At 69.5% G+C, this 57,671-nt stretch carries 34 protein-coding genes and 2 pseudogenes (2 of these 36 cut by a window edge); 14 read left to right on the forward strand and 22 right to left on the reverse strand.

Features of this window, described 5'->3' with window-relative positions:
• The 5 genes from ACIGO6_RS26550 to drmA all read right to left on the reverse strand — a co-directional run.
• On the reverse strand, nucleotides 1-1,455 hold the 5' portion of the coding sequence (locus ACIGO6_RS26550; RefSeq protein ID WP_399880370.1) for an ABC transporter substrate-binding protein. It extends 48 nt beyond the left edge of the window; 1,455 of the gene's 1,503 nt are visible here — the first part of the coding sequence; it begins with the start codon at nucleotides 1,453-1,455; its stop codon lies beyond the left edge, outside the window.
• Nucleotides 1,456-1,576: 121 nt separating this feature from the next.
• Nucleotides 1,577-2,113 (reverse strand): GNAT family N-acetyltransferase, encoded by a 537-nt coding sequence (locus ACIGO6_RS26555; RefSeq protein WP_399880373.1) that lies wholly within the window; start codon nucleotides 2,111-2,113, stop codon nucleotides 1,577-1,579.
• A 34-nt stretch (nucleotides 2,114-2,147) separates the two neighbouring features.
• A complete protein-coding gene (gene drmC, locus ACIGO6_RS26560) occupies nucleotides 2,148-2,915 on the reverse strand; it encodes a DISARM system phospholipase D-like protein DrmC (RefSeq protein ID WP_399880375.1) in 768 nt (255 codons plus the stop codon).
• The gene (gene drmB, locus ACIGO6_RS26565; protein ID WP_399880378.1) at nucleotides 2,912-4,807 is read right to left on the reverse strand and encodes a DrmB family protein; all 1,896 of its coding nucleotides are present in this window, start codon (nucleotides 4,805-4,807) and stop codon (nucleotides 2,912-2,914) included. The genes drmC and drmB overlap by 4 nt, the downstream gene beginning before the upstream one ends.
• On the reverse strand, nucleotides 4,804-8,634 hold the full coding sequence (gene drmA / locus ACIGO6_RS26570) for a DISARM system helicase DrmA (protein ID WP_399880380.1): 3,831 nt from the start codon (nucleotides 8,632-8,634) through the stop codon (nucleotides 4,804-4,806). The genes drmB and drmA overlap by 4 nt, the downstream gene beginning before the upstream one ends.
• Before the next feature lie 176 nt (nucleotides 8,635-8,810).
• On the opposite strand from drmA, the gene ACIGO6_RS26575 reads away from it, so the two are divergent.
• Nucleotides 8,811-10,982 carry a UvrD-helicase domain-containing protein gene (locus ACIGO6_RS26575; protein WP_399880382.1) on the forward strand — a complete coding sequence of 724 codons (2,172 nt, stop codon included), beginning with the start codon at nucleotides 8,811-8,813 and terminating at the stop codon, nucleotides 10,980-10,982.
• 59 nt (nucleotides 10,983-11,041) lie between these two features.
• Here the strand turns inward: ACIGO6_RS26575 and ACIGO6_RS26580 are convergent, their stop codons facing one another.
• The gene (locus ACIGO6_RS26580) at nucleotides 11,042-16,822 is read right to left on the reverse strand and encodes an AAA domain-containing protein (RefSeq protein WP_399880385.1); all 5,781 of its coding nucleotides are present in this window, start codon (nucleotides 16,820-16,822) and stop codon (nucleotides 11,042-11,044) included.
• A gap of 375 nt (nucleotides 16,823-17,197) precedes the next feature.
• Here ACIGO6_RS26580 and ACIGO6_RS26585 point away from each other — a divergent pair, with 375 nt between their 5' ends.
• The 4 genes from ACIGO6_RS26585 (at nucleotide 17,198) to ACIGO6_RS26600 (ending at nucleotide 22,200) form a co-directional block, all read left to right on the forward strand.
• Nucleotides 17,198-18,031: a hypothetical protein gene (locus ACIGO6_RS26585; RefSeq protein ID WP_399880388.1), complete on the forward strand. Its 834-nt coding sequence runs from the start codon at nucleotides 17,198-17,200 to the stop codon at nucleotides 18,029-18,031.
• Between the two features lie 136 nt (nucleotides 18,032-18,167).
• Nucleotides 18,168-20,714, forward strand: coding sequence for a DUF262 domain-containing protein (locus ACIGO6_RS26590; protein ID WP_399880391.1), 2,547 nt, complete (start codon nucleotides 18,168-18,170; stop codon nucleotides 20,712-20,714).
• Between the two features lie 33 nt (nucleotides 20,715-20,747).
• The gene (locus ACIGO6_RS26595; RefSeq protein ID WP_399880393.1) at nucleotides 20,748-21,332 is read left to right on the forward strand and encodes a hypothetical protein; all 585 of its coding nucleotides are present in this window, start codon (nucleotides 20,748-20,750) and stop codon (nucleotides 21,330-21,332) included.
• Between the two features lie 28 nt (nucleotides 21,333-21,360).
• On the forward strand, nucleotides 21,361-22,200 hold the full coding sequence (locus ACIGO6_RS26600; RefSeq protein ID WP_399880396.1) for a hypothetical protein: 840 nt from the start codon (nucleotides 21,361-21,363) through the stop codon (nucleotides 22,198-22,200).
• A gap of 173 nt (nucleotides 22,201-22,373) precedes the next feature.
• On the opposite strand, the gene ACIGO6_RS26605 is transcribed toward ACIGO6_RS26600, so the two are convergent.
• Entirely contained in the window at nucleotides 22,374-24,143 is a 1,770-nt protein-coding gene (locus ACIGO6_RS26605) for a hypothetical protein (protein WP_399880399.1), read from the reverse strand.
• A 160-nt stretch (nucleotides 24,144-24,303) separates the two neighbouring features.
• The gene (locus ACIGO6_RS26610; protein ID WP_399880402.1) at nucleotides 24,304-24,948 is read right to left on the reverse strand and encodes a hypothetical protein; all 645 of its coding nucleotides are present in this window, start codon (nucleotides 24,946-24,948) and stop codon (nucleotides 24,304-24,306) included.
• A 398-nt stretch (nucleotides 24,949-25,346) separates the two neighbouring features.
• Here ACIGO6_RS26610 and ACIGO6_RS26615 point away from each other — a divergent pair, with 398 nt between their 5' ends.
• Complete coding sequence (locus tag ACIGO6_RS26615; protein ID WP_399880405.1) at nucleotides 25,347-25,571, forward strand: hypothetical protein; 225 nt, start codon at nucleotides 25,347-25,349, stop codon at nucleotides 25,569-25,571.
• A gap of 49 nt (nucleotides 25,572-25,620) precedes the next feature.
• Here ACIGO6_RS26615 and ACIGO6_RS26620 read toward each other — a convergent pair whose 3' ends face one another.
• Nucleotides 25,621-27,993, reverse strand: coding sequence for a hypothetical protein (locus ACIGO6_RS26620; RefSeq protein ID WP_399880408.1), 2,373 nt, complete (start codon nucleotides 27,991-27,993; stop codon nucleotides 25,621-25,623).
• Nucleotides 27,994-28,459: 466 nt separating this feature from the next.
• Between ACIGO6_RS26620 and ACIGO6_RS26625 the strand changes: the two genes are divergently transcribed.
• Nucleotides 28,460-31,633, forward strand: a complete 3,174-nt coding sequence (locus ACIGO6_RS26625) for a type ISP restriction/modification enzyme (protein WP_399880411.1) — start codon at nucleotides 28,460-28,462, stop codon at nucleotides 31,631-31,633.
• A gap of 6 nt (nucleotides 31,634-31,639) precedes the next feature.
• Here ACIGO6_RS26625 and ACIGO6_RS26630 read toward each other — a convergent pair whose 3' ends face one another.
• Both ACIGO6_RS26630 and ACIGO6_RS26635 read right to left on the reverse strand, forming a co-directional pair.
• The gene (locus ACIGO6_RS26630; RefSeq protein ID WP_399880414.1) at nucleotides 31,640-32,047 is read right to left on the reverse strand and encodes a hypothetical protein; all 408 of its coding nucleotides are present in this window, start codon (nucleotides 32,045-32,047) and stop codon (nucleotides 31,640-31,642) included.
• A 103-nt stretch (nucleotides 32,048-32,150) separates the two neighbouring features.
• A complete protein-coding gene (locus tag ACIGO6_RS26635) occupies nucleotides 32,151-32,603 on the reverse strand; it encodes an ATP-binding protein (RefSeq protein WP_399880417.1) in 453 nt (150 codons plus the stop codon).
• Between the two features lie 644 nt (nucleotides 32,604-33,247).
• Between ACIGO6_RS26635 and ACIGO6_RS26640 the strand changes: the two are divergent.
• From ACIGO6_RS26640 to ACIGO6_RS26650, 3 genes and pseudogenes are all read left to right on the forward strand, one after another.
• Nucleotides 33,248-33,711: pseudogene (locus ACIGO6_RS26640) on the forward strand (RNA polymerase sigma factor).
• Complete coding sequence (locus tag ACIGO6_RS26645) at nucleotides 33,708-34,010, forward strand: hypothetical protein (RefSeq protein WP_399880842.1); 303 nt, start codon at nucleotides 33,708-33,710, stop codon at nucleotides 34,008-34,010. The pseudogene ACIGO6_RS26640 and the gene ACIGO6_RS26645 overlap by 4 nt, the downstream one beginning before the upstream one ends.
• A gap of 57 nt (nucleotides 34,011-34,067) precedes the next feature.
• Nucleotides 34,068-34,265: pseudogene (locus tag ACIGO6_RS26650) on the forward strand (hypothetical protein); the annotation flags it as partial.
• 134 nt (nucleotides 34,266-34,399) lie between these two features.
• Here the strand turns inward: ACIGO6_RS26650 and ACIGO6_RS26655 are convergent.
• The gene (locus ACIGO6_RS26655) at nucleotides 34,400-34,624 is read right to left on the reverse strand and encodes a hypothetical protein (protein WP_399880420.1); all 225 of its coding nucleotides are present in this window, start codon (nucleotides 34,622-34,624) and stop codon (nucleotides 34,400-34,402) included.
• A gap of 55 nt (nucleotides 34,625-34,679) precedes the next feature.
• On the opposite strand from ACIGO6_RS26655, the gene ACIGO6_RS26660 reads away from it, so the two are divergent.
• The 3 genes from ACIGO6_RS26660 (at nucleotide 34,680) to ACIGO6_RS26670 (ending at nucleotide 36,953) form a co-directional block, all read left to right on the forward strand.
• Nucleotides 34,680-35,435, forward strand: coding sequence for a hypothetical protein (locus ACIGO6_RS26660; RefSeq protein WP_399880423.1), 756 nt, complete (start codon nucleotides 34,680-34,682; stop codon nucleotides 35,433-35,435).
• 454 nt (nucleotides 35,436-35,889) lie between these two features.
• Nucleotides 35,890-36,750 carry a helix-turn-helix domain-containing protein gene (locus ACIGO6_RS26665; RefSeq protein WP_399880425.1) on the forward strand — a complete coding sequence of 287 codons (861 nt, stop codon included), beginning with the start codon at nucleotides 35,890-35,892 and terminating at the stop codon, nucleotides 36,748-36,750.
• A 2-nt stretch (nucleotides 36,751-36,752) separates the two neighbouring features.
• Nucleotides 36,753-36,953: a DUF397 domain-containing protein gene (locus ACIGO6_RS26670; protein WP_399880428.1), complete on the forward strand. Its 201-nt coding sequence runs from the start codon at nucleotides 36,753-36,755 to the stop codon at nucleotides 36,951-36,953.
• A gap of 84 nt (nucleotides 36,954-37,037) precedes the next feature.
• Here ACIGO6_RS26670 and ACIGO6_RS26675 read toward each other — a convergent pair whose 3' ends face one another.
• The 4 genes from ACIGO6_RS26675 to ACIGO6_RS26690 form a co-directional block, all read right to left on the reverse strand.
• Nucleotides 37,038-41,366: an Eco57I restriction-modification methylase domain-containing protein gene (locus ACIGO6_RS26675; protein ID WP_399880431.1), complete on the reverse strand. Its 4,329-nt coding sequence runs from the start codon at nucleotides 41,364-41,366 to the stop codon at nucleotides 37,038-37,040.
• Nucleotides 41,363-44,602 (reverse strand): DISARM system SNF2-like helicase DrmD, encoded by a 3,240-nt coding sequence (gene drmD, locus ACIGO6_RS26680; protein WP_399880434.1) that lies wholly within the window; start codon nucleotides 44,600-44,602, stop codon nucleotides 41,363-41,365. Before drmD ends, ACIGO6_RS26675 begins: the two co-directional genes overlap by 4 nt.
• Before the next feature lie 140 nt (nucleotides 44,603-44,742).
• Entirely contained in the window at nucleotides 44,743-46,008 is a 1,266-nt protein-coding gene (locus ACIGO6_RS26685) for a serine/threonine-protein kinase (RefSeq protein WP_399880437.1), read from the reverse strand.
• A gap of 102 nt (nucleotides 46,009-46,110) precedes the next feature.
• Complete coding sequence (locus tag ACIGO6_RS26690) at nucleotides 46,111-47,070, reverse strand: serine/threonine-protein kinase (protein WP_399880845.1); 960 nt, start codon at nucleotides 47,068-47,070, stop codon at nucleotides 46,111-46,113.
• 123 nt (nucleotides 47,071-47,193) lie between these two features.
• On the opposite strand from ACIGO6_RS26690, the gene ACIGO6_RS26695 reads away from it, so the two are divergent.
• On the forward strand, nucleotides 47,194-49,179 hold the full coding sequence (locus ACIGO6_RS26695) for an N-6 DNA methylase (protein ID WP_399880440.1): 1,986 nt from the start codon (nucleotides 47,194-47,196) through the stop codon (nucleotides 49,177-49,179).
• Nucleotides 49,180-49,415: 236 nt separating this feature from the next.
• On the opposite strand, the gene ACIGO6_RS26700 is transcribed toward ACIGO6_RS26695, so the two are convergent.
• The 6 genes from ACIGO6_RS26700 to ACIGO6_RS26725 form a co-directional block, all read right to left on the reverse strand.
• Nucleotides 49,416-50,432 (reverse strand): alpha/beta hydrolase, encoded by a 1,017-nt coding sequence (locus tag ACIGO6_RS26700; RefSeq protein WP_399880443.1) that lies wholly within the window; start codon nucleotides 50,430-50,432, stop codon nucleotides 49,416-49,418.
• An 81-nt stretch (nucleotides 50,433-50,513) separates the two neighbouring features.
• A complete protein-coding gene (locus ACIGO6_RS26705) occupies nucleotides 50,514-52,157 on the reverse strand; it encodes a phosphodiester glycosidase family protein (RefSeq protein ID WP_399880446.1) in 1,644 nt (547 codons plus the stop codon).
• A gap of 105 nt (nucleotides 52,158-52,262) precedes the next feature.
• Nucleotides 52,263-53,048 carry an SAM-dependent methyltransferase gene (locus tag ACIGO6_RS26710; protein WP_399880448.1) on the reverse strand — a complete coding sequence of 262 codons (786 nt, stop codon included), beginning with the start codon at nucleotides 53,046-53,048 and terminating at the stop codon, nucleotides 52,263-52,265.
• A 290-nt stretch (nucleotides 53,049-53,338) separates the two neighbouring features.
• The gene (locus ACIGO6_RS26715) at nucleotides 53,339-53,503 is read right to left on the reverse strand and encodes a hypothetical protein (protein ID WP_399880451.1); all 165 of its coding nucleotides are present in this window, start codon (nucleotides 53,501-53,503) and stop codon (nucleotides 53,339-53,341) included.
• A gap of 185 nt (nucleotides 53,504-53,688) precedes the next feature.
• On the reverse strand, nucleotides 53,689-55,779 hold the full coding sequence (gene fusA / locus ACIGO6_RS26720) for an elongation factor G (protein ID WP_399880848.1): 2,091 nt from the start codon (nucleotides 55,777-55,779) through the stop codon (nucleotides 53,689-53,691).
• 357 nt (nucleotides 55,780-56,136) lie between these two features.
• Nucleotides 56,137-57,671, reverse strand: partial view of an ABC transporter ATP-binding protein gene (locus ACIGO6_RS26725; RefSeq protein ID WP_399880851.1) — the 3' portion only. It continues 52 nt past the right edge of the window; 1,535 of the gene's 1,587 nt are visible here — the last part of the coding sequence; its start codon lies beyond the right edge, outside the window — the gene reads right to left on this strand; the stop codon is at nucleotides 56,137-56,139.

A 57,671-nucleotide genomic window follows, 5' to 3' on the forward strand; every position in this document is an offset into this window, starting at 1 on the left:
GATCACGCCCTGGACGGAGTCGGCGACGCCGGTGATGATCCGCTGGTGCACGAGGGGCACGACGGCGTCGCTGCCGAGGATGCGCGCCTCGGCGGCCATGGCGGCGTCCTGCCGCTTCGCGGTGTCGGCGATCTTCTCGGCGTCGGCGACGGCGCGGTCGACGTCCTTGTCGCAGAGCTGGGCGATGTTGAAGCCGCCGTCGCAGGTGTAGTCGCTGGCGAGCACGGCGACGGGGTCGCCGGTGTCGAGGAGGGTGTTGCGAGCGAGCACGAAGGCGTCGAACTTCCCCTCCAGCGCATCCCCCTCCAGCCGCGAGTACTCACGCACGGTGAGCTTGACCTTGAACCCGGCCTTCTCCAGCTGCTGCTTGACCACCTGGGCGACCTCGGGCAGCTCGGGCCGGTTGTCGTAGGTGGCGAGGTTGATGGTGGCACCGCTGGGCTTCTTGGCCGCCGCGCGCCCGACGGGCTCGGTCCGCTTGCCCTCGGCCCAGGTCACGGCGGGCCCGTAGATCCCGGCGCTGGGGTCGGCGTACCCCTCGTACACGTCCTTCGCGAACACGGAGGTGTCGAGAGCACCCCGGGCGGCGGCCCGCAGCCCGGCGTCCTCGAAGACCCCGGACGAGGCGTTGAGCAGCAGGCTGGTGGTGCGGGTGGTGGCGGTGTCGCGCCGGGTCTTCTCGTCGAGGGTCGCGGCCTGGGCCACGGGCACGGCCTCGGCGATGTCGAGCTCGCCGGTCCGCAGGGCGTTGGCACGGGCGGTGCCGTCGGCGATGAAGCGGGCGTCGATTCCGGAGGCCTGGGCGCGCCCGCCCCAGTAGTCGTCGAACCGGTCGAGGGTGGCGGAGGTGGCGCCGTTGACCTTGGTCAGCTCGAAGGGCCCGGTGGCGTGGCCGACGGGGTCGACGCGGTTCTTGTCGCCGTAGGCCTTGCCGGACAGAACGGCGAGGCTCGGGCTGGACAGCCGCAGCGGCAGTACGGGGTCGGGCTCGGCAGTGGTGATCCGGACGACTCGCTCGCCGCCGGCCTTGGCGCTGAGGCTGACACCGGCCAGGGCGGCGGGCGCGGGCTTGGCATGGGTGGCGTGGGTGAGGGAGTCGGCGACCGCGGCCGGGGTGACGTCGCTGCCGTCCTGGAAGGTGGCGTCGCGGAGCGTGAACTCCCAGACCTTGTCCCCGTCCCTGCGCCAGGACTCGGCGAGCGCGGGGGCGGCGGAGCCGTTGGCGTCCAGCGCGGTCAGCCCCTCGGTGACGCCGAGACGGCTGAGGAGGGTGGCGTCGGCGCCGTAGGGCGACAGGTTCTCGGCGGGTGGGAAGGCGAGGGCGACGCGGAGACGGGAGTCGTCACCGTCCTTGCCGTCCGAGCCGGAGTCGTCGCCTCCAGAGGAGAAGCAGCCGGCTATCAGCGGGAGAAGAAGGAGGGGAGCGAGCAGCCGGGAGCGGCGGTGAGAGCGCATGGTCCTCGGATCGATCGAAGTCAAGCGGGTCGGACGAGCGGGCGGCGGGGCAGGGCGGGGCGACAACAGACGGAGCCTATATGACAATCATTTCCATCGCCGCGGCGGCCCCACACCCTGCTCACCCCATCGGCACGTCGAAGTGCACGATCCCCTGCCCACCACCCGCATCCTCACGCTCGTCGTGCACGACCTTGGCCAGCGACCGCCAGAAGGGCTCGGCACCGGTGACGGCGGGGTCCGTGTGCAGGTAGACAGCCCGGTACCCGCCGTCGGCAGCAGCGAAGGCGAGCAGCTCATCGACAAGCCGCCGCGCGAGCCCTCGCCGACGGTGCTCGGGCCGGACGTACACGCGGCGCAGCTGCGCGGTCACACCGGAGGGATACCGCTCGGCGACGTGCCGGGGGTTCGGAGGGTACGCGGGCCCGCGCGAGTCGAGGGCACCGGTGGCGACGACGTCGCCGTCCCCGTCGACCGCGACGAGGAGCGTGTGCCGTTCCGGGGTCAGGTACGCCCCGGCCGGGTCGACGATGTCACCGTGCCAGCGGGGGACGTACCCCGTACCGAAGTCCCGGTAGACGGTGTCGAGCATGACGGCTCGGGCGGCGTCCAGGTCGGCGGGGGCTGCTGTCCTGATGGTGTAGTCGGTGGTGCGCACTTGCACATCATATGCAGTAGCGACTTGTTGCTGGTCAGGCAGGGGGCAGCATTCTGAGCACGCCGAGACGCTGGAGTTCCACGATGTGCTCCGCTGCTCTTCGGGGTGCCTCCCCACCGCTCACCAGCACTCCTGCCTCGATGTTGCGCCGCGCCGCCGACTCCGTCAGATTGGCGCTCCCCAGGAAAAGGGTGCGTCGGTCCGCGACCGCGAGTTTGGCGTGCTGACGTGAGTGCGGGTGCTCGGCCGTATCGCGCGCCCAATACCACAGGCGCACGCCCGGTATCGCCGCGAAGGCCTCTGCGGGCTCCCGCCCCGAGAGCAGGCCTCGTGCCCCGGCCAGGGTCTCCACCACGACGTCCGTGCGGACGCCGCGCGCCGCCGCATTCGTCAGCGCCTGGGTGAGTGCGGGGTAGGGGCGCGCCGCGTACGTCATGGCCAGGAGCTCGTCGCACGCCTCGTTGATGACCTGCACGAGCACCTGGGCCGTGGCTCGCACCGGCACCGCCGGCGTCGAAGGACCGCTCCACACGGTACGAACCCGCACCGCGTCGCGTGAGTGGAGCAGCGCCGCGACGTAGCCGCGCACGTACGCCGCCGCCTCGGCTGTGGTCACCGATGACTTGCTCATCGCGTCGTACAGAGCCGCCACGGGCTCGCGAACCCCCGGTGTCGCCATCTCGGTCAGCGCGCGTTCCCTGTCCCGGTGCTGCGCCAGCAGACCGGCGAGATCCTTGCCCCGGGAAGGGCCGAGCGCGGTGATGGCGACCTCGACGGCGGCCTCGAACTCGTGCCTGCTCACGGCAGCAGGCCGACCGGGGTGAGTATCTGCTCCTTGTCCCCGGAGAGGGGCACCAGGAAGCGACGGTCGAGGAACCGGTTGCCCCGCTCGCACGTGGTCTCGGACACGAACAGGCAGACGTGGCACGCAGCTCCGTGCAGGAAGTCCCCCGGGTCGTGCGGCAGACGTTCGGAGCAGAGCGGGTCTGCCGAACAGTGCGTGGCGTCAGCAAGGGCTCGGCGGAGTACCCGGTCGAACTCGCTGCCTTCCGCGAGGGAGACCAAGCCGCCGAGGGTTCCTTCCGAGTCCGGCACCGCGGTGTAGATGAGGATGCCGGTCCGCGGGTGTTGCTCGTCGCCGGCGTAGATCCGCTCGGCGAGAGAGGCCGAGTTGTAGCCGCACTCAAGGGCGATGGTGCGGATCAGCAGGTGAGAGAGGGTGTGCAGGGCGATGTAGCGTGCCCCTGGCCAACCGTGGAACGGGTCGAAGTCACTCGTCATCCTGTCCGACTTGCGGTTGGCCCTGAAACGGCCGTAAGCCTCCCGGTGCGCCTCCATCTGGGGCGACTTCTCCATCCGGGCCACCCACTCGGCCATCAGCTCGTCCCGGACCCGCAGGAAGATGCCCTCGCCACGGACCTCGCTGGCGGGCACCCAGGTCTGACTCCCCCTGGACAGGTCCACCCGCTGGGCGATCTCGGGCGACTCGGGGTCGGGGGCGTCGAGCCGGGTGAAGCCGATCAGGGCGCGCGCCTCACGCAACCGCTCCACCTGTCGGACGTCCGAGAAGAGGTCACTCAACGGGACCGGTACCACCGTCGACCTCAGAGCGAAGTCGTCGCTGGGCGTGGGTACGGGCCCGGAGAGGGCCTCCCACTCCGGGCCGAAAAGATCGGCCTGGACGTCGGGTGCGGAGGGAGCGGGGCCCTCTGCCCCCTGCTTGCGGGCGGTGATGGCCGCGACGACCGCGTCGGCGTCGAACTCCTTCAAGTACCCGAACTGGGGAATGTTCGCCATGAAGTCGAACTGGGACCGGTCGTTCACGCCTTGCAGCTCCGGCCAGTGGTCGTCGAGCAGCTTCTCGATGTCTCCACCCTGCCCCTTCGGCAGGGCGAGGGCACTGAGCGTGAGCGGGAACCACTGGTTCGACGCTCCCGCCACCATGAGGACCGGCTGCTGGGAGCACCCGTTCGTCTCATAGGTCCCGAGGTGCGGGTGCCGTCCTCGGCACGCGGGCAGGTTCCGGCGGCCCCTCTCTCCCATCGCCTCCCGGATATTGCGCTTCTCGCCGCAGGCGACGCACTCGAGGGTGACGTTGGCCGCTTGGTTGCCGCCGTGGTCCTTCATTCGAAGCTTGGGGCGCGGGGTCTTGGTACAGGCCTGCCCGTGGTGGACGTAGGGGCTGTACGGAAACTCGTCCAAGTGGCCCGCGGTGCAGACGAGCGTGAAGCGCGCGGCGACGGCGAGGGGCTTCTTGCCGCGCTTGCAGTCGTGGACGAACTTCGCCTCGTGCGGCGTACGGGGATTGGAGTTGACGAAGGCGAACTCACCCGAGTCGACGGCTGCCAGGACATTGCACGCGGTGCAGCGCAGCCACTGGGGAAACGGCGTGACGGGTACGCCGATGCCCTGGGCGGCCCAGCTCTTCGGGTCGGTGTCGCCGCCCTCGAGCCAGGGAGCGGCCCGCAGTTGCTCGATCTGGCCACGTCCGTAGCGCTGCAGAGAGCGGTTCACCGCTGCCCGCAGTCGCGGCTCGTCGATGTCGTAGTCGGTGATCCCCGAATAGCTCCAGGAGTCCGTTCCCCTGACGAGAACCGAGAAGTTCGGCAGGTCGACCAGTGACCCGACACCGGTGGTGAACATGAGGTGGCTCGGACGGACGGAACCGACCCTGCGGTTGCCGTTGCTGCTCATCGCTGTACCTTCCTGGCCGAGTCGGCGGACGTGAGGCCGTACTCGTCGCTGTCCACGGTGCCTGCCGTGTCGGCGTCGTCGCCGGACGCCGGGTCGACGGCGCCGAAGTTCCAGTCGGGGCCACCTCCGGAGCCTTCCTCCAGGAACGCCCCTCCGCCGGGCAGCAGCAGGTTGATCTCGTTCTCGGTCTCACGCATCGACATGCCGACGGTCAGCTCGGTCCACCGGGAGCCGTCCGCCCGTCGCAACAGACCGTTCACGACGGTCGTCTTGTGCTTCTCCTTGCGGTAGCCGAGAGCCGAGGTGCTCTCGTCCCGCTTGCGGCGCCACTCGTCCTTCAACTGGTCGATGCGCTCCTGCAAGTAACCCCGTGGCCGTTCGCCGCCCACGCGTTCGGCCCGCTCCAGGAATCGGCGTTCCACTTCCTGGGCCAGTGGTCCGTCCAGGTCGACGTGCTGGGCGTCCAGATTACGTGAGGTGTCGTACGCGGCATGCCGCAGCGCGGCGACGTAGGTGGCGGCGACCCCCCGGTCCAGGGCACGTCGGGTGTACGGAGTGACAGAGAGGGCCTCCACCTGGCGGTAGAAGGTGGCGTGATAGTGCTCGAAGTCCTCGTAATGGGCGAGGTCCCTGGGCCGGGACCAGTTGTACAGCGTCACCACGAGTCCCGGACGGCCGGCGTCACGGCCGACGCGCGAGGAAGCCTGAATGTACTCGGCGGTGTTCTTCGGCTGTCCCACGACCAGCATCAGTCCGAAGCGGGAGACGTCGACGCCGACCTGGAGCATGGAAGTGGCGAGGACGACGTCCACCGCCTGCTTGGAGGGCGGTGTCATGCCGGCGCGGGGCTCGCGCTTCTCCTTGATCGCGGTCGCGTACTCGCGGAGGAAGGCACGCCGTCGCACCGAGGTGTCGCGCTCCGGGTCGAACTCGGTCTCGAGGCGCTTGAGGGCACCGCCGATGTCGGCCGAGGAGATCCGCGAGGTCAGCTCCTGGACGCTCAGCATGCCGGCCTTGCTCACGATCCGGTCGGACAGGGTGCTCTGCCCCTTGCGGCTGCCGTTCGAGCGGACGCGGGTGGCGATGTCGTCGTCCATGTAGCGCCGCATGCCGGCGAGTTCGCGCGTGGCGTTGAAGTACCCGACGAGGGTCATGTAGGGGTCCGCCGGCCTGCCGTACTCGTCGAAAAGATGCTGTCCGGCCAGCAGCAGAATCTCGGCCACTCGGATTTCGGCGGCCTTCAGACGTGTGCCGTGCGCGCAGACGCCCAGGTAGCGGCGGCCGGGGTTGTCACGGCTGAGTCCGACCTGACGGGAGAAGAAGGTGTCGCCCACGTCCAGCACCTGGGGCGGGAAGACGGCGACCTTGCGGGCGAAGACGCCCCGCACCTGATCAGCCGCTCGCTTCGTGGTCGCCGTCGAGGCGATGATCTTGGGGCCGGTCTCGTGGCGCCGGCCCTGGTTGTCCGTGACGCTCCAGGTGCAGAGCTGGTCGACGGCGGCCTCGAAGAGGCCGACGGTCGTGCCGAGCGCACCGGAGATGAGGTGCAGCTCGTCCTGAATGATCAGATCCGGGGGGCGCAGCCTGGTCACCGGCTGCGCGGTGACGCCGGGCAGGTCGCCGCGGGCGTTGTGCCTGCTTCCGCAACCGGTCTTGGTGTCCAGGTCGTCGTGACGGTAGCCGTGCCGCGGGCACAGCTCGGTGACCCGGCCGAAGAGCAGCCCGGCGTAGCCGTTCCACGGCAGCTGGGCGAACTTGTCCACGGTGGCGATGAGCAGGGCGGGGGCCAGCCGGTAGATTTCCTCGTCCACGGTGAGTACGGGGATGCCCTCGCCCGGCGCCTCCCGACGCGAGAAGGGGCAGCGGTCGTCGCCCTCACCGCGCGGGCAGTACAGCAGGACCCGGCGCCGGCTCTCGTCGTACTCCATGTGGGAGCGGGCCGTCAGGCCGCTGCCGCACCACGGACAGGTGAGGACCTGGAGGACCCGGGCGTGCTTGTCGCTGGCGCTCTCCCGGGCGTCGGCGATCTGTTCCTTCGCCTCGTCGAACCAGTTGGGCGAGACGGACGTCCCCACCCACAGTCCGATCCTGAACGGGGTGGAGCCCCAGCGCACGTCCCGGGCGTACTCCTCCCGGCGCAGCACCTCACAGGCACTGACCAGTGCGGCCGCGCGCTGGAACTGCTGCGCGGTCAGCAGGCGCAGGGTGTAGCGCATGAGGACGCCCACGCCGGCCTCTCCGCTGCGCGCCTCGGCGCCCGAGCCGATCGTGCCCTGCAGGCGTCGCAGCGCGAAGGTGTAGGCGGCCAGTCCGAGGTAGGCCTCCGTCTTGCCACCGCCGGTGGGGAAGAAGAGGAGGTCGACCAGCGCTTCCCGGCCGGTGCCACGGTGCGGATGGCCGGGCCGGGTCAGGGAGTCGACGTTCAGCAGGACGAAGGCCAGCTGGAAAGGACGCCAACTGGCCGCCTGCTTGCCCCGTGCGTGCACCTGCTCGAACGCCTCCCGGTACGAGTCGCGTTCATCCTCGTGTCCCGCCCGCGCGCCGGCGATGGCGGTGTTCCGGCGTTGCAGTGCCATCGCCCGGTTGGCGAACCGGAAGGCTTCGAGGGCGGTGTCGTCGGCGACGAGCCGGTCGATGCCCAGGGTGATGCGGTCGCAGACGCTCAATGCCTGCTCGATGGCGACCTCAGCCGACCGGCGCAAGTCGTCGGGGAGCGAACGGGCGCGCTTGCGCTGCTGTTCCAGCCAGATGCCGTAGCCGTCGGCCAGCGACGCGAGGGCCGTGCTGAGTTCGGTGCGCCGGTCGGGTACGGCGAGGGCCGCGAGTTCGTCCATTCCCAGTTCGAGGCCGCGGAGCAGGTCCTGCTCCTCGAGGGTCGGTGCGGTGGTGGCCCGTACGTCGTACTCCGGCAGCCAGACGGTGGTGAGGCGGTGCGCGTTGCGTTCCCCGTCGCGCACGTGCGCGTGCACGGCGACGTTCCGGCCCTTCGCGTGGCTGAGATGATCGCGGTAGAGGAGCCTCAGCCGCTTCTCCTCCGGGTCTTCGGGAGCATTTCCTCCGGTCCCGGGGTCGAGCGGATCGTCGACGGGGAGGAAGACGGCCGCCTGGTCGTCGGGGAACGCGGTGAGATCCAGCTCGGCCTGGAAGAGCCAGTTGGCGTCACGCGCCTCGCGGTCGTCCTCCTGCCGGTTGACCAGGGCCAGTTCGACGACACGCAGGTCCTCGCTTCCGGCTCGTCCGGTGTGGCGGCGCACCTGGACGTCGAGCACGACGGCGTCGCCCTCGAGCGGGACGGTTCGGTCAGTGGCGCCGGTGACGTCGATGTCGACGGTGTGCTCGACCGGTTCGCGGGACCAAGCCCTTCGGGTGGTGCCGCGGTCGGTGCCCTCCTCCGTCTGTGCGTAACGGCCCCAGCGGACATTGACGCTGAGCGTTCCGACCGAGGCGGGGACGGTGCAGGACAACCCCATGGACGAGGCCCAGATGTGGCCGGCGGCCTGGGGCGTGAGCCGGTCCTCGGGAGCGCTGTCGTCGCCCTCCTGTTCCTCACCGGACTCCCCGTCGGCGCTCTGGGCGGCCACAACGGCGATCTTGTCGGAGGTGACGCTCTGCGGCCGCGGGCCGAGCATGCCGACCAGGTACCGGTCGCGCGGCCCGGACGAGGAAGCGGGGAGGGTCTCCGTCGCTCCGTCCCAGGGTCCAAGCAGGTCACGGCGGATGTAGGCCACGAGCCCGTCTCTGACCTCGTAGGAATCCCCGTCGCGGAACGTCTGGGGGACCTCGTCGATGGGGTGCGGGACGGAGCCCTGGGCGGACTGGGCCGGCATGCGGTGGGTCCTTTCGGACTGGTTCGGCGGGCACGAGCGCGACCGCCTGGGGGCAGCAGAAGCAATATAGACCGTTGACTCAGTTCACACAATGCACTGGGGGGTTCTCGCCGCTTCGCAACGCCAGTCTCTAGGCTGGACCTTCGACCGACGCCGATCGATGCCCGAGGACGCTCATGCCCCGACTCGCCCTCTCCGACGACTTCGTCGTGGACCTCGTCTCTCTGCAGAGACCTGTGCAGAAGGAGGTCACCGACGCGATCCAGAGGTTCCGCGGCATGACCGTCCCCCAACTCCACGCGAGCAAGGGCATGCATCTGGAGAAACTGGAACGGGCACGCGACGCACGCATCCGGACGATACGCATCACCAAGTTCTACCGGGGTGTACTCCTCGCCCCCGACGACGGCAGCGACCTGTTCACCCTGCTCCGTGTCGCCCCTCACGACGAGGCGATCAACTGGGCCTGCAAGCGCGCCTATTCCGTCAACGGCGCCACCGGTGGTCTGGAGGTGCGCAACGTCGAGGCGCTGGAGCAGATGGAGACATACTTCGAGACGAAGGCCGTCTCGACACCGGCCCGGCTCTTCGAGGCCCACTCCGACACCGTTCTCCGTGACCTCGGCATCGACAACCAGGTGCTTCGCCTGGCACGGGTCTGTGTCACGGCGGAGGATCTGACGGTCATGGCACCGCCCATGATGCCCGCCGATCAGTACGAGGTACTGGAGTTCCTGGCGGAGGGCTACTCCCCCGAGGACGTCTGGGAGCAGCTCATCGCACCGCGCGGGCAGACTGTGCGCACGGCGGAGGACCGTCCGACGGTCACGCTCTCCGAGGCGATCCTCAACACGCCCAACCGCATCGTGGAAGTGACCGGTCCGGGTGAGCTGGAACGCATCCTCACCGAGGACCTGACCCGCTGGCGCATCTTCCTCCACCCCGCCCAGCGCCGGTACGCCTACCACCCCGGCTTCAACGGGCCCGCTCAGGTCACCGGTGGTCCCGGCACCGGCAAGACGGTCGTCGCACTGCACCGCGTCCGGCATCTGCTGCTCACGGGCCGGGAGGGCGACCGCGTCCTGCTCACCACCTTCACCAACGCGATGGCTGCCGCGTTGCGGGACAGTTTGGCTCTGCTCCTCGGTGACGCCGACGCCCATCTGCTGGACCGGGTCGACGTGACGACGGTGGACTCGCTCGCCGCCCGGGTGATCCGCGAGTCGAGGGGCGGTTCACCGAAGCCGCTGTCGGCCGCCGCCGAGAAGAGCGCCTGGACCCGTGCCAGCGCCCGCGAGGACCTCCCGTGGACGGAGACCTTCCTCTCCCAGGAGTTCCGCAACGTCGTGCTGGCCCAGGGACTGCGGTCCCCGGAGGAGTACCTGCGGTGCGTACGGCGCGGGCGGGGCACGCAGGTGGGGCGCGTCCAGCGTGCGCGCCTGTGGCGGGTCATGGAGCGTTTCACCGCGGACCTCGCCTCGCGTGACTCGGCGACGTACACACAACTGTGCGACCAGGCCGCGCGCATACTCGCGGAAAGCGGCCCCCGGTACCGTCATGTCGTTGTCGACGAGGCGCAGGATCTGCACCCGGCGCAGTGGCGCGTGCTGCGCGCCTGCGTCCCCCTGCAGGCGGACGACATGTTCCTCGTCGGTGACCCCCATCAGCGGATCTACGACTCGCGGGTCTCGCTGCGCTCGCTCGGCATCAACGTCCGGGGACGCACGTCCCGGCTCCGCATCAACTACCGCAGCACGGAGGAGATCCTGCGCTGGTCCGCGGCGCTCCTCGACGGTCAGCCGGTCGGCCGGCTCGGTGAGGACGACGACGAGGACGGCGGCCGTGACTCGCTGCGTGACTACCGCTCGCAGTTGCGCGGCCGCGTCCCGGCGGCCCAGGGCTACGCAAGTCAGGACGAGGAGCTGCGAGCGCTGGTCGAGCAAATCCGCACGTGGATCGATCAGGACGGTGTCAAGCCGTCCGAGGTGGCGGTGTGCGCGCGGTTCAACACCCTGGTGGACACCGTCATCACGCGGCTGCGCCGTGAAGGTGTCCCGGCGGTCGCCGTCAAGGACGACCCCGGTCCGGAGGTGTCCGGGGTGCGGGTGGCGACCATGCACGCGATGAAGGGACTCGAATTCCGCTGCGTGGCCGTGGTCGGTGTGACGGCGAAGGTGCTGCCCTTCGCACCGCAGGTGACGCCGGAGGAGATGGACCCGGTGCAGCACCGGTCCGATCTGCTGGCCGAGCACTGCCTGCTGTTCGTGGCCTGCACCCGGGCCCGTGACGCGCTTGCGATCTCGTGGAACGGCGAGCGCAGCCCTCTGCTGGAACCCGTCGTCGGCTGAGCGGGACGGGCGGGAGCGGTGAGCTCCCGCCCGTCCGGCTCGGCGGCATGGGGTCCGAGTCAGACCCTGATCTCCCGCACGACGACCTTGCGTGCCTTGTCCTGAGCGGCCAGGTAGGAGACCTCGCGTCCCGTCGGCTGCCACATCAGGGCGTGCCCGAGCGGCGAGGACGGCGAGACGATGTCCGCCCCGTCCACGGGAAGCTCCGCGACGGTGTACAAGGCGTCGCTGTCCACGTGCCCGTCGAACTCCAGGACGAGGAGAGCCCCCGGGAAGACGCTTCTCGGCACGTCCGCCTCCCCGCCGACGCGGACGGCGTCGAGGAAGGTACGCAGAAACGTCAGGCGCTTGGTCCGCCGGTCTCGCTGGTCGGCCTGGGACTTCCTCAGGAACACCAGGTTCGCCGGGTCCACTCCGTCGGGGGTCTCCTCCGGGGCGTCGATGGCAGTTTGCAGCTGCTGCATCTCACGGACCAGCCGCTGGAAGGCGGCGGCGGGGATCTCCTGGACCGGCAGGGCGCTGCCATGTGTGAGAGCGGACACCGGAGGCGTCGTCCGGTCACGGAGCCCACCAGAGTCCGCGGTCACACGCGTTTCCTCTGACTCACCACCCAGCGGAAGCTGCCCGTTCCCCGTCTCGGTGGTGTGGGAACCTCCGGTCGGCGCCTCGTCCACTGCCGTGGCGTCTCCGGCGAAAGCGGCCTCGTCCGCGTCCTTCTCCTGCACCGGCTCGATACCCAGCCGCTCCAGCTCGGCCCAGAGCGGCGCCAGTGCCTGCTCCTTGTCGAGATGGAACCGGCTGCCGCGGATCCGGACGAAGGTCCAGTCGACCCGCTCCAGGTCACGCTGGCGAGCAGCGGCAGTGGAGGCATCCTCACCCTCCGCGAACACATCACCGTCGCAGGCGACCGCGAGCCTGCGGGTACCGCCTTCGACGACCAGGTCGATGGTGTGGCGCCCGACGCCGTACCCAGGTCGCACACGGTAACCGCGCGTGGCGAGTTCCAAGTACACCTTCTGCTGGAAGAGGCTGTCGAACGCCGCGTGCCGCACCTCGGACAGCACCTCCCCCTCGAGTCGATCCCCGTCGTCCTCCGCAGGCCGGGAGAGATGGTCGAGCCACCAGCGGCGAAGATCGTTCTCGTGGAACTGTTCGGTCCGCGCGCTGTGGAAGACCCACACTTGGTCCTGGGCACGGGAGGCGGCGACGTTGAGTCGCTGCTCGTACGTCTTGCCGTTGAAGCCGCCCGGCACCGTTCCGGCCGCCGTGGTGGCCGAGTTGACGCACGAGATGAACATGACGTGGCGTTCGTCGCCCTGGAAGTCCTCGGCGTCACCGATCCGGATACGACGCTCCTCGCGCTGTTCGTAGTCGAGACGCTCGGCGAGCAGGTTCTCCAGCTCCGCCAGGTGTCCCTTGCTCGCGCGCAGCGTGATGATGCCCATCGTCCTGCCGTCGTAGGCGGGATCGGCGCAGCAGCGCACGACGGCGTCGACGAGGGCCTCCGCCTCCGCCGTGTTGGCGAGGCGGCTGTTGGCTCCGAGCACCTCGCCGTTCTCCACCAGGACGGTGCGCACCGGGGGCAGGCGGTCGGCGCCGTACTGCCGCAGCGGCTGGAGCCTGCCGTTGTAGCAGAGCTCGTTGGAGAAGGAAATGATCTCCGGCATGCACCGGAAGTGCTCCTTGAGCATGAGCGTGCCACGACCGGCGGACAGTGCCTCCGTCAGGTCGAAGAAGCTGGACTCGGGGCCGAACAGGCTGCGGACCTCGGGCTCGAGGGCGGTGAGCAACCGGTCCCTGAGGTGGAAGTACTCGTCTTGCTTGAGGCCGACGTTGGAGGGGCTGACCTGCTTGGTGTCACCGACGACGACCATACGGTCGGCGAGCCAGCTCAGCAGCATGGCTTCCAGGCCGGACTGGCTGGCCTCGTCGACGATGACGACGTCGAACATCCCGGGCCGGTCCATGGGAACGGTCTCCGCGACCTGGTGCAACGGCATGATCCAGGCCGGCACCGCTGTCTGCGCCTTGCGGAGCGCTGCCTGCGCGTCCCGACGGTAGCGGTGCTGGTACTTGCCCTTGATCCGACGGGCGGCCTGCTGGTAGGCGCTGAGCGCGCGAGACTGGTCGCCGGTGAGCAGGCCCAGGCAGCGGTGCCAGGCGCGGGCGGCCGCGAGCCGGGCGAGCATGATGCGCGCCTCGTCGTCCGCCTCCGTCAGCTTCCTGCGCAGAGCACGCTCCGCCTCCGGGTCGGTGAGCTGCTCCATGCGCTCACGCCAGGCGGACCAGGCCCAGGCTTCGGCCAGGTGAGGCAGCCGGGCGTCCCATCCGGTGTCCTCGGCCGTGTCGACGATCCGCTCGGCGAGCGCCGGGAACGCATCGCGGACGCGAGTGAGGGCCTCGTGGAGCTCGGCGCGCAGCCGGGCCGCCTCCCGGACCTCGGCGATCTCGTGGCTGAACTCGCGGTAGCCGTCGTGGTTCCGGGCCCGCACGCTCTCGAGCGCACGGGCGACGGCGGGTGAGACCCCGGGCCGGTCGCTCCAGGACCGCAGGAGTTCCTCAGTGTCCGCGATGACCCGACGGGACTGCTCGGTCGCGCGCAGAGCACCGGCCGCCCGCAGCAGGGCGCGTACGGCGTTCTCGACGGAGGCGTCGTGCCAGCTAGCGACGGCCAATTGCGGGGAGGCGGAGGCCGCGGCCAGGATGTCCGTGCGGGTGGCGGAGACGGTGAGGAGCGCGTCGAGGACGGCTGCTTCCTGCCTCAGGCGGGCGAGCCGTGGGCCGTGCCCCTGCCAGGCGCCGGTGGGCGCTCCCCATTCGGCCTCGATCTGCGTCAGACGCATTTCCAGATGGACGCGGGCCACCACGACGGCGGCGGTCGCGGGGTCCTCCGGCGGCCGTCCGTCGACCCGGACGCTCTCCACGAACGGACCGACCGTCTTGGCCAGTTTCGAGCGCAGGCCCAGGCTCCCTCGCAGCTTCTGTCCCTGGGTGAGTCCGTCGTAAAGGACGGTGGCCTGGCTGAGCGCGGTGGTCGGGTCGTACTGCTCGAGGCCGCTCACCAGGGCGGTGCCCAGCGTGGTGAGCGAGGCGTCGACCGCCGCCAGGGCGTCCGTGACCGCGGCCTGACGGCTCCGCGTCTGCCAGTCCTGACCTGCGGTGACCTCTTCCAGAAGGGATGTGGCCCACGGGCCGGCCGCGGCAGCGAGGGACGCCGCCCGTGCCCGTGCGGCCGCGAAGGCATCGAGTGCCGCGGCGAGCCGTTGCTGCGCCTTCTCGTCCAGGCCCCGTACCGCGGTGTCGTACTGGGCGCAGAGCGGGTCCTCCCGCACTGCCGCATGCGCCTCCTGAGCCGAGCGCACGACACGGACGGCGTCCTCGAAGTCGCCGGGGTCGGGGAGTTCCGAGGGACCGGGTGCGTCGGCGGCGAGGGCCTGTTGGTGCGGGGTGTAGGCACGGATGGCACGCAGCAGGCCCAGCGCGTCGGCGGCGCTCACGGCGGCTTGTTCCTGCGGTACCGCGCCGAGCCACTCGTACTGCCCCGCCTCGGCCGCCAGACGTTCGGCGATCTCCTGGAGGCTGCCGCTGTAGTCGCCGATCTCCGCGTCGAAGCGGTGTGTCTCCTGTTCACGCAGGGCCGCGAGGTCGCGCAACATGGCCTGCTGAGCGCTGCGGGCCTTGGCGAGGCGTGCCTGGAGTGTGCGGATGTTCCGCTGCGAGGACTTCGCGTCGTAGCCGGCGTACTCGCTCAGGATCCGCTGCACGGACGCCTCCAGCTCGCGCTGGGCGGCGGCGCCGTCCTCCGTGCGGCTGACGCACAGGTCGCGGATCGACTCGGGCAGTTTGTCCCGCAGGACGCGCAGGGCACGCGGGGTGTGGCTGGTGATGAGGACGCGCTTGCCCTGGGCGAGCAGGTCGGTGACCAGGTTGGCGATGGTGTGCGTCTTGCCGGTGCCGGGCGGTCCCTGGACGACGACGAGCCGGTTGGACCGCAGCCGCTCGGCGATGGTGCGCTGCTCCTCGTTGGCGGGCAGGGCAAAGTACATCTCCCCGGTGTCGCCGTCCGAGCCGTCGTCCTCGGCCGCCGCGAGGTCGGCCGCGGTCAGTGCGCCGTCGCGGCCCGCGATGTAGGCCAGGAGTTCGGTGGGCTCGGTGCCCGCGTCGACCTGGCGGGCGATCGCCTTGAGGGCGTCCATCGTCGATCGCCGGCTGCGCTCGCGCAGCACGAGCGCGGGTGTCAGCCCCACCTGCGGTACGTCGAGACTGCGCGGCTTGGCACGTTCCACGGCCGGTGAGTAGCTTCCCGCGCTGTGAGCGGCGTTCACCCAGCTGCGCAGGGCGGTGTGCAGGGCGTGGAGGTGCTCCGGGTCCGTCACGTCCGAGGCGCCCTCCAGCAGCCCGACGATCTCTTCCCGCACGGGTCCGGGAACGTGCTGAGCACCGTCCAGCATGCCCTCTTCCAGCTCCAGGCCGGTTCCGGTGGGATCCGGGGACGCGGTGAGGGTGCCGGTGGACGGGTCGAGGTGGATGGTGGCCCGGTGGGTGACCAGGTGGCGTTCGACCCTCTGGCCGCCGGCGGTCTGCCAGGTCAGCCGGCCCAGGCCGAGCACGAGCTCGTATGCCTCGCCGAGGTTGACGGCGTCCTCGTGCATCTTGTGGAGACGGTCGTAGAGCCGCACGACGGGATCGATCGCCCGGCGTCGCTCCGCCCACGCGCGCCAGTCCGCCTCCCAGGAGGCGTACAGCTTCTCGATCCGCTCGCGCTTCGGGTGGTCGTCCAGTTCGTGGTAGCTCTTCTCGAGGGGGATCCCTTCCGACCAGTCCGGGAATTCGGGCTCGATCCGGCGGCGCAGGTGTGGGGCACGGGTCTGCCTGAAGTCCCTGAGACGGGTGTCGTCCACCCAGGGGGCGAGGAGTGGATCGGGGTGAGGGGCGTCCTCGCGCTCGGGGCGCTCGACGGTCACCCAGGCAGGGTCGTCCATGGTCAGCACTCCGTCGAGCATGACCTCCACGCCGTCGTCGTGCGGCAGTTCGTCGAACCACACGGTGCCCGCAGCGCTGTCCAGGGTGCGTACGGGCCTCGCCTTGGACTCCTCGGCCTCGGCGAGGAACCGGAAGATCTGCCGCACGCGCGCCGCATCGGTGGGCGCGGCGGATGGTTCGCCGGCGACCGGGATCCGGGCCGGTGCGCCGGAACGGCTGGGCTGCGCCGGAACGGCACCGAGAGTGTTCGCGGTGGAGGGGTGCGTACCGGCGGAATCGCGCCCGGCGGGTGCCGGTTCGTCGTCCGTGAACAGGGAAGCCTGCTGGTCCCCGAAGAGGGCGGCCTGGTCCGGCAGTGGTGCCGGTGCGGTGCGCGTGAGGGCCAGTCGGGGATCCTCGCCGGAGGCGGAAGGAACGGCTGCCGTCGTGAAGGTCACACTCTCCCGCTCATGGGTGCCCAGGAACCGGACTTCGATGTCCAGCTCTCCGGCGGTACCGGCCGGAATGCTGTACGCCCAGGTCGCCGAAGCGCGGCGCCCCTTGAGCAGGGTGCCTTCGAGGTTGCCGTCGAGCGAGTGGGTCCGGTAGTCCTCCACCTGCCGGCCCGTCTTGCCGTAGGGCCCGCTTCGTACCTGCAGCGTGATGCCGTCCATGTCGATGGGCCGGTCCGTGCCGTTGCTGAGGTGCAGGGTGCAGCACACCACGTCGTCACCCTCGCGATACCCGTACGCGTCCTCGGGATCGGCCAGCCTGTACGGCGCCACACCGTCCACGCGGACATGCAGGCCGTCGGCGTACTGGTAGTGCGTGCCAACGGGGCGCGCGCTCTCGCCCAGACCACCTTCGTACTGGCTCACACGCCACCCCATTGCTGCTGAGGGCCACCCCGTGGCCACTTTTGTGAGACGTGGGCCCCGCTCACACAGGACACATCGTCAGTCGACCGCACTCCCCGACGCCCGACATCATGTGAACTGAGCACACGGCGTGCAGCGTAGCAGCAACCACGTCGCCCCGGAGCCTCACGTCAGGGCCGACGCCAACCCGCACCCTGCCCCCTGACACTCTGCATGTTCCGACACCGCACAAGTCCAGGCGAAATGACGACAGGTCCACCACAGCATGCAACACAATGAAGAGTTCATGTTGACTAAGTTCACAAGTATCCGGCACGCTGAATAAGGCGCCACCCTCCGTGCGCTCACCGCTCCACAGAAGGGCCCTCTCACGCCATGCACATGGAAGTGCTAGACGTCACGCCCGAGTTGGCAACTGAATGGCTCACTCGAAACACCAGCAACAGGCCGCTCAGCAAGGCGACCGTTCAGCAGCTGGCAGCCCGAATCCAGCGGGGCGAATGGCAGCTGACCCACCAGGGCATTGCCTTCGACGAGGACGGCGTACTCATCGACGGTCAGCACAGGCTTGCCGCAGTGGTCAAGGCGGGGCTCACGGTGCCCATGACCGTCGCACGCGGTGTGCCCCGCACGGCGTTCACCGTGATGGACACCGGGCGCAAGCGCACGGGACGCGATGCGCTCGCGCTGGCGGGCGAGGCCAACGCCACACACCTGGCCGCGGCTCTGCGCGGCCTCCATCTCTACTTGCACGCGCCCAATTCAGCGTGGAGCGGCGGCTCGTCCGTCACCAGCAACGACCAGCTGCTGACGCTGCTCGCCGAGCACCCTGACATCCGCGATGCCATGCAGCACGGCATCGCATTCAACCGGGCATGCCGCATCACCGTGACGGCGGCGACCATCGGTTGGTACGTCACGTCGCGAGCACGTCCCGATATGGACCAGTCGTCCTGGCGGGAGGGCCTGATCACCGGGGCTCGGTTGGAACCCGGTGATCCGCGACTCACCCTCCGCAACACCATGCTCAATCTGGCGACCGGCGCGTCACACCGGCGTCGCGACGACTCGCGTGAGCACCTGCTCTATTACCTGAAGGCCTGGAACGCCTGGGTGGAGGGCCGCTCGGTCAAGCTCCTGCGCCGCTCCCCCAACGAGACGATGCCCCGCATCTCCCGGTTGTCCACTGTCACGCCTTCGGGCGGATGATCCGGGGCGCTCCTCACCGAACTACTCGAAGCGGTGTCACCGCAGCTCGTCCGCCAATAGATTGAGTGACCGCTGCCGCTACGGCTGAACACGTCGGACGGGCGCCGACCCGTGCCCCGGCAGAGAAAGGAAGCGCATGCGCGCCCAGGAGATCACCTTCCTGAAGCTCGTCCAGGGAGACAAGCAGTTCCAGGTGCCGCTCTATCAGCGGACGTACAGCTGGGGCAGAGACCAGCTGCATCGGCTCTGGGAGGACGTCTGCGAACTCGTCGAGCAGCACCTGTCGGGCGAGTCCACCGCCCCGCACTTCCTCGGTTCCGTGGTGCTGGCTCCCGGCCAGATCCAGGCCGGGGGCGTCCAGAGGTGGCTGGTCGTGGACGGTCAACAGCGGCTGACGACGCTGATGCTGGCGTTCACCGCGCTGCGTGATCACCTCAAGGAGAGCGGCGACCTGCGCGGGGTGGACCGAGTACACCGGCAGATACTGGTCAACGAGTTCCACGAAGGGCTGGACCACTACCGGCTGCTTCCCACACAAGCCGACCGCGACGCGTACACGTCCTGTGTGCAGTCCAGGGCCGAGGCCGGCGGAAGCGACAACGTCGGCGCGGCGTACCGGTTCTTCCGCGGCGCTCTCGCGGAGGGCCAGGAGGCGGGTGACGAGCGGTGGATCTCGACCGTCGAGACCATCCTCAAGGACCTGCTCTCCATCGTCGAGATCACTGCCGAGTCCGGCGACAACGTCTACCGCATCTTCGAATCGATCAACAACACGGGCGTCGGACTCAGTCAGAGCGACCTGCTGCGCAACTACGTGTTCATGCTGCTACCCAAGCGGGGTGAGCGCGTGTACCAGGAGCTGTGGCTGCCCATGCAGCAGAGCCTCGGTCCGAAGAACCTCGAACTGCTGGTCTGGCTCGACCTCATCGTGCGCGGCAACTACAAGGCCAAGCAGAGCGAGATCTACCGGGAGCAGCAGAAGCGGCTGCAGCCGATGGCCGGTGACGAAGCGGCACTGCAGTACGAGGTCGAGCAGTTGTCGAAGCGGGGACAGCGCTTCCACCGCATCCTCGACCCGGCCCGTGAGCAGTCCCCCGCGCTCCGCGCCGTGCTGGAGCGGCTGATGTCCTGGGGTGGCCAGACCCATTATCCGATCGCACTGCACCTCCTCGACCTCGTGGACGCGGGGCGGACCACGCCCGACGACGCCGCAGAGGCACTGCTGTACGTCGAGTCCTACCTGGTGCGGCGGCTGATCTGCCAGACACCGACCACCGGCCTGAACCGGATCTTCATGGAGGCGCCGAAGGAGCTGGAGACGGACCGGCCGGCGGCCGAGGCGGTTCGCCGCTTCCTCTCCGGACGCCGCCGACGATGGCCGAGTGACGAGGAACTGCGCGAGGCGATCCGCAGCAAGCCGTTCTACTGGAGCGGCCGCCCTCCACAGCGCAGCTACATCCTGCGTCGGCTGGAGGAGAGTTATCGCCCGTCCGAGCCGGTGGACTTCGCCAAGGCGGCCCTCAGCGTGGAGCACGTCCTGCCACAGCGTCCGGCCCAGGCCTGGCTCCAGTTGCTCGACGAGGAAACAGAGCCGAATCAGGCTCCTCAGGAACTGCACGACCTGCTGGTCCACACGCTGGGCAACCTCACACTCACCGGCGACAACGGCAAACTGTCCAACCACCCCTTCGAACGCAAGCAGCAGATCCTCGAGTCGAGCGCTCTGCGTATGAACCTCGAGATCGCCGAGGCGAAGCGCTGGGGCAAGGCTGAGATCCTGGCCCGCGCCGACCGTCTGACGGACCGCGCCGTCGAGCTGTGGCCCGGTCCGATCGGGGGGATCAAGCCGACCGGGGAGGAGTCGCCGGGCTGGACAGAACTGCGGGCTGCGTTGGTGGCGATGCCGAGCGGCACGTGGACGACCTATGGTGACGTCGCCGAACTCATCGGCAGTCATCCCGTGGCGGTCGGGGCCTATCTGGGCACCAACCCGTCAGTGATCGGAGCTCACCGCGTCCTCACCGTCGAGGGCAAGATCTCCCCTTCGTTCCGCTGGCCGGAGGGCAGTGACCGGCAACCGCCGCAGGAGCTGCTGGCAGGCGAGGGCGTGCGCTTCGATTCGTGGGGGCGAGCCCACCGTTCTCAGCGCCTGACGGCCGCCGAACTGGCCACTCTGCTGGGCAAGGACGTCACACAGCCGGTCTCGCAGGATCCGCTTCCCGAGGGGGAGGACAAGGCGGCGGCCGAGCGGTTCCTCACGCAGTTGCGGGAGAACTGGCCGGACGCCTACGACGGAGTCATGGCAGCCCTCGACTTCTGGCGCCGCCAAGGCGGTTACGTCAACTACGGGCGGCACGAGGAGACCAGCTGTTTCCCGGTACTCGACGCCGGCACCAGCCACCGGCCGCACCTTTTGTGGCCGATCGGCGTCTACCCGGTGAGCGGCACGGTCGAGGTGGTCTTCCAGTACCTCAAATCCCGCAGCCCTTTCGACGACACGGAACAGCGCCGGGAACTGCTCAACCGCCTGAACAAGATCGACGGCGTTGACCTGCCCGAAGCGAAGCTGGAGCTCCGGCCGTCCTTCCCGTTGACGGTCTTCGCGGAGCACGGCGACGAGGTGTGCGAGGTCCTGGACTGGTTCGTGGGGGTCGCGGCACTCGATCTGGCGCGGCGGGACTGAGCAAAGCAACCATCGCGAATGAGGGAGGCACCCGTGTATGTGTTGAGCGAGCTCGAGCTGACACGCGAGAGCGGCCGAGTGACGAAAACCGGCACGACGCTGTCCGGCGAGACGGCGGTGGCGGACGCCGTCGAGTGGGGGCTGCGTCTTCCCGGACACCCGACGCTGAAGATCCACGACAACCACTGGCGCAACGGCGAACGAGACCTGGGACTTCACAAGCCTCCAGTCATGCCCGAGAGGCCCTCGGCCTTATCGAATCTGCACGGACGGCTGCGATCCGGCATCGCCCCCACGCCGGGGCGGTGGGAGCTCCGCGTCATGGTGTACCCGACGTACGTCGACAAGCACGACAGGCCGCGAGTCAACAAGTCCTTGACCACGGAAGCCCTCATCGACCGAGTGGGGCTGTTCGTACTGCAGGAATTGACCGCGAAAGAAGACGTCACGCTGGAGCCCGCTCACGACCGCCCGGACCTGCCGCTCGTCGACCTGGACGACCCACAGGACGAGAAGCCCCTCCAGCACGCCTTGTTCTTCCCCGGCGAGGACGACGAGACGCCGGTACTCGGCTTCGTCCACTTCCGGGTCGTGCCCGTGCTCCGTCACATCGGCTGACTGTTCAGACGGCGGCTGAGGAGGTGTGGTGTCGAACAGGACATGCCAAGGGACCGTCCGCAGCCTCAACGGTCACACGATCTGCTTCACGGGTCGCGTGCTCGTCGACGGCGAGTGGACGGTCAGGACTCGATGTGAGGAACTGGCGGAGGGAGGCGGTGCGGACACCAAAACCGACTTCTCAAGGAAGATCACCCTGGTCGTCTACGGCGATTTGGCCAGCAAGGTGGTGGCGGACAGCCGCCGCGCATACAGCGGCAAGCTCGTCGGCGCCGGCGTCTCACGCGACGAGGGGCGACACGTCTGCGTCGTGGACGCGGACGGCTTCTCGAAGCTGCTCAAGCGGCGTCCCGCCCCGTGTCTGAGGCTGAGGAGGTCGGGCGCCGGGTACGTGCGTCCCGTGGCAGCCGACTCGGCCCAGAGCGGCATCCTGGGCGCTCCTCTCCGCGGGCGCAGGCCGGGTAGACGCCCGTCCGTGGATCTCGCTCTCGATCTGAACCACCTCGACAAAGCGACGGCCGCGCACGAGGCGACGGTGGGTGCGCTCCTCGCGCACCTTTCCGGTCAAGGCATCGAGGTGCGCACCCACGCACCAGGCGCTCCCGCCTTCGACGCGGGGTGGTCCCGCGAGGCAGACGTGTTCATAGCCGAGATCAAGAGCCTGACGGGCGCGCGGGAGGACCAGCAGATCCGCCTGGGCATCGGACAGGTCCTCGACTACGCGCATCAGCTCCGCACCTCCCACCCCGGGCGCCGCATACACCCTGTCCTGGTGCTGGAGAAGCGCCCGGCGGCACCCCGGTGGTCGTCATTGGCTCAATCCGTCGGCACATGGCTTACGTGGGCCCCTGGCTTCCCGGGCCTGTGAGGGTGAGAGCGCCGCACGGAACGGCGCTTACCGCGGCCCCGATCTGCCCGGGAGGCGCCGGCGAGGGGGACGACATGGTGCCGTCTCCAACGGATGAAATCGGCGAATGCCATCGACCCGGCCATGCCGGTTCTCCACCGGCATGGCCATGAACTGGTCGATCGGCTCCGTGCCTAATCGCTTTCGCTGGTCGTGGACTCGGGTCCAATCGGCCCCACGGACCTCGTGCCAGTACTGTCGCCGTCACTGCCCGCCTCAATGGGGGCGTGAAGCCGCCTTTGAAGCGCATCGCGTTCACCGTCCGGGATTGCCATCGACTCGGCGAGCACGGCGGCGAGCGCGTCCACTTGAGTCTTCTCAGTGTCAGCGTGGAAGAGCCACCGAATGTTCTCGTCACGCGTGATGAGGTCGATCGCCAAGCGAGCGTCTCTGTCCTGTGGGCTCGCTGCTCGGACGTATCGCACTCGGTCGATCGGGATGTCTTGACCGATCTCGCCCTGCTCGAGGAAGGCGTTCGTCTTGGCTGTGATGATGCGGCGATCCGTGACAGCGACCAGCTCCCTTACCGCGGTCTTGTCCCGCGCTGCCGCCAACTTCTCCTTCGCTCCGCCGAGGATCGCGGAAATGGGGCCGAAAGCGTCGAGCTGGTCGGGGAAGCCGAGGACGCGCAGGGTCTCACCGTCCTCGATGAACCACCGCAGGATGCGAAGGTACGGCTTGAGCACCAGCGATTCGGGGGCGCAGACAACGCCGGGAGCCTCGAGCACAGGGGCCGGCGGCCGGAGGGCGTTGGCAAGAGGCTCGATCGCCTCCAGAAGGCGGGCGGAGGTCTCGCGGGCGGCCTTCACCTCCTTCCGTTTCCCCGGAAGCGGCCAGCTGTCGGGGCCGGGGAGCTCTGCGGTGATGCGCAGCTCCCGTGTCAGCGCGTCGACGAGGCTCGTCGTCTCGGCGAGAACGGAGTCGAACTCAGCGCGGGTGTCACGGGCGATGACCTCGGCGTACTGCGCCTCGGCTGCGTCTTCGCGTCCAGCGGCTCTCGCTCTCGCGGCGCGGAGCGCGTGGTACCCGGTCCATGCCTTGAGGGAGGACAGGAGGGCGTAGGCGTCGAAGGCGATCGCCTCGGCGTTCGTCTGCAGATACTCACGGTGGCTGCGTGCGTCGGGCCGACCGATCTGCCTGACGTGGTCGCGGACGTTCCCCTGGTAGAGCTCGAGCTGCTTCTGCAGCAGCGCTCCACTGCCTGCGACGTCCTCCCACAAGGACGCCGGGACGGATTCGATCTCTCGCGCCTGGTCGACCGCGCGATCGATGGCGGCGACGAGCCCCGTCAGTTCGGCCCACTGGTCCTTGCGGATGGTGGTGAGGACCTGGTTTGTCACCGCGAGGTTGGTCCTGACGATGCTCGACACCTCGCTCAGCATCATTTGGAGGCCGACCATGGCCAGCGCCGGCCCGATCGAGGCCGCGGTCTGAGCCTTGCTCACGGCACTCACGGGGTAGAGGCGGGCCTGATGCATGAAGCGGCCCGGAACCATCACCGTTCCGAGGTTCGCTCCGTCCTTGACGGCGAGCGTCGCGCCGCTGTTCAGCAGGGCCTGTGCCGTGTCGCCGATCCTGTAGAGCCCCTGCACACCGGCGAACGCGTTCCCGAGGTTGCCGACCACGGTCGCCGCGTTCCCGATCGACGCGAGGATCGCTGAGATCTGCTTGCGGTCGGCAGCCGGCACAATTCCGAAGTCGATCAGATCGGGTTTCAGCTCCGGGGGGACCTCACCGGCGACGAGAGCCACCCCAGGGAGCACCTCCACCAGGATCGTCGACGCCGTCGTCGAGTCGTTGTCCGAGTTGGGTGTCGGACCATCCTCTGCAGGTGAGTCGGTCGTATTGCTCCGGCCGTCCTCCTGAGGCTCGGCAATGCCAGTCGAGTCCGAAGTTCCTTGCATGCGATCTCCTCCCCCGCAAGGGCGCGCAACGGCCAGACACCGTCGACGAACCCTGGCGAAGTCTACGGCTCGACACCCTGCGGTTCGGTCTGAATCCACGGGCACTGATTCCTGCGTGAGTATGACTGGGGTACTGACCTGCGACGGAGCTGGCACATGGTCAGCAACTCTCGCCGAACTTGACGGCTCCGAGCCTCACGGGCTGCCCTTCGAGCGCCACCCCGGCCTCCGGGTCGGTCGAGCAGACCTGCCAGTTCGATTCGACGAGCACCATCCGGTCCTGGCCGGACACGTCGTTGACCGTGATGCTGGTGGAGCCATCGAGCGCCTGCCGGGCGACCTTGACCGACTCGCCCACGAAATCCGGCATGGTGGAGCCGGCTTCCTCGGGCTCGGCCTGGTCGCCGCTCGCGGGACAGCTCTCCTCGAGCTTGACCGTGCTGAAGTCGACCTCCGTGTCCGTCGCGTACGTACCGGGCGTCGGGGTCTGAGCACAGACCTTCCAGTTCCGGTCGAGGATCTGGTTCCGGCCCCGCCCGAGCGCGTCGTGGGACACGAGGTGGTAGAAGCCGACGCCCTGCGCCTCCTCCTGGGCGCTCTGCAGCCCCTTGCCCACCATGCTCGGCAGCCTCGCGGAGGACTCGGTGTCGGCCGGGGCCGCGTCGACGGTGTCGGCACCCGACGCCTCGGGGGCCGACGGAGCGGTGGGCGCAGCGTCGTTCTTGCCGGTATCGGTGGTCGGGCCGCAGGCGGTGAGCGCGGCGAGCAGCAGCGCTGCCGCTGCGGAGACACGGGTGATGCGCATGGTGAACCCCAAGGCGTTGGAGATGAGAGTGGCTCGTCGTGCGGACAGGAGGCGGGACTGATCGCCCCCAGGTCGGCCCCCGGCGAGTGGTTCCAGCAGAATGTCGGACCTGCTCAGCCTCGCCGGTTGACCCAGCATGGCACTCGTGTACTGAGTTCACAACTCAATGCAGGACATTCGTCGTGCACCTCTGCGATCGGGGCCCTCAGGCCCTGGTCCGGTTCAGCGCCGAACGGGGGATGGGGAGAGGGCAATGAAGAAGGACACGCTGGAGTACGAGCGGGCACTGGACGCCGTAGTAGACATCCTGCGGAAGCAGGACCGCGCGGGGGCGGCACCGCTGACGTACCGCGATCTCAGCACGGCGTTGGCTCGGCGGGGCCACCATGTCCCCGCCCATGAGGGCCCCCATACCCTACCTGCTCGAGGACTCCTCCGTCCGGGAGAGCCCGGACGGGACGCTGCCCCTGCTCTCAGCACTCGTGGTCCTGCGGGAGACCGGCCGACCCTCTGGCGGCTTATTCAAGCTGGCTCGACGCACGCCCTACATGCGGCCCGGCGACGACTTGGAGCTGTGGGTCGAGGAGATCAACCGACTCGCTCATCATTTCTCCACCGACTGAAAGCCCGTCGCGAAGCTCGACGCATTCCAGGAGCCGGTGCATTACCCGGTCATGCGCGAGGGGGCCCGGCTTGCGACGCCGTCGGAACCAGGCGCGGCGGCAGCGGGCGGGGAGGGTTCCCATGGGCGGCGTACGCCCGCTCCTGTTCGCGGCGCCAGATCTTCAGCAGGGCCTCGTCCGTCTGCGGCACGGCCAGACCGACCGTTCTGAGGATGTCACGGAAAAAGGCTACGGGCATGCCCTCCTTGCCGGTCACCAGCGCAGAGAGCAGTGGCACGTCCGGGCCCGTCTCCCGGTCGACCGCGGACAGCACATGGCGTGCGCCGTTGCCACCGGAGCCGAGGACCAAGTCCTGCAGGGGTACTGTTCGGCCCACTGCAGCCACGTCAACAAGCTGCCTCGTGAGCCGGCCGACAGGGTCTTCCGCTGCCGTGTGCGGGCCCTGTGTGGTGCGGTTCGCGCGCGAGCCCAGGTCAGCCGCACGCCGGGGCCTTTCCTCCCGGGCCCGCTGGCGCTCCTCGTTCTGTTTGGCAGCTCTGACGCTCTCCTTCGCCGCCTCCAAGGCGCGCTGGACAGGCAAGACGAAGTCTCCGGCCGTCTCGTGGACCAACGCCGCACGCTTCCGTCGTGTGGTGCGCGTCGTGCCGTCGTACGCGTCGAGCCAAATCTGTGCCGGACGGAGCGCTTTACGCGCTCTTTTGCGAGGCCCCTTGCCCAGCGTCGGCAGCATCTGTTCGAGCTCTGTGACGAGGGCGCGAAGGCGCCTCACCTTCGAGACGGCGGACGACCTCATTTCACCGTCTCCACGCTGTGCTGTCACTTGTCGGTGGTCGACGGTGCGTTGGTGTGCGGCGAAGCCGTCGGCGGGCTTTCGTGCGTCCGCAAGGTGCGTTACCGGCAGGTGTTCCGGTTCCAGGGACATGCGTGGAGGTATGGAACGTGCAGGGACGCCGTAAGCGGCGAAGGCACGCTCTGTTTCCACGGCAGCCCAGCGTTTGATGCGGTGCGAGACCGCCGCGTGCGGAACACCCAGTTCGGACAGCACTCTGAAGAGGTACGGGAGCTGCATTCCCTGGTCCCGGATGAGCGCAGAGAGAACCGGGACGTTCTCCCGCAGCGGGCTGTCGACCGCGACCAGCAGATCGCGACGGCCGGTGTCCGAGTACTGGGCGAGCGCAGGGCTGACGGTGCGGGCCAAGGTCTCCCACGTGGTCGTCGTCCGCAGGCGTGCGTGCTGTATCAGGGCGTCTCGCACGGCAGTCGCCATGTCGCCACGGGAAAGCAAGGCGGGTGCGGCCGGAGGCTCGTGGATGGTGAGCGGCTTCGCCGCATTGACCGGCTCGGGCTCACGGGTCCTGGGCTCGGGCACGGTCTGGGCAACTACCGGCTCAGCAACCGTCGGGCGCGTCCACAGCCCGGTACGCTGGGCTTCGTGCGCGTTGAGGCGTGTGTATCGTCGTGCTTCGACCGTCCAGTCCGAGGCGCCCTCTGCGATGAGCAACCGGGCGCCGTCAGGGACACGGTAGACGTGCTCGGCAGGCGGGACCTCAGTGTCTCCTGGGAGTGACACCAGCGCCCGGACGATCGGGCCGTCCACGGGTTTCACATCGGCCACAAGCAAGTGCCGGTCCTTCGCCGCGAACGGGGAGTCGGCCGGCACGTCGGCCTCGGGGACGAGGGCGAAGGCGAGGCCTCCCTGGAGGGGGAAGACGGCCGGCCGGGGGCGGGGACGGGTCAGGCGGATCTTCTCGGTGTCCGGTGTGACGATGCCTGACGGCGTCACCGCACAGTCCTCCAGCGGTGTCCAGGACACCGTGCGGTCCCGTGCCTCGGCCCCGATGTGAACGCGGCGCTCGCCGCCCACCGTTTCACAGCGGACCCGGAGGCAGTAGCCGTGGCGACCGACGAGCTGCTGAGTGATCGGTCCTTCTGACGAGAAGAACCAATCGATGCCGTCGGCGTCCGCTGCGAGTTCGTCGTCGGCCCGGCGCCAGGCTCGGTAGTCAACGGCGTTGAGCTGGAAGCGCAGCCGACGGCGGCTGTCGGGCAAGTACACGTCCACCGCGTCGCCCGGGCCGCTGCCCAGGTCGCGTGTCTCGACCCGCCCTTTCACCTTCCCCCTGCCGAGCAGTCTTTGCACTCCCCGCTTGATGAAGAGGTGGTCGGCGCTGGACTCGCCGTTGTTCTTCCGGTGGCAGACCGGGGCCGTCGGGTGGTGTGCGAAGTGGCACACCTTGGTGGTGTACCGCCGGTCACTCAGCTCCCCACCGCAGCCGCCGAGTTGCAGTCCGCACCAGTAGGAGTACCCGGGGTGCGCCTTGCGCCAGCGGTCCAGTTCCCACGCGTCCATCGGCAGGATGACCGGATGGTCGGAGTTCCTGTGACCGATCACGGCTGTCTGCACGAGACGGTGGTCGAGCATGGGACCTCACAGCGACACTCAGAGGATTGTTCGCCCGGCCAGTGGCGGGTGGCACGATCCGCTCCAGTATGCTTTCCATGCACTAAGTTCACAAGCGATGGACGAAACTGCGCGTACACCCTTGTTCTTCTGATGCGGGGGCCGCACACTCACGACTCATACACACCAGCGGTGGGGCAGGGACTGAGTCCAAGGACGGCCGCACGAGCCGAGCGCGTAAGCCAGCGCACCAACCCATGTACGCGCCCTGCCGTTGGGTCAAAAGCTGTCCCATACTGCGCATCAGGAGGGGCCGGCTCCGCGTCACGTCCGGGGCCCGAGGTCTGGGGGGACAATGGCTGACGCACGCCTGCAGTGGTTACAGGACGCCGTCTCGGCGTTCGGCGCGGAGTGCAAACGCAGTTTGGCGGGACCGGGTGATCGCGAGGCGGCGATCCGAGGCCCGCTGGAGCAGCTGTTCCGCGCCATGGGGAAGCATCACGCCCTGCGCGAGATCAGCTGGCACCCGGAGACTCGCATACCGCACCTCGGCGTGCGGCCCGATTACGCCGTACGCGTCGACGCACAGATCACCGGCTATATCGAGGTGAAGCGGCCCGGCAAGAGCATCGACCCCGACACCTTCACCGGTCACGACAAACGGCAGTGGCAGCGCCTGCGCGACCTGCCGAACCTCCTCTACACCAACGGCACTCACTGGCGCGTCTTCCAGTACGGCACGCTGGTCGGCGAGGAGGTCGTCCTGTCCGGGGCGCTGAAGAGTGCCGGTGCGAAACTCACCGCCTCCGACCCGGCCGCCTTCGACGCGCTCGCACGAACGGTGCTCTTCTGGAGGCCGCAGGAGGTCCGGCGGGTCTCGGTGCTCGTCCAGCACATCGCCCCGCTGTGCCGGCTCCTGCGCGAGGCCGTGCGGGAACAACTGCGCGCGGAGAGCGGTATGGACGCCGACGACCCCACCGTCGAGCGTCCCTTCACCGGCCTGAGAAGCGACTGGCGCCGCCTCCTCTTCCCCACCGCCGACGACGCGACGTTCGCCGACGGCTACGCGCAGACCGTCACCTTCGCCCTGCTCCTCGCCCGTACGGAAGACATCCGGGTCGCCGGCACGAGCTTCCACGAGATCGGACGGCGGCTCCACGCCGGTCACGCCCTGATGGGCAAGGCCCTCCAGCTCCTCACCGACAACGTCAACGAGCGGTTCGAGGTGACCCTGGCCCTCCTCGCCCGCACCGTCGAACGCGTCGACTGGGAGACCATCCGGCAGGGCAACCGGGACGCCTACCTCCACCTCTACGAGTCGTTCCTCTCCGTCTACGACGACGACCTGCGCCGGCGCAGCGGCTCCTACTACACCCCGCACCAGGTGGTCGAGGAGATGGTGCGCCTCACCGAGGACGTCCTGCGCACCCGCCTGGGCAAGGCCCGCGGCTACGGCGACGACGGCGTCCACATCGTCGACCCCGCGATGGGCACCGGAACCTACCTGCACACGATCACCGAGCGGGTGGCGCGGCAGGCCGCCGCACGCTCCGGCGAGGCCATGGCGCGGGACGCGATCGGCCGCCTCGCTGGGCGCCTGTACGGTTTCGAGCTGCAGATGGGCCCGTTCGCGGTCGCCGAGCTCCGGGCCGCCGACCTGCTCAAGAAGCACGGCGCCGAGCTCCCGCCGGGCGGGCTCAACCTCCACGTCACGGACACGCTCGACGACCCGTACGTCCAGGAGGAGCAGCTCGCCTCCACCTACGCGGCCCTGTCGGACTCCCGTGCCCGCGCCAACCATGTGAAGGCCAACGTCCCCGTCACCGTGGTCATCTCCAACCCGCCCTACGACGACAAGGCAGAGAACCGCGGCGGCTGGATCGAGAAGCGCGTCAAGGGCCAGGGCCGCCCGCCCCTGGACGACTTCCGCCACCCCGGGAACGGCCGCTACGAGCACGCGCTGAAGAACCTGTACGTCTACTTCTGGCGGTGGGCCACCTGGAAGGTCTTCGACGTCCACGCGGACGACCGGCACGGTGTCGTCTGCTTCATTACCCCGTCCGCCTTCGCCACCGGACCCGCAGGGCGGGGCATGCGCGACTACCTGCGCCGGACGTGCGACGAGGGGTGGGTCATCAACCTGTCGCCCGAGGGGCAGCGTTCGGACGTGGCCACCCGCGTCTTCCCGCACGTCGCCCAGCCGCTGTCCATCTGCCTCTTCGTACGGCACGCGGACCACGACGCCACCCGTCCCGCGCGCATCCACTACCGGGCCCTGCACGGCAAGCGCGCCGAGAAGTTCGCTCAGCTCCGTGCGGTCGGTCTGGACGACGACGGCTGGCGGGACGCGCATACAGAAGGGATACGGCCCTTCACTCCTGCGGCGTTGTCCGACTGGGAGGAGTACCCGGCGCTGGACGCGCTGTTTCCTTGGGGCAGTTTGGGCTTCACCACCAATCGCTCCTGGGTCTCGTCACCTCACCCGTCGGTCCTCCAGCACCGCTGGGCTCGCCTCTGCGGTGAGGAGGACCAGGAGGCCAAGGCCCTCCTTTTCAAAGAGACAGGAGACCGTCGGCTCGACGCACGGGTCACGTGCCTGCCCGGTTTTCCGCATCCCGACCGGACCATCGGCGGAGAAGCCGGCACTCGCCCCCCGCTCCTGCGTGTCGCCCTGCGTAGTTTCGATCGCCAATGGCTCATTGCCGACAACCGAGTACTCGACCGCCCCAGGCCCGACCTGTGGGAGTCGCTCCAGCCCGGACAGGTATTCCTCAACCAGCAGAGCAGCCACGAGATCGACAGCGGCCCCGCGCTGGTGGCGACGGCGCTGCTCCCGGACACGCATCACTTCAACGGCCGGGGCGGAAGGGTGCACCCCGTCCTCCACCCGGACGGCAGCGCCAACGTGCCCACCGGCCTGCTCCGGTACCTGTCCGCCGTCCTCGGCCTGGACGGGGTGACGGTGCACGACCTCGCCGCCTACGCCGTGGCCGTCGCCGGGCACAGCGCCTTCACGGAGCACTTCACCGAGGAACTGCTCACCCCGGGCGTCCGGTTGCCCCTCACCCGCGACCCGGAGCTGTGGAGCGAGGCAGTCCGTCTCGGCCGTGCGTTCCTGGGGGCGGCCACCTACGGCGAGCGGGGCGATCCGCCCGAAGCACCGGCGTCCGCTCAGGAGGGCGTCGGCTTCCCTCCGGGAGACCCGCGCCAGGTGCGGTACACGACGCCGATCGGCTCCGCCGTGCCCGACACGCTGACGTATGACGAGGAGAGCAGCACCCTCCACGTGGGGCTGGGCGCCTTCACGGGGGTCCCGCCCGAAGTCTGGAACTACGAAGTCGGCGGCATGCGGATCGTGAAGAAGTGGTTCGGCTACCGGAAGGCCTCCCCCACCAGCCGGAGGACCAGCCCACTGGACGACCTCCACGTCACGACGTGGCCGAGCGAGTGGTCCACGGAGCTGATCGACCTGCTGTCCGTCCTGCGTCGCCTGGTCGACCTCGCTCCGGCGCAGCAGGTCCTCACCACGAAGATCGTGAACTCTCCGGTCGTCACCATCGCCGACCTCACGTCGGCGGGTGTTCTCCCGCCTCAGCCCAGAGCCGACCGTGCCCGGCGACGTGTCGTGCTGGACTTCGACCGACCGGCGGACGAACCGTGACCGTGGCTACGCACCATCGCCGGCCGCGACGTGGGCCTCGGCCTGCTCCAGGGTCCACGTCCCCTCCGCCAGCCGTCTCAGGGCGTGTCCGGCGGAACGGGGTGCCGCTCCGCGCGCCACGGTGTCCGCGAAGGAAGCCACGGCACTTAACCGCGCCGCCAACTCGTCGCACTCCGCCGCCCGCAGAGCTGCCGCTCCGGTGTCGGTGAGGCGAAGTGTGCCCCGGTCACCGTCCCGCTGCTCGACCAGCCCGGCCCACAGCAGCGTCGGCAGGGCCTCCCGGACCTCGTCCGTGTCGAGGTCCCGGACCACGTATGACTCCGGCCCCGTTTCGGGAGCAGGGAGGTCGCAGAGGTCCAGTTCCCGCAACAGGTGGTGCTGGAGCGGCGACAGCTGACCGATGGGATCGAGCATGACCCCAGTATGGCCCGCACCGTGTGGTCGTGCGGGCTCTCTTCGCGCCCGTGCGGCTCCGGTGTCCAGGACGGTTCGGCCCGGCTGCCTGCAAGACTGGGCGTCAAGCGGGCCACAGCACTTCGGCCCAGACGATTTTCGTGTACGCATCCCGGACCTCCCAACCCCACCGTTCGGCGTACTCGGCCACGAGTAGCAGTCCACGTCCCGAAGAAGCGTCGAGTGCGGCCGGCTCGGCAGCCGAGTCGTGGGGCAGGCGTTCCGGGCGGGTGTCCGTCACCTCGACGCGGACGGCGGTGTGCTCCGGGAGGAAGAGCAGCGTCAGCCGGAAGTCTCGTCCAGGGGTACGGCCGTGGGTGACGGCGTTGGCCGCCAGCTCGGCCGTGACGAGCACGACGGCCTGTGACGTCTCGGAGTCGTACGGGACACCCCAGGCCGCGAGTTGCTGCACGGCGAGTCGGCGGGCGAGACGGGCTCCGCGTCCGGTGCTGCTGAGGCGGACGGTGAACTGCGGGACACGGGTGGGTGGTTCGGTGGACACGTTCGGCGGCTTCATGGAGTAACCGTCCCGTCACGCACGCGGCCTGACGAGGCCGGACTTCCGTACCCAGCCGCGCGGTACGGCCGCCGTACGGCTTCGTACGGCAGGTGTACGGACCGACGCACGTCCTCGGCCACTCCGCGACCAGTTCCTCCGTCCGGGCCGGCACCCCTTCCGCGAGCCCGCGGAACTCCCGGTAGCAGGTCCGCACGTACCTGGGTGCTTCACGCCGCCGAAGGGGGCCTGTGGTTCGTCCGCGACGGACTGGCCGTTGACGTGGACCATGCCGGTGGGCAGCGGATGCGGACGAACACCGCGCTCCGGGGCCGGCCGCAACGGCTCTGAATCCTTTTCCGCCTCCGCCGCCTCTTATCCATGAACCGGCCGAGCGGGCCGGCGGACATCAGGAGGAACGAAGCATGACGATCGCGATCATCGCCGTGGCCGGTGTACTGCTGGTCTGCATGTGCAGCGTGACCTTGCTCAAGCGGAGGAACCGGAACCGTGGTTGATCCGCACCGGTCACGACGGCAGATCCCCGGACACGAGCAGGGCACATGAGTCGAAGCTCCCCTTGGCCCGACGAGCGGCTGGTCAAAGCCGCCCAGGACGGCAACATCAGCTCACTGACCGCTGTGATCATGGAGTCGCAGCCCCACGTGCGCAGGTTCGCTCTGTCCTTGTGCGCCACACCGCAGGACGCCGAGGACGCAGCTCAGGAAGCACTGATCATCCTCTACCGGAAGATCGGCACGCTCCGCGCATCCGGCGCCCTGGCCTCCTGGATGTTCCGCATCGTGCGCAACGAATGCCTGCGGCACCTCCGACTGCTCACCTCCGCCTCCGTCACCGAAGAGGCCGGCAGCGAGCCGGCGCCCTCCGCGGAGACCTCGGTGCTGCGGCGGCTGGACGCCGAGCGGGTCGCCGCCGCGGTCAGCGGTCTTCCCCGCGACCAGCGGCAGGTGCGAATATGAGAGACGTCCAGGGGTACCCGGGCCGCCTCGTCGCCCAGTCGCTCGGCCTGAACAACGCGGCCATGAAATCGAGACTCCACCGCGCCCGGGCCGCCTTGCGGCAAGCCCTGGCGGCCGATGAAGCAGCCGAAGGAGAGGCACAACCATAAAGACCTCCGAAACAGGCAAGCCCGTCCGTGCGGACGCGGACTTCGCCAGCGCTTCCGTCCCGCAGCACCTGCTGCGCGGTGCTCTGGGCTTCGGCCTGATCATCGGCTCGATCGCCCTGGTGCCGTTCGTCGGCCCCGCCACCCTGCTGGCCGCCCCCCTGGGACTGGTCGCCCTCCGCGGCTGCCCGACCTGCTGGTTGATCGGCCTGGCGCAGACCGTCTCCCGCGGCCGCCTGGAACGCAGTTGCACGGACGGCGTCTGCACCCTGACGAAGGCGGGCGGCCCCGCCTCGACCTGAACCGCCTGCCCTGCCGGGTACGTCGAGTGTGCGGCGGTCGGTGACCGCTCAGGTGGTGCCGTCGAGCGGCTGCTCCGGGACAGCGGGATGAGTCGGACGATCCTGCGTCCGACGCAGTTCGCGTCGAACGCCGTGATGGGTGGGGATGTCAACGAGGGACTGCTCAAGGCGCACGACACGGTTTCGCGCGTCACCGGATCCCCTGTCAGGCCCTTCCGGCAGTGGGCTGCGGAGAACGTCGCCGCGTTCCGCTGACGGTCCCGGCGGGGCCGCTTCGCGGCGGGGCGTGGACGTCAGAGCTTCGGACTGCGCATGGGCGCCCGGTTCAGTATCTCGATGTACATGATCCGGCCGTGCACGACAGGAAGGATCAGCATGCCCTTCGAAGGCTAGAGCGGTACGCACCGGTGGCCCTCGCCGTACGGCTTGCCCTTCGGGTGCACCGCCGTGTGGATGCTCTGACAGAAGTCGTCGCCGCAGTCGCACATGGCGACCAGACGGGCATCCCGCACGCAGATCGCCAACTCATGCTCTCCCTCTTCTTCCAAGAGGGTGGTCAGCTCGGCGATAGGGTCGGGGAAGACGTCACGAACGAGGGGTTGGTCCTGCTCCATGCAGGGAGGGTAGCCGGAGCGGCACACCGAGCTTCGTTACGAAGGTGTGGGAGGCGTGGTGAACGGTTCGGCCGGGGATGTGGAGCAGTTGCTGGACGCCACGGCACACCCTCTGTGGACACGCGCTCTCACCCGGGAGTCCATGAGAGCGCGGCAGCTCCTCGCTGCGGGCGAGTGGCGCCTGTCCTCGGCGGACGCCGAGGCGGCAAGGGCTGTCCTCATCCGCCTCACCGCCCCGCTCCCGACCCGGCGGGGCACAGCGGCACGGACCAGGGCGACGGACCGGGACAGACGGCTCCAACGCATACTCCGGACTACTGTCCACCACCTCGACGCCGGTACCGTCAGCCCGCCTGCCGCCGCCCTCCTGGCCGCCGTCGCCCGCGCCCTGCTGCCCTGGCACGCGGCCCCCAATCCGCCCCGAGCGGCCGCGGCGCCGAGGTACGGCATCGTGCCGGGAACGACGGAACGCGCGGCGCCGCCGACCGAAGCGGGCGAAGCCCTGCTCCCCGGCCTGGCCGCACTGTTCACTGCCCTCGCCGCGACGAGCGTGCCTGGCGCCGCCCCGCTCACACCGCCGGTCAAGTCCTGGCAGGTCAGTTACGCGGGCAGATTCCGTCACTACACCAGACCCGCGCCGGATGTATGGGCAGCCGAAACCGTCGGCTGCCCGGAGTGCGGAGGCAAGGACGGCCCGTGGACGGTGACCTGCGACTGGCACCGGGCCACGTTGGGCTGCCCTTGCGGGGCGGTGATGCGTGAGCACGGCCTCGCCATCTCCGAGATCTGGCTCGTACTGCCGGAGACCTGACCGGTCCTCCGGGCAACCAGGGGGATCCGGCCGTCGGCCGCGTCACAAGCCGTGGGTCAGCAGCTGGTCGATCCAGTTCGTCACCCGGTACTTCACCGCGTGCCGGCGGTTGCAGTACTGGCGCCACCGGCGCTGTTTCAACGGGCGGTCGCACCACCTGCATATCTGGCTCACAGCCCCCATCTCATCATGGCGCGATCGTGGCGCGGCAAGGAATGAGGCTCGTTCCGAACGACGGCCATGTCAGCACCGAGCCGTCCACGATTCCGCCGTGTTCTGCGGGAACCGACCCTCGCTGCACGGGGTCGTACGGGACCTGGTACGGGCGTTGTACGGGTCCAGAGCCATATCCAGGCCGTCGTGGCGTGCGTTGAGCAAGGTCTCGGCGGTCCGGTTGGGCGCCGCCGCGTGTGCGGGTGGGCGGGGTGCGTTCCGGGACGGAAAGGCGTGAGGCATGAGCACGGTGCGGGAGACGCGGAGCGGTCGGGCAGCGAAGGCGAAGGAGGAGGGCGGCGGCGATCTGCCGGGGGCGTGGGCGGCGTACGGGAGGCTGCTCCAGTATCTGCGTAAGCGGGCCGGATTGAACCAGCAGCAGCTCGGGGAGGCCATCGGCTACTCGATGGAGCAGGTCGCCTCGGTCGAGCAGGGGCGGCGGCCGGCGAAGGCGGCGTTCACGAGGGCGGCGGACCGGGTGCTGGAGGCGGGCGGAGTTCTGGAGGTGCTCCAGGACGAGGTGGACCGGGCGAAACTGCCGCGGTTCTTCCGCAACTTCGCGGTCATCGAGGCGGAGGTCGTCAGCCGGTTCTCGTACGATCCGCTGCTGGTGCCGGGGCTGTTGCAGACGGAAAGGTACGCGCGGGCGGTGTTCGCGGGGCACTGCCCGCCGTTGAGCGAGGAGATCATCGACCAGCACACGGAGGCTCGGTTGAGTCGGCAGAAGTTGCTGACTCGGGTGCCGCTCGCGGAGCTGTCGTTCATCGTGAGTGAGGAGGCGTTGCAGAACCCGGTGGGCGATGAGGAAGTCATGCGCGGGCAGTGGCAACGGTTGCTTGAGGTCGGTGCGTTGCGCAACGTCGAGGTGCAGGTCATGCCTGCCGCTCCGGGGTTCCATTCCGGGCTGAACGGGCCATTCGTGCTGTTGGAGACCAACGAGCACCATCAGCTCGGGTACATCGAATCCCAAGAGGTCGGGTGCGTCGTCCGTGATCCGGCAGAGGTCAGCGCCTTCGGGTTGCGGTATGGCAAGCTGCGATCACAGGCGCTGAATGGCGCGGAGTCTGCGCGGCTCATCGAACGACTGGTGGGAGAGACGTGAGCATGGAGCAGGGGACCGAGAACGTGGACGGGCTGCACTGGTTCAAGAGCAGCTACAGCGGATCAGGGGGCGGCGACTGCGTGGAGGTGGCCGCAGGCTTCGACGCCGTGTACGTACGGGACTCCAAGGCCGCGGGCGACGGGCCGGTGCTGCGGGTCGGCCGGGGCGAGTGGGCGGCGTTCGTCGCGCTCACGGCGGGATAGCGCCGACCAGGACTTCTGAGCGGAACAACGGGCTGGTCCCGTCACTTGAGGTGACGCGAACCAGCCCGTTGTCATGCCGCCGGCTCAGAAGAGGGCGCCCTCGGCGCCCTCACCGAAATCCGACCCACCTCGCGCGGCCAGCTGCTCCTTGTGCTTACGGACGGCCTCGGGAGAGGGCCTGGGAAGGTCAGGGTGCATTTCCCTGGCCTTCTTCTCCGTCACTCCCTTATGTAGACGAAGGTGAACCTCGTCAGCGTAGATCTGGTGGTTCAATTGGCGCAGACGGTCGATGATCTCGGTTCGGGCAAGGAGGCCGATAGTATATCGAGTCCCTTGATCAGTCTCATGGAAACCATGCTCAAGCGCATACGTCTCGTGGCTCGGATCGGCAGGTGGAGTCTGTCCAGAATCATCCAAAAGATCGCGCCAGCCGTAAGCGTCGATGGTCGCCTTGTCGATCTCCTCATGGATACGACGGAGTTCGGCTATGTCTTCGTCCTGACAGTCGCAGCTGTGAACAAGGGAGTACGTGTCAGTGATTCCGATTCCGCGAGTATTCATGAGGTTGCGCCGATGCGCATCCAGAGATACTCCAAGACGATCAAGGCGGCTTGTGGCCTCAGGGCATACGAGCGTTTCAAAGATTTCGGTAGAGGTATACCGAAGGTCCCCCTTCATCGTCGATGCCCTATCAATGGCCCACCAGTAGTGTATAGCGCTACTGAGCATTGCAAGATCGCTCGGTTCGTCTGAAGCGATCACCGCGAGGGCATCGGAAAGCACTTGATCCGTCGGTACAAGAACAGGCATCACCGCGTGAGCCGTCCGCGCGATAGCCACACATCTTTCCAGGTTTCCGATTGCTTCAATCAACTCGCTACGTGGCCGCCAGTACTGCCACCACCTGGCCATCAGTCCAGCATATGAAGAGGGATCCTGGGTTTCTCTGTATGGCTTAACATTCTCCTGGACCCACTCGTACGCCATCGGATATCGAGCCGCACGCTCTTCCGGCCAACTATGGAAGTTAACGATCCAACGCTCACCACTGCACGAAGGGCTTCCATTCAATTCTTTGGCGTTCAAGTACCGAAATACCACTTCTTCATACCCTTCACCTCGCTGCAACCACTCCATCGCGAGATGCTCAGGCACAAAAAACCCTTCTCCTGAAATCTCCAACCCCTTAAAGGACTTACCCTTATTGACCGCAATCGGTTCAGCCCAGCGTTCGATACGAGAAAGAGGGTCGAGGGATGGAGAGATACCTACAGGGACCGGAATGCCACCGAGCACTCGGCGCGCCCCGCCGCTTAGCGGACGCCTGCTCGTCCATACGACACAGTATTCAAGTGCCGCAGAAGCAGAAGGCCAAGTGGCACTCTTTACCGCGCGCCTGATCTCAATCCCTTCCTTGAGGAGGGCATCGAGACTAACTTTGCGAGAATCCCCCTGAGCAAGGGTGTTTGTTCCGATCAGCGCAGTTTGCCCGCCCGAATTGACAAGCAGGTGTGCCTTCAGAAAGAAGTAAGCAACCAGGTCGGCCCAGCCGCGACGACCAGAAGCAATATACTCGACCGCATATTCCCGATACGCTTCCCCGGAAGCAGCCCTGATCTTCGCTCCACCAAGGAACGGAGGGTTACCTACAATTGCATCAAACCCACCCTTACGGGTAAATACTTCCGGAAACACCAGCGGCCAATGCACCGGCCGCCGTTCCAGCGCCCCCTCCGGCAGCTCAGCTCCCAGCCACTCCTCTGCTGAAGCGCACGCCTCGCGCACCACTTCGGAGTCTTCCTCGACCCCGTCTTCCACGATCTGCCGCACAATCCACGCAGCACGCGGGAACAGGTCCTTGACCCGCTCGCCGCCCTCCTCCTCGTACCAAGGCACCCGCCCCGAAGCACAAGTAGCCAGCGCCGCCCCCGCGATCAGGTCGCCCACCAACCGCAGCCGCCGCGAGTGCCGGTTGACCTCTTCCAGCCGCTGCCGCTTCTTCTGGAGTGCCGGCAGGTCAACGCCCTTGATGGCAGTGATCGCCAGGCGCTCCCGCGTCAGCTGGTCCACCAGCTCCCGAGCCTGCTCGGCCAGGACGTCCGTCTGCCCCTGCGGCTTCATGTGGACGGACTGAAGCTGTTCCATGCTGTGCACGCCCAGCAGCGAGTCCCCGCACACCAGCCGGTCGTCCAGGAACGTGAAGGGGCGCTCCGGGTCCATGGAGACCAGCCACAGCGACAGCTTGGCCATCTCCACGGCCATCGGGTTGATGTCCACGCCGTACAGGCAGTGCTCGATGATCTGGCGGCGGGCCTCGACCACCACCGGGTCCTGTTCGGCGTCGGCCGCCGTCACGGCGTCCACGGCGCGGCCGGCCCGGTAGACCATCGCGTCCGTGCGGCCCTCGTTCTCCCAGGCTTCGATGAGGCGGTCACCCAGATAGCGGCACGCCGCCACCAAGAACGCCGCCGAGCCCATCGCGATGTCCGCGACCTTCAGGTCCAGGATCTGGTCGGCCGACTTCAGCCGCCATTCCCCCGTGTCCGCCGTCTGGAGCGGGCCTGGCTCGTACACCAGGGGCTCCAGCGCGTGCAGGACGACTTCCTCCGCCAGGAAGCGGGGCGTGTAGTGCGTGCCAGTGTTCTTCCTCAGCGAGGACTCGGTGACGTACAGGGTGCCATTGGGGATGACTGTCGGCAGGCCGCGCAGGTCGTCGCGGAGGATGCCGGCGAACGGGAGCAGGCGCTCCGTCAGTGCCGCGTCCTTCGTCACCGCGTTCAAGCGGCGACGGGCTTCCGCCGACTCCTCCGCACCCAGCGGGGCCAGCCTCTTCTCCAACTGCCCCGCCGTCGCCGGAGGCTTGGGATCCTTCCACTTCTCGTGGATGGACTTCGCCAGCGTCTTCAGTGAGCCGCCCGCCTTCGCCGCCAGGGACTCCAACTCCCGCAACGGGACCTCGTGTTCCAGGCCCTCCGGGCCGATCAGGCCCACCATGTGCTCGGTCGCCCGGCGCCCGTCGAAGGACAGCAGGCCCTCGTACACGTAGCCGATCTGCTCGACGTCCAGCGCGCGGAAGCTGAGCGTGCGGACCTCGCGGTCCTTGCCCTTGCCGACGCGGACCTCCTGCACGGCCTGGAGCATGTGCAGCACCGTGCGGTCGTCGATGGGGAGGAGCGGGGTGGTGCGCTCCAGCCACGGGTATTTGTCCGGGTCGAAGATCGAGCCGTCGTACGCGGGCAGGTGGAAGCCGGAGCCCGGGTGGTCCACTCCCCCGTGCACGGCGTGGAAGAGGGCGATCAGGCGGTGCCAGGCCGACGTCGTGTGCTCGAGGGACGTCTCGCCCTCCTCGTCCGCCCGCGCCTTCAGCTCGTCGCGCAGGAAGCGGGCGGAGTACGAGCGTGCGTAGACCTCGTTGTCGGCCGGCAGCAGGCCTCGCTCCTCGGCGAAGAGGAGGAAGACGACGCGCATCATCACCGCGACCGCGCCGCGGTAGATCTCGCTCGCGGGGACCCCCGACGCATGCAGCCCCGCCGCGCCGTTCTCCATGGCCCGCACGTCCGCCCGTCCTATGGCGTCGACGAGGAGTTCCACGGCCTGCCGGACCTGGACGCCGAGCGCCTCGGTGACGTCCTCGCCTGCCGCCAGGCTGGCCTTGAGCAAGCCGACCAGGCTCTCGGGCTCGTCGTACTCGAAGAAGCGGCGGCGGCTCAGCAGAGAGGCGAAGGCGCGGACGACGTTGCGCTCCGCCGCCTCGTTCCAGCCGATGGAGTCGAAGACGGCGGTCGTGGTCACACCGCCGAGGGGGGCCCAGACCAGGCACCACCAGCGGCCGTCGGTGACCAGGCCCAGCGGGACGCCATGGTGGCGCAGGAGGCGGGCCAGGCGGTCGGCCGGAGCCGCCGCCCAGTCGCCGCCTCCGCCCGCCCGCGCGGTGGGAGCGGTGCCTGCGGGGACCGTTACGCCCAGCAGCCGTACGCGCTTCGCGGCGGAGTCCACGTCCGGCTCTGCGGCGAGGTCGGCGCCCGGTTCCACCAGCGCGAAGTCGGGGCGGACCTCGGTGTTGTGCTCGGCGACGCGCAGGGTGAGGCGGTCCAGGCCGTGGTGCTCGGAGTCGCCCTCGCGGAAGGTCAGGGCGTCGTCCCAGCCCAGCAGGCGGCGCAGGACGTACGCCACCCACGCGTCCCGCCCGGCGACGGTGTCGGTCTGCCAGTCGGCGTGGTGGGCTCGCAGGCGGGCCCGCTCGTCCTTCTCCAGGGTGTCGAGCTGGGGCCAGGCGCGCAGCAGGACGGGCATCGTCAGGAACGGTCCTGAGACCTCGGTGAGGTCCAGCCACTCCTGGTGCTGCCGGCGGCCGTCGGCGGCCTGGGCCTTGGCGGCGGCTACTCCACGGCTCATGGGGCGGCGGGGGCTCATCGGCGGGCTTCCTTTGCGGGGACGACGAAGACGACGGCGGCGGGGAAGAGGTGCGAGCGGGGCTCGTGGTAGCGGGCGGCGATGGCGGCCAGCTCTCGCTCACGTTCGGCGGGGAGACCCTTGAGGCGGTTGTCCCAGCGCTGGCGGTCCTCCTCGAACTGGCGGCGCTCGTGCCCGGTCAGTTCGTGGGTGGTGAGCAGGGCGAGCTGTTCGCCTTCGCCCTCGCCCTCCTCCTTGAGCTTCGCGCGCAGGGTGGCCTCGAAGCGGTCCAGGGTGGCGGTGATGCGGCGCTCCTCCTCGGCCCGGCGGTCGGCGAGGCGGCTCTCCAGCTGGCGGCCGAGTTCGGCGGCGCGGGCCTCCAGGGAGCGGTAGAGGGGGTCGCGGAGCTTGGGCCAGGCCTCCGTGAGTTCCTTGCGCAGGTGCGGGGCGGCTTCGGTGCCCTGGGTGAGGGCCTGGGACAGGACCCGGCCCTGCTCCCCCACCGACTCCCAGCGGCGGAAGCGGCCGGTGTCGCCGAACCAGCCGCCCGCGTACAAGACTTCCTCGTGCAGGCGGGTGCCGTCCGTGCCGACGAGGACGTAGCGCGCGTACGCGGAGACGAGGGTCGTGGTGACGGCCGGGTCGTCGGTGACGACGGCGGTGACGCGGCTCAGGCCGACCGAGTCGGCGTTCCAGACGGCGGCGGTGAGCAGGCGCGTGGAGAGGGCGACGAGCGGGTGCTTGAGGTGGGCGAGGACCACGTCGTCCCTGCCCTGCGCGGCGACCTGCGGGGAGAAGGTGAGCGGGCGCTGCTCGCCCTCGCGAAGCTTGTGGGCGAGGCCGCGGGTCGCCCGCTCCCAGCTGCCGGACAGAGGCTGTACGTCGAAGAGGTCGCCCGGTTCGAAGTCCTCGGCGCGGACCGTGGACGGCAGGAGCGGCGGCTGGTGGTCGAGGGCCAGGGCCGTGTCGACGACGCGCTTGACGTTGATCGGCGTCAGGCCCAGCGTGCCGACCGTCTCCTCGTACTGGTCGGCGAGCCGCTTCGTCTGTGCCGTGACGTTCTGCTCGGGGGCGACGTCGCCGCCCGTGCGGCGGCCCTTGATGGGCTTGGGCTTGGCGTTCTCGATGTCGACGGGCGCCGTGTCGCCGGTCATGCGGCGCTGGACGGCGTCGGCGAGGACGGCGTTGACGGAGCCGAGGTCGTGCTCCATGCGCGCGACCTTCTTGGCGACGCGGGAGAGGAACTCCAGGTCGGCCTCGTAGGAGCCGGCCTGGGCTTGCTGCCAGCCGGAGCCGATGAAGTGGGTGATCTCCGGGTCCTTCTTCTGGCCCCAGCGGTCGATGCGGCCGATGCGCTGTTCGAGCTTGTTGGGGTTGAAGGGGATGTCGTAGTTGATCAGGCGGTGGCAGTGGTTCTGGAGGTCGATGCCCTCGCCGGCGGCGTCGGTGGCCAGGAGGATGCGGACCTTGCCCTCGAGGCGGGACGGCTCGGTCTGGAAGCCGAGGCGGATGCGCTCGCGCTCTTCGGCGGACAGGCCGCCGTGCAGACGCTCGACGCGGCCGCCGTCGGTGAGTTCCTCCTGCTGGAGGAGGTCGTGGAGCCATTCCTGGGTGTCGCGGTACTCGGTGAAAATCACGACCCGCTCGTTGGTCCACCTCTTGCCGTCGGGACGGCAGATCGCCTTGATCTCACGGATCAGCGCCTCGGCCTTCGAGTCGGGTGCCGCCTCGTGGGTGAGGGCCCAGCGTTCCATCTCCTGGAGCAGGTCGAGTTCCTGGCCGTCCTCGGCCGGGGTGAGCGAGGTGGAGCGGGTCAGCGCGTCGTCCTCGGCGTCGACCAGGCCCGTGTCGTCGAGGTCGGCGACCAGGTCGGCGAACTCCTCCAGCCACTCGGGGACTTCGGCGGCGGCGGAGCGTCCTCGCGCGGGGCCGGTGTCGTCCAGGTGGGAGAGGTAGACCTGGACGGTGTGGAGGAAGGCGGCCGGGGAGGAGAACAGGCGCTTCTTCAGGAGCAGGGTCACGAGGTCGGCGGCTCGGCGGCCGCCCCGGGCCTTCGGGGTGAGCTTCTTGCGCCGCAGGTCCGCGAAGGAGCCGAGCAGCTCGTGAATCGCGCGCTCCTGCTGCGTGTAGTCGACGGACAGCTCGCGGGTGACGCGGGTGCGGAAGCGGGGCGTGCCGTCGGCGTTGGTGACCGTCGACTTCAGGCGGCGGACGACCGTGTCCTTCAGCGCTTCCTTGTCGGGGTCGACTCCGCGTGCGAAGCGCTGGTCGTCGATGAGTTCGAGGAGGGCCGTGTACGACTCCGGGTAGCCGTTGTGCGGGGTGGCGGAGAGGAAGAGGCGGTGCTCGAAGTGCGGGACGAGGCGCCGGATCAGCTTCGTCTGCTGGGAGTCGACGGCGTAGACCTGCTTGGGCGCGGCGGGTGCGACGTGGTGGGCCTCGTCGAGGACGAGGAGGTCGAAGAAGCGCTTGTGCTCGCCATCGGGGCTCTCCTCGGGGGCGCCGATGACCTCGTCGAGGAGGCGTTGGGCCTTCTGGCCGCGCAGCCAGGGCAGGGAGACGATGGTGAGCGGGTGGACGCGGAAGGGGTTGGCCGCGGTGCCGTGGGTGCGGCGCAGGCGGGCGCAGTGTTCGGAGTCGACGATGGTGAACTCGAGGCCGAACTTCTCGGCCATCTCGTCGCGCCACTTGAGGGTGAGGCCGGCCGGGCAGACGACCATGGTGCGGCGGGCGCGGCCCCGCAGCAGCAGTTCCTGGACGACGAGTCCGGCCTCGATGGTCTTGCCGAGGCCGACGTCGTCGGCGAGGAGGAGGTTGACACGGGGGGCGCCGACGGCGCGGGAGACCGGCTCCAGCTGGTACGGCTCGACGGCGACGCCGGAGCGGAACGGGGCCTGGAGGGTCTTGGCGTCGGCGGAGGCGACGGCGGACCAGCGGACGGCGTCGAGGAACGCGGCGAGGCGGTTCGGGGAGTCGTAGGCGCCGGCGGAGGCGTCGGGAAGGGAGCCGGCGGGCAGGACGCGACGGCCGGGCTCGACCTCCCAGATGACGGAGAGGGTGTCGCCGAAGCGGCCGTCGGCGACGGACTGGAGGTGGACGAGGGTGGCGGGCATGCGCTCCTGGTCGCTGTCAGAGGCCGGGGAAGGCTCGACGCGGGCGACCACCCAGGACTGGCCGCGCACCTCGACGAGGTTGCCCTCCTCGGGGAGCTGCTCGGCCCCCGCCCGCTCGGTCTCACGCTGAGCTGCTGGCGTCATGGGCGCTGTTCCCCTCGGTGTCTCCTGCGGCCGTCCGTAGACAAGTGTCCTGTCTCCCCACCGGAACGGTCCGACCGCAGGCTAACATGAGCCATCTACTGTGAACAGAGATTACAAAAACATGGTCGGCGCGGGGCGGCTCAGGACATGCGGCGCAGCCGGTCCAGCAGCGCCTGTGCGCGCCCGTGACGGTCGTCTCCCACTCGGAGTATCCGCTCCTCGTCCCCGACCAGGCGCCGCAGCAGCTCGGTGGCCGCGTGCCGCTCTCCCCCGCGCACCAGCAGTACGGCGATCTCGTAGCGGGTGTCCAGCACCGCCAGGTCGTCCGGTCCGAGGAGGCTGCGCTGCTCGGCGAGGACGGACTTGAGGTCGTCCAGCGCCTCCCGGGTGCCGCCGAGCGCCGCCACGCACAGGGCGGCGCCCACGCGGGCGGTGAGCAGGTCGGCCCGTCCCAGGTCCGGGGCGGCCATGAGTGCCCCGTACTCCTCCAGAGCGCGGGCCGGGCTGCCGGAGCGGCGCAGGGCCGCCGCCTCGACCAGGCGCGGGTGCGGCACCGGGACTCTCACTGGGGGCGACGACGGTGCCGGCGCCCAGGTGGCGAGCAGCGTGGCCACTTCCGCCGCCGAGACGGGGCGGTCCCGCGGGTTCTTCTCGAGCAGGGCCTCCACCAGCCGACACAGCCCGGCCGGCACTTCGGGACGGCGGTCGGTGATCGGTGGCACGGGATCGTGCGCGTGCCGGTGGTAGAGCATGAAGGGGCTGGCGTCCGTGAACGGCGGAGCTCCGGCGAGCAGCTCGTACAGGACACAGCCCAGGGAGTAGAGGTCACTGGCTGGCTCTGCCTTGCCGACGGCCTGTTCGGGTGCCATGTAGACGACCGTGCCGGGGGTGGCGTTGGCGGCAGTGAAGCGGGTTTCGCCAGGCTGGGGCTCCAGTGCGGCGGCGACCCCGAAGTCCAGGACCTTGAGCTCCCCGTCCGGAGTGATCATGAGGTTGGCGGGTTTGAGGTCTCGGTGCATGACCCCCTGGCCGTGGGCGTAGACGAGCACGTCCGCGGCCCGTCGTGCCACGTCCGCGGCCCGGTCGACGGGCAGGGGGCCGTCACTCTCGAGCACGGCGTCGAGGGTGCGGCCGGGGACTAGGTCCATGACCAGGAACAGCTCACCGTCGTGGCTGCCGTGGTCGTGCACCGCCGGGATACCCGGATGCTCCAGCCGACGGGTCAGGCTCGCTTCGCGCAGGAAGCGCCGCTCCAGTGTGCTGGGGGCCCCAGCACGGCCGCCGACCGCGAGGAGCTTGACCGCCACCTCGCGGTCCTTGCTCCGGTCGTACGCCGCCCAGACGACCCCCATGCCGCCCCGGCCCAGCTCGTGCGTGAGCTCGTACGGTCCAAGGCTTCGCCGCATTGCGCCCGTCCCCAGCCAGTCCCGGCGCTCACGGCGCCTGCCACCTCCGCACGACCGTGAGCGGCGCGTCGCCCTCGGTCGCTCACGTCATCCTCTCACTGTTCACGCAGGCCTCGGGCTTTGCGGCACGAGGAAGGGGCGGCGCGGGTCCTCGGGCAGGCCGGGGCGCAACGCCAACCGGGGGTTCGGCGCCGGCAGGAAGGGAGCCAGGGCCGCGTAGACCTCTGTGGCGGAGGTCGGCCGGTCCTGGGGACGCTTGGCGAGCAGGGCCGACACCAGGTCCTGGAGGTCGCGCGGGACATCGACGCCCGATTCGGCGATGGCGGGCGGTGTCTCTCTGAGGTGCCGGGAGGCGAGGAGCGCAGGTTGGTCGGTGGCGAAGAGCGGTGTGCCGGTGAGCATGTGATGCAGCAGGCAGCCCAGCGCGTAGAGGTCACTGCGCGCGTCCAAAGGGTCGCGTCCGGAGAGCAGTTCGGGTGAGGCGCAGGCGATGTTGCCGATGGCCTCGCCGGTCATGGTCAAGCCCGGATCCATGTCGCCCAGGAGCTTGACGAGGCCGAAGTCAAGGATCTTCATCACGCCGTCGCGCCGGATCATGACGTTCTGCGTCTTCAGGTCCCGGTGGACGAGGCCTGCGGCGTGAGCGGCGGAGAGACCTGCACACAGCTGAGCGGTCATGGAGGCCGCCGACGGGACGTCGAACCGTCCATCCTCCTGCTGGTCGAAGAGGTAGTCCAGCGTGGTGCCGTCGATCAGTTCCATGACAAGACAGCAGGTGTCGTCGGTGATCGAGGCGTCGAAGACTGTCGTGATGTTTCCGTGGTCGAGACGTGCCGCGGCCTGCGCCTCCCGTTCGAATCGGGCGAGAGCCGCATCACGGCTCCGGGGGACAGCCAGGAGGTCCGCCGCGACGGTCTTCACCGCGACCGGCCGGTCGAGATACACGTCATGGCCCTCCCAGACCTGCCCCATGACGCCCCTGCCGAGGACCGACTTCAACCGATAGCGATCACGTAGCACCAGTCCCGGCGCAAATTCCCGCATATCCTCCACCCTCCACATTTCCCGCACAGTGAATCAGGCTTCTTGCGCTGTGAACAAAGTCAATGAGGGTAGTACCCTTGCGACTCCCACGGGCGCTGGGATGCCGACCACCCAGCAGGCCAAGCACCTCGGAGACCTTTGATGAGTACACCCAGCGCCGTACCCGTCAGCCTGGCCGAGATCGCCCGCATCGCCGGCGTGGGTCGTGCCGCGGTGAGCAACTGGCGCCGTCGCCACGACTCGTTCCCGTCCCGGATCGGCGGCACTGACGTCAGTCCGCAGTTCTCGCTCGCGGAGGTCGAGCTGTGGCTGCGGGAGAACGGCAAGCTCAAGGACGTCGGTGGCCGCGAGTTCCTGTGGCCGCGTTTCGAGGCGCTCGGCAGCCGGGACGAGTCGGGGCTGGCGATCGCCGAAGCAGCCCGTCGGATGCGCTTTCCCAGGACCCGTAGCACCTCTTCCGACTTCTCCGCCGAAGTGCGACAGCTCGTCGGCGAGGCCGCGGCCCTGGGGCGCGCGGAAGGGCCCCGTCAGACCTTTGAGTTCCTGCTGCAGCGCTGGCTCGAGACACATGTCCGGCAGCTCAGTACCACTCCCGCGCCGCTCGCAACCCTGATGACCAGCATCGCGCTCTCCGCGCGCGTCGGTGAGTCGACGGAGGGACTGACCGTCTTCGACCCGGCCTGCGGCACCGGGCACCTGGCGGCGGCGGCATGCCAGGAGTACGACGGCCCGGGACTGACCGTGCTGGGCTGCGAGCGCGACCCAGCACTCGCCGCGCTGGCCACCGCCCGTCTCGGCTTCGTCACAGAGGGCCGGGCCATCCGTACGGAAGTCGTCACGGCCGACGCACTGCGCGCGGACCCGTTCGCGGGCACACCGGCCGACATCGCCCTGTGCAATCCACCGTTCAACGAGCGGGACTGGGGTTACGAGGAACTCGCCACCGACCAGCGCTGGGCGCACGGTCTGCCACCTCGTACCGAGCCTGAACTCGCTTGGGTACAGCACCTTCTCTCCCATCTCAAGCCCGGAGGGGCGGCCGTCGTCGTCCTGCCGCCCGCAGTGGCCTCACGCAGGGCAGGACGCCGGATCCGCGGCTCACTGTTGCGCACCGGAGCGTTGCGGGCGGTCGTGGCCCTGCCGGCCGGCAGCGCTCAACCACACAGTGTCTCGCTGCAGTTGTGGGTACTCAGAGCGGCTCCGGACACTTCCACTGCCGTCGCTCCCGTGCAGGACGCGCTCCTCGTGGACGCCACGGACTTCGCACGGCCCGGCAGCAGGGAACCGGGACCCGACTGGGATGCCCTCAGTGCCTTCGTCCTGTCCGCGCTGGCCGACATGGACCACCCGGAGGCCGCTCCGCCGGAGAACGCCGTACGCGTCCCTTTGCTCGATCTCCTGGACGACGAAGTCGACGTCACCCCAGGGCGGTACACCGCTTCACGCGCCGAAACGAGCGGCATGGAACTCTCCGCCTCGTGGAAAGAACTGGGATCCCTGCTCACCGGCCTGACCGGTCATGTGCGGCAGTTGTCCGAGCTCGCTTTCGAGGCGGAATCCTCGCAGACCACGACCACGGTCGGTGACCTCGTGAAGGCCGGCGCGCTGACCTTGCGCCCCGGGCAACAGCCCTCCGAGAGCGAACCCTCCTCCGAAGACACCGAACTACCCCTGCTCACGGTCGCCGATCTACTCATGGACGGCACCCCTGGCGGGATGGTCCCCGCGCACACGGCTCACGCCGTCGTCGAGGACGGGGACGTGGTGATCGCCGGGGTCGTCCGGGCCTACCGGGCATGGGTTCACCAGGGCCCTCCGACCGCCCTGGGCCCTCAGCTCTACGCCCTGCGCGTGGACCCTGAGAAGGTCGATGCGCACTTCCTCGCGGGCTGCCTGCGTGCGCCTGCCAACGGCCGCCAGGCGGGCACACACGCGTCCAGTTCGTCGCGGGTCGACATCCGCCGCCTGCAGGTCCTTCAGCTCCCGTTGGAGGAGCAGGTCGCCTACGCGGAAACCTTCCGCTGTCTCAGGGACTTCGAGACGCTCCTCGACCGGGCCGGGCACCTCGGCAAGGGGTTGGTGGGCGACGTGAGCGACAGGCTCGCCGCGGGCGGATTGGCGCCCTGACCACGACAAGCCCCCTCGCCTGTCCGCCCGACCAACTCCATCGGCGTGGATCCGGACCTCGATTTCCTCGGTAGTCCTTGGTCTGCCCGTCGGCGCCCGGACCGGATGGCGATCGGCCGTCCTGCAGCCGGCGACGATCAGCAGTGCGCGTCACGCCTGAAGGTCATCACAGCCCGTTCCTATCTCCCGCTTGCGGCATGGAGGTGAGGATTCCCCGGCACCGCACACCGCCAGGTTTAGCCATCGATCCCCAACGCCCCCAGCAACATCGGCAGCGAAGCATGCAGCTCCCGCTCCCAATAGGCCCACCCGTGCGTCCCCGGCCCATAGAAGTTGGTCGTCACGTGCTTCGCGCCCACGCGCCGCAGCTCCGCCGCCAGCGCATGGTTCTGTCGGTTGAAGTCGGCCTCGAGGGCGCTCGTGCTTCCCGGCGTGTCCAGGGGGCCCGTCGTGCCGTCGCCGCAGGACAGGTACACCGGGATGGAGCGGAGGCGTTTCGCGAGATGGTAGGGGTCGTGGGACTCCCAGATCCGGCGTTGGGCGACCGGGTCGCCCCAGACGCGGAGGGGGTCATTGTTCTGGCCGGCGAAGAAGCCCATGATGCGGTTGATCGACTCGTCGTTCAGGAGGGGGTGGACCGAGCCGGAGTAGGCCGCTGTCGCCTTGAACATGCCGGGGTGCCTGGCGGCGTACATCAAGGCGCCCTGGCCGCCCATCGACAGGCCCGCCACGACGCGGTTGGTGCCGGCGCCCCAGTCGCGTTCCAGGAGCCTGCGAAGCTCCACGGTGTGGAAGGTCTCCCAGGCGGGGTCGCCGCCCTGGCCGTGGTTCCACCAGTCGGAGTACCAGCCGTTCCAGCCGGCCTCGGGCATGACGACGAGGACGTCGCGGAGTGCGTCGGTCTGCGCCACGTCCGTCCTCGCGGTCCACGACGTGTAGTCGCCGCAGCAGCCGTGCAGGAGCCAGAGGGTCGGCCAGTGTTGTCGGTGGCTACGGTCCTGTGGGTTCCAGCCGTCCGGGGTCAGGAGGCGGACCTTGACCGTGCGGCCGCCCAGGGCCGTTGACCGTACCGACAGGTCGACCTGGCGGTCGGCGACCTGAGTGACGGCGACGACTTCGGCCCCCGGGCGGGAAGCGCCCGCCTTCTCCGCGGCCAGCGCCGGGGCCGTCGGGGCCAGGGTGGCGAGCAGTACGGACAGGACCAGCAGGACTCGGGCTCGTAGGGTCAGGGCGGTGGGCACGTTCGCGGACACTGCGGCTCCCTGGGGTGGGTTGCTGTTCGTCGCGCTTTGGTGCGGGGTTTCCTGTGTCGGTGGGGTGGCGGCGCGTACAGGTCAGTGGTGGTGCCTGCGGGGCAGGATCAGCAGCGCGTCGCCCACCGGGCGTTCGCCGGCCGCGTCCGACGGGGTGTTGATCACGGTGCCGTTCGTCACCATCGTCGTCGAGCCGCCGCCGTCGAGGTTGACCGCGTCGCGCAGGCCGAGTGACTTGGCGACCTCGGCGCTCTCGGTGATGCTGAGGCCGAGGGAGTCGGTGCTGCGTCCGTCGGCGGTGACGAGGACGGTGCGGCCGACGGCGTCCACTCCGGCCAGGGTGCGGGGGTTTCGTTTGTGGACCCAGCCGTAGTACCAGCTCGGGTCGCCGGGGTGGACCATGCCGTCCGTGGCGGGGGTGACGTGGATACGGCCGTCGCGGACCAGTTCGGGGCCGGCGTTCAGGATGTCGGTGCGGGGGGAGGGTGAGACGCGGTGGCCGCGTTCGTCCCGCAGGGTCGTGCTGACGCGCAGGTGGGCATCGAGGGGGGCGAGGGCAGTCAGGTCGGCCACGCGTCGGCCGGTTGCCTGGAGGGAGCTTCCGCCCGGTGGGAGTGTTCCGCCTCGTGGTGAGCGTAGTTCGACGACCCGGTCATGGGCGTCCAGTACGGCCTCCAGGCCCTCGCCCTGGGGCGTGTGGCCGCCGTAGTCCGGTGTGAAGGTGATCAGTTCGTCGGGGTTGGTGCAGGTTACGTCGTGGAGCGGCTGGGAGGTTGGGGTGTCGCCCGCTGTGCCGCCGCAGTTTCTGATCAGGCCCGGTACGCGGTTGATGCCGTTCAGGGGGAGGGTGGAGCCGCTACCGGTGACCCGGCCCTTCCAGGTGAAGCGGGTGATCTCCGTGCCTCGGGCGTTGTCGTGGACCACCAGGGCGGGGCGTCCCGCCACTGGTTCGCTCAGCAGACGTCCGTCGTAGACGCCCACGCCGGCCGGGTCGCCCGGGGCGCCCGCCTTGGGGTCGAGGACGAAGAAGCCGGCGTTGATCGCGGCGGTCGCGGCGGCCGATGCCGCGAGTTGGGTGGTTGTCTCGCGGTTCTCGATGTCCGGGCCGTACGACGCGTCGAGGCTTCCGCGGAATTTGCGTGGGTCGATGGTGAGGACGTCGACCCGCCAGGGGCCGCGGTCCGTCGCCTCGCCGTCCCAGCCCGTGTATACGGCGGAACCCGTGTAGCCAGCTGCCCGCAGGCGTGCACGTTCGGACGTCGCGGTGGTCTGCGAGTCGAATGTTCCTGTGCGGACGCGGTAGCCGATGGTTCCGCCGGTGTAGTCGGCGGTTCTCGGGGTCGTCACCAGCTCGACCCTGGCGTCGAAGCCGTCCTGCCGCAGTTCTGCGGCCAGTTCGTCGGCGCTCGCCCTGTCCTTGAGCGCCGTCGGCGGGGCGTCCGGGTCCGGTGAGGTGTCGCCGCCCGGGATGGAGACCTCGACCGTCCAGTGCAGTGCCGGGTTGGCACTACCGGAAGTACCGCGCACGATGCGGGTGAGGGTGACGCCCGGTTGAAGGGTGGTCGTGGTACGGGTCTCCGGGAGGTCCGTGGGGCCCAGAGGCAGGGTGAGTCGCGTCGACGGCGGGTGCGACTGCGGTTGCTGGGACGACGCCTGGGCCGGCAGCGCGCTCGCCGTGGCGAGCATGCCCAGTACGGCACTCGCGGCACACAGTCTCTTCTTCATCCGCCCCGCCTCAGTGCCGACTTCAGACGCCCACCGACCCGTGCTGCGCACAAGTATCGACCGGTTCCGGCTTGCGTCAAGGGTGGGTCGGTGGGCGGTGGCGGCTCAGGGGACCCTGGCCACGCCGACGTAGAAGCCGCTGCGTTCCTGCGTCGGTGCCGGTTCCTCCTGGTACCACTCGGTGGCGAACACCAGGCCGGGCGTGACGAGTTCCAGGCCTTCGAAGAAGGGCTCGACCTCGCTCCGGGTGCGCATCCGCAGCGGAATCGCACCCTTCTTGTACGCGGTCTCCGTCTCCTGCTTCAACTCCGGGTGCTGGTCCGCCGTCCCGTGCGACAGCAGCAGGAAGCTGCCGGACGGGAGCGCGTCCACCAGGGTGCGTACGACGCCGTACGGGTCCTCGTCGTCCGGCAGGAAGTGCAGCAGGGCTATCAGCGAGAGGGCGACGGGGCGGTCGAGGTCGAGGAGTTCGCCGGCGCGGTCCAGGATGGTCGCGGGCTCTCGTACGTCCGCGTGGAGGAAGGCGGTGGCGCCCCCCGGGGTGCTGGTCAGCAGCGCTTCCGCGTGCCGGAGGACGATCGGGTCGTTGTCCGCGTAGACGATCCGGGCGCTCGGCGTGATCGCCTGCACGATCTGGTGGAGGTTGGGTTCGGTGGGGATGCCGGTGCCGATGTCGAGGTACTGGTCGACGCCGCTCTTCGCCAGCCACGCGGCGGCGCGGTGCATGAACGCCCGGTTGCGTGCCGCGTTGCCCCGCGCCTCTTCGGGCAGCGTCTCCCCGACCTGCTGGTCGACGGGGTAGTTGTCCTTTCCGCCCAGGAGCCAGTCGTAGACGCGTGCGGGGTGGGGTTTGCTGGTGTCGATGTGCGGTCTGGGTATACCGGCAGTCACAGGACGACGCTCCTCCGTACACGGAACCACGGGCAACTGAGTTCCCGGCAGGGCGTGGGAACAGCCTCCACCGGCAGACCCGTCCCGCACCACGGGACGGCGGCGCCAGCCTATCCGGCCCGGTCACGGGTGGGAGGGGCGAGGCACCGTGACGCCCTGGCTCAGTGACACCCGCGCAAGGTCAGGGTGGACAACCGCCCAACGTCCCCGGCGAAGACGCCGGAGGTGCTGCTGTCCGGCAGGTGACCGGAGGCGCCGGGTCCCGGCCGTTACCTCGGTCCGACCGGCCTTCAGCCGTAGCAGGCCGGGAGGGGCTCAAGGCCCTCCGGCACCCCGTATTCAAAGACCGCCGTGTACGCCTCCGCGATGTCACAACCCCTGTCGAACCACGGGTAGGCGAACCCGCTCCAGACCAGAAGGACCACGATGAGCGCGTTGCGCGTGCCCTTTGACATGTCTGGGACTATTCCACCCGGCCGAGCGGAACATGCCGTACCGCATCCTTCCCAACGTGTCCCACCGGCCGACGTGTTCGCGTCCGCCGGCCCGGGCCGCCCTCGGTGCTCGTGTCGTACCCCTGCTGCGAAGGGCCGGTATGGGGGCTGCCCCCTCCGCGGTCGGGAGGGGACAGCCCGGGACGCTACCGCGTCGGTGTGCCGACCGCTGCCGGCGCCGGTGCGTAGCCGGTGGGGCGGGCGGTGAAGGTGCCGCGGCCCTGGGTGCGGCTGCGCAGGCGGGTCGCGTAGCCGAACAGTTCGGCCAGCGGCACGGTGGCCGTGACGACCGCCGCGCCGGCCCGCGTGTCCGACCCCGTGACGCGGCCCCGGCGTGCCGCCAGGTCGCCGAGTACGCCGCCGACCGCGTCCTCGGGCACGGTGACCGTGACCTCAACGACCGGCTCCAGCAGACCCATCGCCGAGGCGCGCAGGGCGTCGCGGAGACCGAGCCGGCCGGCGGTGCGGAAGGCCGTGTCCGAGGAGTCCTTCACATGGATCTGGCCGTCGGTGAGCGTGACCCTGAGGCCCGTCACCGGGTGGCCGCCTAGCGGGCCCTCGGCCAGGGCGTCCCGGCAGCCGGCCTCGACGGCCCGCACGAACTCCTGCGGTACGCGGCCGCCGACGACCGCCGAGCGGAACACGAACCGGCTCTCCTTCGAACTCGAACCCACCTCCGTGTCTCCTTCCATGTCCTCCTCCCACGGCTCCACGTCGAGTACGACGTGCGCGAACTGGCCTGCCCCGCCGTCCTGTTTGACGTGTCGGTAGACGAAGCCGGTCACGCCCTCGCCGACCGTCTCGCGGTACGCCACGCCCGGGCGTCCGACGGCGACCTCGAGGCCGTGCTCGCGGCGGACGCGCTCCACCGCGACCTCCAGGTGCAGTTCGCCCATGCCCGAGAGAACCGTCTGGCCGGTCTCCGGGTCGGTCCGCACGGCCAGCGAGGGGTCCTCCTCGGTCAGCCGGGCGAGCGCCGAGGCCAGCCGGTCGGTGTCGGTGGAGCGACGAGCCTCGACCGCCACGTGCACGACCGGCTCGGCCACGCCCGGAGGCTCCAGGACGAGTGGGGCGCCCGGTGTGCACAGCGTCGAGCCGGCGCGGGCGGACTTCAGCCCGACCACGGCGACGATGTCCCCGGCGACCGCGCGCTCCAGCGGGTCGTGGCGGTCGGCCCGTACCCGCAGGATGCGGCCGATCCGCTCGGTGCGGCGCGTGCCCGCGTCCCACACGGTGTCTCCCTTCTCGATCGTGCCCGAGTACACCCGCAGGTACGTCAGCCGCCCCGTCGGGGTCGCGTTCACCTTGAACGCCAGTGCCGCCATCGGTGCCGCCGGATCGGCCGGCCGCTCCTGCTCCGTGCCGTCGTGGGCGGTGCCGCGTACCGGGGGTACGTCCAGCGGGGACGGCAGGTATGTGACGACCGCGTCCAGCAGCGGTTCGACCCCGCGGTTGCGGTAGGCCGAGCCACACAGCACCACCACGCCGTCGCCGCTGTGCGTCAGGTCGCGCAGCGCGCCGGCGAGGGTGTCCGCGGTGAGCGTCTCCCGGTCGCAGAACTCCTCCAGCGCGGCCGGATGGCGCTCCGCCACCGCCTCCTCCAGCAGTCGGCGCCTACGGGACGCCTCCTCCCGCAGGGAGTCGGGCACCGGCCCCTCCTCGGCCGTCTCCGCGCCGTCGGCCCACACCAGGGCACACATGCGCAGCAGATCGACTACGCCCATGAAGCCGTCCTCCGTTCCGATGGGCAGCTGCACGACCAGGGGCGCCGGGTGCAGCCGCTCGCGGATCGAGGCGACGGCCGTGTCGAGGTCGGCGCCGGACCGGTCCATCTTGTTGACGAACGCGATCCTCGGCACACCGTGCCGGTCGGCCTGCCGCCACACGGACTCGCTCTGCGGTTCCACGCCCGCGACGGCATCGAACACGGCGACCGCGCCGTCCAGCACGCGCAGCGAGCGCTCGACCTCGTCGGCGAAGTCGACGTGTCCCGGGGTGTCGATCAGGTTGATCCGGTGACCGTCCCAGGCACAGCTGACGGCCGCGGCGAAGATGGTGATGCCGCGATCGCGCTCCTGCGGGTCGAAGTCGGTGACGGTCGTGCCGTCGTGGACCTCACCGCGCTTGTAGGTGGTGCCGGTGGTGAACAGGATGCGCTCGGTGACGGTGGTCTTGCCGGCGTCGACGTGGGCGAGGATGCCCAGGTTGCGGACGGTGGTGAGGGGGTTGGTGTTGATGCGCACGGCCTGTGGCCTTTCGCTGATCTGTGCAGCTGATGGGTGCAGCTGATCTGTGAACAGGGCGGCGCGATTCCCGGGACGAGGGAAGGACGGAAACGGAGACACGGCCCGCCGTGGAGAGGCAGGCGATGTGACGGTACGTCAGTCGACTGACGGTATGTCAGATACTCGTCGCGGGCATCCGGTGCCGGCCGCGCAGCGGACACCGGACGGCCGAAGACACCAGGATCACCTCGTACCGGGACGGGGGAACGACGGCAGCGGTGCAGATGCGCACGGCCCGACTCCCCTCACTCGATCTCGATGTCGTGGTGAGTGTAGGGAGGTCGGGGGCGGCGTCGCATCGTATTTTCGTCAGGTCCGCGCGCCACTCTCCAGCCGGGCCGTCGTCTCCATGAGCGACACCGTGAAAGGGTGCTGAGGTGCCGTCGACAGCTGTCCGGCCGACCCCTGTTCGACGATCTCCCCCGCGTCCACCACGGCGATGCGCTGGGCCTGTCGGGCGGTGTCCAGGTCGTGGGTGATGAGGACGAGGGAAAGGCCGGCGCGGTCTTCGAGCAGCGTCGAGAGCAGGTCGAGGATGCCGCGGCGGGTGACCGTGTCGAGGCCGGAGGTGATCTCGTCACAGATGAGGACGCGGGGGTGGGCGAGCAGGGCACGGGCGAGTGCGGCGCGCTGGAGTTCGCCGCCGGAGAGTGCGCCGGGCAGGCGGCGGACCGTGTCGTCGCCGAGTCCCGTTCGGGCCAGCGTGGTGCGGGCCTCGGCCAGGGCCGCCCGCTCGTCGGCGCCGCGCAGCCGGACCGCCGTGCGGGCGACCTGGTCGAGGACGGGCCGGTGTTCGTCGAACGCGGCGCGGGCGTCCTGGAAGACGTACTGCACGGCGGCGAGTTGGGAGCGGTCGCGGTGTCGCAGGCTGGGTGGGAGCGGGGTGCCGTCGAGGAGGTTCTCGCCGTCGTGGTCGCGGTGGAGGCCGGCCAGGCAGCGGGCGAGGGTGGTCTTGCCGCTGCCGGAGCGTCCGACGACGGCGAGGCATTCCCCGGCGTGCAGGGTGAGGTGCGCGGACCGCAGGACGGTGGCCGGGCGGCGGGCTCCGTCGCGGTGGCGGGCGGTGAGGCCGCGTACTCGGAGGACGGGGTCGGATCCGCCGCCGGTCTCGCCAACGCCGTCGCCGGCGCCGTCGCTGTCGCCGTCCATCACACGGTCCTCGGCCGGTGGTACGGGGCGACGAGGGCCGTCGACGTCGAGCAGACGGCGGGTCCACTCGTGCCGTGGCGCGCTCCACAGCCGTTCGGCCGGGCCCGACTCGACGACCCGGCCGGCCCGCAGGACGAGCACGTCGTCGGCGAGGGCGCGGACCACGTCGAGGTCGTGGCTGAGCAGGACGACGGCGATACCGCGGGCCGTGAGCGACGACAGCTCGTCGACGATGCGGCCCTTGGTGAGGACGTCCTGACCGGTGGTGGGTTCGTCGGCGACGACGACGCGGGCACCGAGCAGCAGGGCCTGGGCGAGGACGACGCGTTGTTGCTGACCGCCGGAGAGCTGGTGCGGGTAGCGGCGCAAGAGCGCTTCGGCATCGGGTAGTTGTGCGTCGGCGAGGGCCCGCAGGATTCTCGCGCGTGCCGCCGGGCGGCGTTCGGCCCGGGGCAGGTGGCGTACCTGGGGGCGGGCGATGTCGTGCAGGAGGGCGCCGACGCGGCGGGCCGGGTTGAGGACCGACGCCGGGTGCTGGGGGACGTAACCGACAGGGCCCTCGGCGGCGTGGCGTACCTCGCCGGTGACGCGGGCGCCGGGCGGGTATTCGCCGAGCAGGGCCAGGCCGGTGGTGGTCTTGCCGCTGCCGGAGGAGCCGACCAGTGCGGTGACGCGGCCGGGCAGCACCCTCAGAG

This window comes from Streptomyces sp. NPDC053750 (genome assembly GCF_044544295.1).
In the GTDB taxonomy this organism is placed as follows: domain Bacteria; phylum Actinomycetota; class Actinomycetes; order Streptomycetales; family Streptomycetaceae; genus Streptomyces.

Excerpts from the sequence above, each read along its gene's own strand:
- drmB (WP_399880378.1), bottom strand. The coding sequence starts at position 4,807 with ATGAGCAGCAACGGCAACCGCAGGGTCGGTTCCGTCCGTCCGAGCCAC.
- drmA (WP_399880380.1), bottom strand. The coding sequence starts at position 8,634 with ATGCCGGCCCAGTCCGCCCAGGGCTCCGTCCCGCACCCCATCGACGAG.
- ACIGO6_RS26575 (WP_399880382.1), top strand. The coding sequence starts at position 8,811 with ATGCCCCGACTCGCCCTCTCCGACGACTTCGTCGTGGACCTCGTCTCT.
- ACIGO6_RS26585 (WP_399880388.1), top strand. The coding sequence starts at position 17,198 with ATGCACATGGAAGTGCTAGACGTCACGCCCGAGTTGGCAACTGAATGG.
- ACIGO6_RS26590 (WP_399880391.1), top strand. The coding sequence starts at position 18,168 with ATGCGCGCCCAGGAGATCACCTTCCTGAAGCTCGTCCAGGGAGACAAG.
- ACIGO6_RS26605 (WP_399880399.1), bottom strand. The coding sequence starts at position 24,143 with ATGCAAGGAACTTCGGACTCGACTGGCATTGCCGAGCCTCAGGAGGAC.
- ACIGO6_RS26610 (WP_399880402.1), bottom strand. The coding sequence starts at position 24,948 with ATGCGCATCACCCGTGTCTCCGCAGCGGCAGCGCTGCTGCTCGCCGCG.
- ACIGO6_RS26615 (WP_399880405.1), top strand. The coding sequence starts at position 25,347 with ATGAGGGCCCCCATACCCTACCTGCTCGAGGACTCCTCCGTCCGGGAG.
- ACIGO6_RS26620 (WP_399880408.1), bottom strand. The coding sequence starts at position 27,993 with ATGCTCGACCACCGTCTCGTGCAGACAGCCGTGATCGGTCACAGGAAC.
- ACIGO6_RS26625 (WP_399880411.1), top strand. The coding sequence starts at position 28,460 with ATGGGGAAGCATCACGCCCTGCGCGAGATCAGCTGGCACCCGGAGACT.
- ACIGO6_RS26630 (WP_399880414.1), bottom strand. The coding sequence starts at position 32,047 with ATGCTCGATCCCATCGGTCAGCTGTCGCCGCTCCAGCACCACCTGTTG.
- ACIGO6_RS26635 (WP_399880417.1), bottom strand. The coding sequence starts at position 32,603 with ATGAAGCCGCCGAACGTGTCCACCGAACCACCCACCCGTGTCCCGCAG.
- ACIGO6_RS26655 (WP_399880420.1), bottom strand. The coding sequence starts at position 34,624 with ATGGAGCAGGACCAACCCCTCGTTCGTGACGTCTTCCCCGACCCTATC.
- ACIGO6_RS26665 (WP_399880425.1), top strand. The coding sequence starts at position 35,890 with ATGAGCACGGTGCGGGAGACGCGGAGCGGTCGGGCAGCGAAGGCGAAG.
- ACIGO6_RS26670 (WP_399880428.1), top strand. The coding sequence starts at position 36,753 with ATGGAGCAGGGGACCGAGAACGTGGACGGGCTGCACTGGTTCAAGAGC.
- ACIGO6_RS26675 (WP_399880431.1), bottom strand. The coding sequence starts at position 41,366 with ATGAGCCCCCGCCGCCCCATGAGCCGTGGAGTAGCCGCCGCCAAGGCC.
- drmD (WP_399880434.1), bottom strand. The coding sequence starts at position 44,602 with ATGACGCCAGCAGCTCAGCGTGAGACCGAGCGGGCGGGGGCCGAGCAG.
- ACIGO6_RS26685 (WP_399880437.1), bottom strand. The coding sequence starts at position 46,008 with ATGCGGCGAAGCCTTGGACCGTACGAGCTCACGCACGAGCTGGGCCGG.
- ACIGO6_RS26690 (WP_399880845.1), bottom strand. The coding sequence starts at position 47,070 with ATGTGGAGGGTGGAGGATATGCGGGAATTTGCGCCGGGACTGGTGCTA.
- ACIGO6_RS26695 (WP_399880440.1), top strand. The coding sequence starts at position 47,194 with ATGAGTACACCCAGCGCCGTACCCGTCAGCCTGGCCGAGATCGCCCGC.
- ACIGO6_RS26705 (WP_399880446.1), bottom strand. The coding sequence starts at position 52,157 with ATGAAGAAGAGACTGTGTGCCGCGAGTGCCGTACTGGGCATGCTCGCC.
- ACIGO6_RS26715 (WP_399880451.1), bottom strand. The coding sequence starts at position 53,503 with ATGTCAAAGGGCACGCGCAACGCGCTCATCGTGGTCCTTCTGGTCTGG.